Here is a 57,671-nt window from a genome sequence, read left to right as displayed (position 1 = left end):
CGCCGGGCGATGATCAATACCGGGCAAAATACTTATTGGAGATTTTGGGCCTGACCGGGGATGAAGATCCGGCGACGCTTTCTGGTGGTGAGGCAAAACGGGCTGCGATTGCGCGCGCGTTGGCGCCGGAGCCGGACATTTTGCTGCTGGACGAGCCGACCAACCATCTGGACCTTCCCGTGATTGAATGGCTGGAATCTGAGCTGAAGCAGATGAAGTCTGCCATTGTTCTGATCTCACACGACCGTCGTTTTCTGGAAAACCTGTCTCGCGTAACCTACTGGATCGACAGGGGGATCTCCCGCCGGATGGACCAGGGGTTTGCCAAGTTTGAAGAGTGGCGGGACAAGGTTTTTGAAGAGGAAGAAAAAGAGCAATCCAGGCTGAACGAGAAGATCCGGCAGGAAGAGCATTGGATGGTTTATGGCGTGACGGCGCGTCGTAAGCGGAACATGCGCCGGGTGCGGGAGTTGGCTGAGCTGCGTCAGAAGCGCAAGGAGCATAAAGGCCCGCAGGGCACCGTGAAGATGGCGGCCACTGAGGGGGATATCTCCGGCAAGCTGGTTTCTGAAGCCAAGGGCATCGGCAAGACCTACGAAGAGCGCCCGATCGTCAAGAACTTCTCCACCCGCATTTTGCGCGGAGACCGGATTGGCTTTGTGGGGCCAAACGGTGCTGGCAAGACCACCTTGCTCAAAATGCTGACCGGCGAGCTGGCTCCAGATACGGGCACTGTGCGCCTTGGCGCCAACCTGCAGATGATCACGCTGGACCAGAAGCGCGAGAAGCTTGACCCGAATGACACGCTCGTCAACGCCATGACAGGTGGTAGCGGGGACATGGTTATTCTGGGCGACACCTCCAAGCATGTCATGAGTTATCTCAAGGACTTCCTGTTCAAGCCGGAACAAGCGCGCACCCCTGTGCGTGTGCTTTCGGGCGGGGAACGGGGACGCCTGTTGCTGGCGCGTGCGCTGGCTGCGCCTTCCAACCTGATGGTGCTCGATGAGCCGACCAACGATCTGGATCTTGAAACGCTGGACCTGCTGCAGGAGCTGATTTCTGATTATCCCGGCACTGTTCTGCTGGTGAGCCACGACCGTGACTTCCTTGATCGCATTTGTACCAGCGTGATCACTATGGAAGATGAGAGCGGCAACTGGGGTGAGTATGCGGGCGGTTACACCGACATGGTGCGCCAGCGCGGTGAAGGGGTGCAGGCGCGTAAAGCGGCCAAAGCCGACAAGCCGGCAAAGGAGGATAAGTCCCCTGCTCCAGCTGCTGCGAAGAAGGAGGATAAGAAGTCTGGCCTCAACTTCACGCAGGCGCACCGTCTGAAAGCCATTCCGGGTGAGATGGAAAAGCTGGAAGCGAAAATTGCCAAGGCTCAGAAGGAGTTAGAAGACCCGAACCTGTTTTCCGCCAATCCGGATCGTTTTCATAAAGTGACGAACGCGATTGGGAAGTTTCAGGAAGAGCTTGGCGCGCTGGAAGAAGAGTGGCTGGAGCTGGAGATGCTGGCCGACGAGGGTTAACCCTCTCTTATCACTAGAGTATTTCAAGAGGCTTCGGAGCGATCCGGAGCCTTTTTTGCTTTGCGTTGTTTTGTGCGTTCATTTGCGTTCTTCAGGGATATTCTGCGTTCTTCCCGAAACGGTCACGTAGTACCCGATCAGACCTTATCCCCCTGCACGGGCTTACTCGTCGTGGTCAATCAGGTGCGTTCCATGGGTGATAGCGCTGCTGGCGCGGATGGCCGCTGCGATGAAAACCACTTCGGCGAGCTCTGCATCGGTGGCACCACAGACCTTGGCGTTCTCGCGGTGGATCTCGATGCAATACGGGCATTGGGTGGTAAGAGCGGCGGCGAGGGAAATGAGCTGCTTGTTCTTTTTGGAAATCGCGCCGTCAGACATGGCCTCCGCGTTGAAGGCGATAAACATCTTCCATGATTTCCCGGTGGCCAAAGAATTGAACTTCTTCAGCTTGCGCATATTGTCCATGGAGAACATTGGCATGGGCGACCTTCCGGTTGGCTCAGGTGTTTCCCGGCAATTAAAACAGGCTGCGCTTAATAACTGCCGATGAAACCCGTTCAGCTTTAATCAGGATCAGATGGGTCGCCTTCACTCTTTATTTCGATAGTGGCCGCAGGCGCTGGTTTGCGGTGGGCGGTCCCGCTGTTCAATCTTTCTTGCGCGGCTGTCTGAACTTCAGGAATTTTCCGACAATGATTGCGGTGAGCACGACCATGTAGAACTGTCCTGCCAGCCCAACAATCATGGCGGCTTTTCGGGCGATGGGCGTTAAGGGCACGATGTCGCCGTAGCCGATGGTCATCAGGGTGATGAAGGCGGCGTACATGAGCGCTTCTTCCTGCGAGCGGGTCTCTATGTTTTCAATGGGCAGGCCTTTGAAGGAGCCCGGGTGCATGTGCTCTATTAGTATAAAGAGAAAGAACGAGACCATGCCGATGGAGATGTAGCCACTAAGCACGCCCAGAACGACACGGTAGTTCTCTTCCTGCGTGACCAGCATTTCGTCAATCAGCACAATGGCGACCACCGCATGAAAGGCAAAGTAGATAGCGATCTGCGGAACCAGCGGGTCAATTGTCGGGAAGATGGGCGTATCCAGAAACGCCAGCACCAACGAGCAGCCCAGCAGAACAGCCACCAGCCGGAAGAACTGCGTCTTCTTGAGGGTGATCAGCATGCCGGTGGCGATGTTGAAGATGTAAAACGCGCTGAACACGTGGGCTTCCAGCGTCTGTCCCGGCAGGATCAATGACCCGAACATGAGCATCATCTGGCTGAAGAGAAATACCTCAACCCGATGATTAAACAGATCCTTCAACCGCTTCGACCGCACCGGTAGCCCCAGTTTCTTTGATATTTACGGTCAATTTTTGCAAATGACTGCTAAAAAATGGGAAATCCTGAGGGTTGGTTGGCCCATGGTTTTTGGGAGGTCGTGGTGTATTGAGAGGAGCAGAACCACGCATTTCGCCAGTGTCATGACACCCTAGCGCTCTCCTCCCTCCAATGCCATCTCCCTAGCGGCATCATCCGCGCGCGCTCCTCAGACATCACCTCCCCAGCAACATCATCCACTCACCCTCTTCTATCGTCATCCCGGCCCCCGAGCCGGGACCTAGGGCCACAAACACAAACGCTGCTTGAACACCAACCGATGCTGCACTCACATTGAAGAGCGTGGGAACGCAATAAAGCAGAGAGGCTCCACCGTGCCACCCTGGGTCCCGCATCGCGCTGCGCTTGTGCGGGATGACGGCTGGGGGGGGAACGCGCAATCGCATCACCTCACCACAACGCCATGACGTCGCCAACCATCTCCGCTCCAACGCAACTTCCCCACGACATCACCTCTCCACTGACATCATCCACGCGCCCTCCTCTGACGTCATCCCGGCCCCCGAGCCGGGACCTAGGGCCGCAAACACAGACGCTGCCTGATCACCAACTGATACCGAACTCACATTGGAAATTATGGGAACGCAATAAAGCAGAGAGGCTCTGCCATGCCACCCTAGGTCCTGCATCGCGCTACGCTTGTGCGGGACCTAGGGGGAGAACCGCAAACACATCACCTCAGCACTACGCGATAGTATTGCCAGTCAACAACGCTCTGGCGCCCCCTCCCCACCGACGTCATCCCGGCCTCCGAGCCGGGATCCAGTATTGCAAACAAAGTGATAATTGAAACATCGATCTATTTCTTATTGCTCAACGTTTGGTAAAACTCAGCGATATCAGGATCGAGGTCTAGGTCCGTAATTTTATGAATTAGCTTGATGCCCTTATCCATTATCAAGCCATCTTCATCCGCATAGAATCTTTGCCTTAACTCATACAGATATCGGCTCTCAGGGATTTTGAAATTCTGCTTAGACTTATTTACAGTCGAGAACAGAGCATGAGCGACGAGATCAGCAATCTGCAACAGGCTCTCGTCTTTTTTAGCCACTGCACTTAACTTATCTGGATCGATAGCCTTCAAAAATTTAGCATTTTCATGAAGCGGCTTTCTTTGACATACCCGAACAAAGTTCTTTAGCTTTTCATATTCAAAGTTGCCTTCTTCAAAGACAATCTGAACATTTTCACTCGAAATGCCATGCTCTATGAGTGCTTCACCAACTCGTTCCAACAAGTACTTGCAGCATTTATTATAGAACTTATGTGCCTTTGCTTCGATGCTATCCGTATACCCCTTCAAAGTAGGTTTATATGATAGAACGCCGAAACATTGGACACCTAACTCAGAAACTTTACGCGCAAAATAGACCTTCCTTTGATGATTTAAGTCGCGACAATGCAGTTCTTTGACTTGTAGCTCAGTCTTGATACGCTCAAGTTCTTCGCGGATTTGATTGATGCGAGAACAGGGAATAAGAGCCGCTCCTAGAGACATATAAGGAGATGCTCCGTGGCCTGCTCCATCCGCTGAACGAACTTTCTCGATGCCGGCTTCTCCACTCTCATCAACGACAAGAAGAAACTTCGTCACGCTATGCTCCAATATACAATCAAAGAAACTTATTACTAAAAATTACCAGTATAAAGTGTAGGCGCAATATGACACTTTGGCTTGCAAGATATCAGACCAGAAGTGCTATCAGCTTGACCAACTTCATCATGGATCCCGGCTCGGGGGCCGGGATGACACCGGAGGGAGGTTGTTGCTTTGCCAATCTCCAGTTGAAATAGTCCCCGCCTTCCACCAATCCACACCCTTGGCAGAAGTGCCGATTTGACAAGTTGGGTGTTTCATTCCACATTCATGTGTGAGGCGTCGAAACCTCAATACAAGCGGTAACCGCTCCCGTAACTAGCGGATTTTTTGTGCCTTTTTTCTGGAAGTGCGCAAACCCTTTGCTATGAGCGGGAGGACGGTGAATACAACACTTCCTTCGGGAAGGAATAAGCCTGCCTGCCTTGTATCAGGTTTCGAACCTCCCGCTCGCCAGTGGGTCGTCGAAAGCTAGACTGACGCGCGGATCTTCAACTGCCAGATACAAGAGGCATTGAAATGACCAGTTCCGCCTGCGCATGTCGCGCCACAAATACTTTCCAAAATGAAATTGACGAAGTGATCGTCGCTGCATCTGATTTGCAGAACCTTGCCTATATGCAACAGCTGTTGCTGAGCGAGCGGATGCAGGACAGCTGTGAGCGGGATGCTTTGTTCACTTTGCACTATGCCTTCCGCGACCGGCTGGAAGCGCTTCAAAAAAGCTGCGGACATATTTTTGAGGCGTACTCCTCCTCGAACGCTGTCAGCAGTTTTCAGGAGTACGCCCGGGAGCAGGTCGCTCATCCGCAGCCCAAAAGCACAACAGTGCCGTTTCCAGACAAAGCCGGTTCCTGACGCTCTCAGGCAATCGGCTTTTTTAGTGATCATGCGATCATCGTGATGGGCTGACCATCGCGCAGGTCTCGTGCAGGATCACTGTGCTTGAGCGTTTGATACACACGTGTCACACGCTTTGGTGCCTGAGGTGAAACGCACTTACACCCCGCATCTCGCCAAGGGTGCCCTGCTGGTCTGCGGTGCTGTTGTGGCATTCGCAGGCCAGCATCTGTTGATGCTGCATGTGGGATGCAAACATAGCAAGATTTGCAAAGCCCGTGGATGAGGCATGGCCTAGGGTGGTGGGGCTTTTTCCTTCCCAAGCGAGCTGTGCCTTTTATGTATTACTGTTTGTTTTCGCCGTGTATTTTCATTAGTCCAGCCCCAAAAACTGCCTGTGCTTTTACAGGGAATGCTGTAGGTTTTCATCAGGCATGGGAGGCTGGTTATGCGGCATGAGGCTTTGCAGAAGAATATCTATACGCAGCGGATCAACCGGGCGATGGATTATATTGAGCGCAACATCTGCGAGGAGCTTTCTCTTGCGCAGATTGCGGATGCGGCCTGTTTTTCTCCCTATCACTTTCACCGCATTTTCCGGGCTATGACCGGGGAGACGGTAAACCAGTTCACCAGTCGCCTGCGGGTTGAAAAGGCGGCGCGGCGGCTGAAGCAGAACCCATCGATCTCCATTACGGATGCGGCGCTGGATATGGGCTTTGCCTCCCCTTCCACCTTTGCGCGCTCGTTTCAGGCGCGGTTTGGCATGCCTGCCAGCCAATGGCGGCGGGATGCAACGGCCTCGGTTGAGGCGCGGGCCAATGAGACCATGTTTTTGGAGCGGCCCCGGTCTGGTTTGGTGGCCGACAAGGTGGAAGTGGGCAAGCTGGAGCCGCGCACGGTGGCTTATGTGCGGCGCACCGGCAACTTTCAGGAACGGCCTGAGATTTTTGGCGAGGCGTTTGGCACGCTGATGGCGTGGGCCGGGCCGCGGGGGCTGGCGCATGGGGCGGAGATGATGTGTCTGTTTCACGATGATCCGCAGGTGACGGATGCGGAGCTGATGCGCTTCAGCTCCTGCCTGACTTTGCGCGGGCCAGCGGATGTGGAAGGTGAAGTGGGCAAGATGGTGGTTGGCGGCGGGCGTTATGCCTGCGGGCACTTCGTGATCACCCATGATCAGTCGCAGGCGGCGTGGGAATATATGTTCGGCGACTGGTTGCCTCTAAGCGGCTATGAGCCGGAGAACATCCCCTGCTTCCAGCTGTACCCTTCCATGACCGGTGAGATGGGGCCACATGAAGTGGTGATCTGCATTCCGGTGCGGCCGCTTTCGTAAGCCGGTTGTACGCAAGTTGCGCCTGCGGTTTATCGCGGGGTTAAGATGCGTGGCCTTAGGTTCCGGTGGTGTTGGCTGGTTCGCGAGAGGTTCATGGTCTTCGGCTGGATATTCAGGCGCCTGTTGTTCTATCGCCTCCTGACCCTGTGCAGGATGTGGGGCTTCTACCTGTCCCTGCTGCTATGGGCGCGCAAGGGGCTGTATCTGGGGTTGCTGGCTGGCGTGCTGATGACGGCACTGACGTTTGCTTATGCTATCGGGATCTACTGGGTTACGAGTTGGGTCTACAGCCAGTCAGAGGGCTATCTGCTAGCCGAGATGAGCTGCTGGCTGCTGTGGTTTCCGCTGGTGTGGATGGCCGCACTGGACACGCAGCTTTACATGGTCTGCCTGCGCACACCGAACCAGAGGGTGCTCGGCAACCTGCTTTCCACCTGGGCCTATGAGGAGAAGTTTCTGGCGCATCTGGACATGGTGCGCGAGAAGGCTGGGCGGTGAAACCTTCGTGCCTTAGTCGAGAATTTAAGCACAACTCAAGATTGTTTATTGGTGCTGCCGCTGATAATCATTACGCGCAAATGCACCCTTTGGGGGCAGTTGGATTGACACCCGTCACAGATACAAAAGGATGCTGAAGGGCAGTGCTAGTGGGCTGCAATGATCAGCTTTGATATTGGCACATGGAAGCAAAGCAAGAAATGAATAAGTGGGAAACAAGGTTACAATATGCGAGTATCATAGGTATCATTTTCATACCACCTTGCGCCTACGTGGTTGCCCAATACCTTTTAGTCATCTCACCTGATCCAATGCCGTTTATTGAACAATATGCTTTTATATTTTTTGCCTTGTGGTTTTTCTTTATGACCGTAGCTATTCCAATAGTTTCCGCAAAGTGTAACTTTCGAAAAATTTATGACTTTGACAATAAATCAATAATAACAGCCGCTATTGCTTCTATTATTGGATTTCTATTTCCATTTTATTATGGCGGTTACTACCCACTCAATAAACATATATTAGATGATCCCACCATATTTAATTATATAGTTATTTACGTGGTTCACGCAGTTACTGGAGGGAGCATTTCATTGGCTGTTTTTAGTCTTTTTAGCTTTAAACAGAACCATGAGTAACTAATGTAATTTGATACATACACAGATCTGCGACTAACCAAAGATCTTATCGATATCGTCTTGTGAAAGCAGTTTCCAGGTGCCCTCTTCGACGCCGTCCAGGGTGAGGCCGCCGAGCTGGGCGCGGTGGAGGGTTGTGACGTGGTTGCCGGTGGCGGCGAACATGCGGCGGACCTGGTGGTAACGGCCTTCGTGGAGGGTGAGGCGCGCTGAGGTTTCACTCAGGACTTCCAGTTCTGCTGGTTTGAGCGGATTGGTCTCGTTTTCTAGCATCATTTCACCGGAGGCAAACAGGTCGCCTTCGCCGCCAGTCATCGGCCGGTCGAGTTCAACCTCGTAGATCTTTGCAACATCTGCCTTGGGCGAGATGATCCGGTGCAGGAGCTTGCCGTCATCGGTGAACAGCAGCAGGCCGGTGGTGTCCTTGTCCAGTCTGCCGACGAAGGACAGAGCGGGCTTGCGGACACGGTAGCGATCCGGCAGCAGGTCGAAAACCAGCCGCCCGCGATCTTTCATGGAACAGGTATAGCCGAGGGGCTTGTTGAGCAGGATGACGGAGCCTTCTGGCGGATCCAATGGCTCGTCATCAAACAGGATTTCATCATGAGGCAGCTTGCTGTCGGCTTTGATCGCGTTCCCGTCTTTGTCGGTGACCCAACCATTGCGGATGGCAGCCTGCATTTCTTTGCGGCTGCCGTATCCCAGATTTGCCAATAGCTTCACAAGTCTCATGCTCGTTTCACCCTTTAAAGACGATTTATGCAAGATCATCAGGCTGTGCGCTGCACTCCTGATTGAATTCTGGATCCCCGATCAAGTCGGGGATGACGAGACTGCGTGGAGCATTCTTGAGTTAAAGCTCATCTCAAACATCCACGCAGATCAACTTTCACCGCCTTACTTATTTGCCTTGATGGCCCGGATGACTTTGTAGCCGCCCTGATCTGCCATGATCTCGTAGGACGCGAAGACTTTGTCCAGCGTTGCTTCGTATGGCAAATGGCGGTTGGCGACCAGCCAGAGGTGGCCGGACGGGCGTAGGGCTTTGGCTGCGGCTTTGATGAAGCCCTGTCCGATGTCGGCACGGTCCTGCTTGCCACCTGCGTGGAATGGCGGGTTCATGACGATGAAGTCATACGCGCGGTTGAGGCCCTTGGTGACGTCCTGCCAGATAAAGTCGACGGCGACTTCGCCTGTCTTGCCCTTCAGGTTGGTTTCAGCCAGATCCAGCGCGCGCTTTTCAGCTTCATACAGATCCACCGCTTTGACCTTGTTCACCTTGACCACTTCAGAGGTCAGGTAGCCGAAGCCAGCGCCCAGATCAGCGCCGCGGCCCGGCAAGCGGTCCGGCAGAGTTTTGACCAGAAGCTGGGAGGCTTTGTCGATGTGGTCCCATGCGAAGACACCCGGACGGCTCATGAAACGGCCATCGAGGATTTCACGTGGGGCATCCAACTGGCTCCATTCGTCCAGCAGTTGCTGGTTGATGGTGTCTGCTGAGACTTCCGCCCAGAACACACGGCATTTGTTTTTAGAAAGCTTGCCAGCGTTGCCTGCCAGTTTGGTCAGGTCGCTTTCTGCTGTCTTTGCGCCTTCGGTGTTGGAGACGGCGGCGATGACGATACCGCCCTCACCTGCACTTTTGACGGCCTGCGCCATGAGAGCACGGGCCTCATCACGCTGGCGTGGAGGCAGAACCATAACCAGCGGATAAGTACCGGAGGCGTCTGGTGTGACAGTGAAGCCTGCACGTTCCAGATTGTCTTTGTCTGCAGCGAACGTCTGCTGGCAGACCACGCGGGATTTGTCCATGGCATTCATGGCAAAGCCCATGCGGGCGCGCAGGAACAGAGCCTTCTGGTCTGCACTGCCATCTTCAAAGAAGTCGAGACTGCCGTTTTCAAAAGGCAGAAGAAGCGTATCGAGAGCCGGGTCTTTCATGAGACTGATCTGCCTTTAAGAGGTGTGCACGATTTCGCGGGTTTCGCGGAAGCTGATGTCAGGGTTCTTTTCGCCCACATAGCTTACTTCCCAAGCGTTCTTGAAGAGGTAAACAGGCTTGTCGTCACGGTCCAGCGCCACATGTGCGCGGTTGGTCTCAAGGAACTTGTCCAGCTTGAGCGGGTCTGTGCACTCTGCCCAGCGGGCGGTGTTGTACATGACTGGCTCAAAGCCGATTTCTGTCTGGTATTCTGCTTTCAGGCGATCCACCACAACGTCCAGCTGGAGCACGCCGACCACGCCGACGATCCAGTTGGTGCCGATGGCTGGTTTGAAAATCTGCACCAGACCTTCTTCTGCCAGATCTTCCAGACCTCGGCGCATCTGTTTGACGCGCATGGTATCTGTCAGGCGCACGCGGCGCAGGATTTCCGGCGCGAACGCCGGCAGACCGGTGACGTGGATTTCTTCACCCTCAGAGAGCGTATCACCCACACGCAGCTGGCCGTGGTTTGGCACGCCGATCACGTCGCCCGGATAGGCTTTTTCCGCGATTTCACGCTCTTCAGCAAAGAAGAAGATTGGTGCGGATACGGTGATTGGCTTGCCTGCACGCACGTGCTTGAGCTTCATGCCGCGCTTAAAGGTGCCAGAGCACAGGCGCACAAACGCGATGCGGTCGCGGTGTTTCGGGTCCATATTCGCCTGAACCTTGAACACAAAGCCTGTGACTTTGTTCTCTTCCGGCACAATGGTACGGCCACCGGTAGCTGGCTGAGAGTGCGGAGACGGCGCGTGGGCTGCGATAAAGTCGAGGATCTGGTCGATACCGTAATCACGCAGAGCGGAACCGAAGAAGACGGGTGTCAGGTGACCTTCCAGGAAGCTTTCCTGATCGAACTCAGAGTAGCCTGCGCCACCGAGTTCCACGTTTTCTTCTAGCTCATCACGGATGTTGTCGAACAGTTCACCCACCAGCTCAGGGTCTTCGAGGCCCTTCACGTCTTTGATGGTGTCGAGCGGACCGCCGCGGCCCTCAGTAGAGGTGAAGAAGCGGTTGCCGATGTGATCGTAAACGCCGAAGAAGTCAGAGCCCATGCCCACTGGCCAGCTCATCGGGGTGACGTCCAGCGCCAGCGCTTCCTGAATCTCGTCGAGGATTTCCAGTGCGTGACGGCCTTCACGGTCGATCTTGTTGACGAAGGTGATGATCGGAATATCGCGCAGGCGGCAAACTTCAAAGAGCTTGCGGGTCTGGCTCTCGATACCTTTTGCAGCATCGATAACCATGATTGCAGCGTCCACCGCTGTCAGCGTACGGTAGGTGTCTTCAGAGAAGTCTTCGTGGCCCGGTGTATCCAGCAAGTTATAGATGATGCCGTTACGCTCGAAGGTCATCACGGAACTTGAAACGGAGATACCGCGTTCCTGCTCAATCTTCATCCAGTCAGAACGGGCACGACGGCGTTCACCACGGGCGCGGACCTGACCCGCAGCACGGATCGCGCCACCACCCAGAAGCAGCTTCTCGGTGAGTGTGGTTTTACCCGCATCCGGGTGAGAAATAATCGCGAAGGTGCGGCGTGCCTCATAGGCCTGTGTGCCTGCTGTGCTCATAGAGCCTCCTTTTGCAGGCAAACCCCTGCATGATCTTTTAAAGCAGATTTGAGGGTATCCATCTGACGCGCAGGTCTGAGTGTCCTTTCCGGCAAACTCCGGTCCGAAAATTCCCGGAGCTTTTGAAGGACATCGTGCAGGCGCAAAATCTGCTGAAACTTTTGTCGGATTGGGTCTTACAGAATGTGCCTGCGCAATGCCAGCCCTTCCCTGAACTTTTTCCGCAAGGCATGGCTGCCCTGCAAGCTGTGCGACCATTCCGGTAAGTTCTCCGGCCACGACCCCTTCATCGCATAAATGCGCCCTAAGAACCCGGTGGCACAGTTTAACCTCTCGCGGAGGATTGTGAGAGTAAGCTGAGATACGTCTGGATAACTTGTTTTTGTAGCATGTCGCGCAGGAGGGGCACACGTGAGTAAAAACAGAAACGCACAACCTGAAAGACCTGAAGAAAATATTGCTTTGACCTCTGCATCCTCAAAGTTTCCTCCCATAACCATTGCTTTACCTGCCGGGACAGCCGCAGGTGATTTTTCTTATGTGGTCTATGGCAAGCACGAGGATGGCTGGGTCTACTGGGATTCGCAAAGCAAGAGCTACCACTCCTTTAATGCAATAAAGAACGGTTTTTGCACAGCCTGTGTCAACACCCCCGATATCTCCGGCTCATCTTCGGTAACTATCAACCTTCCGTATAGCCAGCCGCTGCCCAAAGGCGTTCTGGTGATGTTTCATGGTAAAACCAAAGGTATATCCGTTACAGGCAATGAACCGGCCATGCCTTCCCCGACCACGAATTCAGGTGAAAGGTTCGGACTGTTTGAAATCAACTATGTGGCGGATCAATTAGATATCGATATAACAAACATCGATCAGCTGAGTTTGCCGTTTACGGTGGAGAGCAGCCCGGCTCCCTTCCCTCTCAGCAACGTGGGCATCCCGCTCACTCAAGAGGAACTGATCAAGCGCTTTAAGGGCACGTTCAAGCCGTCATCTGAGTTTCATCAATGCCTTGATGTCACAAACAAACAGCTGATTGCGCCACAGGATCTGTTAAGCCCCAAAACTGCTCCCGATGCCTTATCATACGCGGCCCCTGCCTTACAGACACCATCCTCCCCAAATGCATTTGAGAACAAATCCTATTTCTACACAGTAGCAGAAACATCCCACACCGGTGAAACCCCGGTGTCTCCTCCTGTGTTTGGCGGGTTCCTTCTCGATAAAAAAGGACAGGCAAACGCCTATGCCATTTCAATTGGCTGGCAACAAAGCGGCAAGCCTGCTGCCTATCATTCACGCAACTCCTGTGCCACAGGACTAAAAATTTACCGTGCGGAAGTGCCAGCTGTCAGAACGGGAGACCCTGTTCCCGCTGCTCCTGCGAACCTCTCGGATTATAAACTCCTGAAAAGCATAAGTATTGCAGACTGGAATAAACAACCCGGATTTACCTACAAGGACGACAGCGTTCACTACGAAAACCCGTTTAAGCACCCGCATGTAAATGACTTTAGCTTTAACTCCCTTTCAAACTGGTTTGATCAGCCACTCGTGGACTTCTTCACAAACTATGAGACAGAGACTTTTGTTCTTTATCAGTTTCCTCAGTTAAACGGATCTCCTCACGGAACGCTATGGACAGGACACGTCAACTGCGTATCGCCGAACAAGGGACAGGCAATCACCGACCAAAAGTATGTAGATGAAAAAACAGGAAGCAAGATATCGCAGCGACCTGGCAATGGGGAGATGGTAGCCGGAAATATATGGTACTTCAACTTGTTGGAAATGCCGTTGACCCCAATAACTACAGCAATTCTCAGCTTTCTAAGGCTTCCGGATTAAAGAAAGGAGAGTTTCAGGGAACCGTATTGAACATCTACTTCCCTTATTTCTACGAGAATGCCGGACCTCTTCACATACTCCCGGAGCCTCCGATTTTTAAAAAGCAGTTTGCAGGAGGGTCGTTGCCACCAGCACCTGAAAAACTGCAAAACTCAGGTTATTCACCCAGTGAAATGGTGTTTGGCTGTAGTGGCACCTTTGCCTTTTTGACTGACCCTGATGCGCTTGCACAGGCAAATGGCGGATTGCTGGCCTCCAGAGCACTTGCCAACATTCAGAACATTATTGTCTCTGCACTGAATCGCGGTATCGCGAAAGCGCATGTTTATGCAGTAGGCCCTCAGCAATATACAACTCACTATGCATTCTCAAAGAAACCGGTGGCGCTGCAAACAAGTCCGGCGGACAAGTGCGTTCCTGCGGGAACTTACACCTACTATCTGGCTGGTGTGCTCAATGACGGCTCCGTAACGGCCCTTTCTGTGCCTCAAACCATTGTTCTGCACAAAGCAGCTCAGGTCGAGCTGAGTTGGTTGCCACACCCAAAGGCCCTTTACAAGGCCACTCGCATTTACAGGCAGTCTCAACTCGGTTTCTTCGTTTTGGTTGGCGAAGTGGTCAACACAGGCCAACCGCTGACCCATCCGTTTGTGGATACAGATGATGTCAAACAGGTGGCCCCACATGAGTTTTACCCCGGAATGGGTTCATCTGATGTGGCACACTGTAATGAATACTCAGGCTTCCTCCACCGCAACTGGAGCAGAGACAATCCGAACGGAGTCAGTATAAACAGTTTGGTCTATGGCTTTCCCTATGACGATCAGGGCAGTTTTTCAACTAACATCGACTATCGCAATAACCTGCCGACGCAGATTACCGTGACCATCAAGGGCTAAGTATGTATCTCAGGGCGCTGGATGCCCACTAGGCAAGCCCCGAAAACAGGCAGAAACAGTGACTGACACCCCGCCCCAGATCTGTGCGGCGATAGTGTCTGCGTGCAAAACGGGTGAGCTTTCGGAGGAGATCCATCATTCCATCGCCAACCTGTCAGAGCGGTCGGACCAGATGCAGGATGCGATGCAGGCATTTTTGAGCCAGGTTCGGGCGGGGTAAGTTAGTTCGATCTCTATCGAAACATCGCTTAAGTGAAGTGGGTTAGAGCTTGAGGTGGGTTTTCCATCTCAAGCTTCAGGAGCGTATCGTGCTGCTCAACTATCTTTACTCAGAGTTTTATGAGGAACAGGTGTTCCTTGATCTGCTTGGTCTTTCTTCATCCGACTGGCAGAGCCTGCTGGAGCGACGGGTGATGCCTGCTGCCTCCTATCTTTTCACCAACAGCTCGCTATGTGTTTCCTTCTTCGGGCAGTATCAGGAACGGGAGCTTTATCGCTTTCACCTGAAGAGCCATCGGCGCTGGTTTGAGGATCTGCAATGCTTTGGCCTGACGCAGGAGCAAGCGGCTAAGGCATTCTTCTTCTCCCGTTTCCGCAGTGCCAAGGAGGCGTTTCTTGCCGGAGAGCTGGGCGCGCGCCTGCACGCACTGCATCCTGATGTGATGGCTGCTTTTGATGGCGATCTGGAAGAGCGCACCTGGGGCCATTTTCTCAACGGCACCTATGGTATCTGCACCCGTGACGGTCAGCCGGACACGATCTTCCAGAAACAGGCTGGCGTGCGGTTTATTGAGAAAATGACAGAGGCTCAGCCTCACCAGTTCTCAAAGGAGCACCTTGGGTTACTGCGGCAGACCGTGGACTTTCTGGACGCCGTCGAATCCGACTTCGCCCCGCATGAGGTAAGTCAGTCATCGAGACAGCGCTGTATCATCGATGTGCGGGAGCGATATTTGGCGGAGCGGGTTGCGGCTTAGTTTCCCTCGCAGGTGGTTTTCTCAAGCAGGTGGGCCCAGACGTTCTTTGGAACGGCGATTGAGAATTTGTTTTGGGCGGAGGCGACCATGATGCCGGTGAGTTTGAGTTGGCCGTTTTCTTCCACCATGACGGGGCCGCCTGAGCCGCCATAGTTGGTGTCGCAGCTGGTGAGCCAGAGGTTGCCGCGGTCTTTGTAGAGCTTGCAGTTTTTATCTGCGGCGAGCAGGAACGGGCGGTCTCTGGCGTATCCGGCGCTGGTAAGGTCAAGGTTCTGCGTCACTTCCGGCGCTTTGCTGATGACCGGCATTGGCGGCACATCCAGCGGTTTGGAGAGGATGATCACACCCACATCAGTTGCGGCGTGTTTCAGGGTCGGGCGGTTGGTGAAGGCGTAGCCATCCAGCAGATGGGTGCAGGCGGCGGTGGTGTGGGCGATAAACTTATCTCGGCGCACGCCTGCTACGAAATTGATCTTGGACGGCACATGAGCTTTGCCGGTGCGCGCGTTGTAAAGGCAATGGGCGGCGGTGATGACCATACGGTCGGAGATCAGGGTGCCAGAGCACATGGAACGGGAGCGGAACCCGGCGACGTTGACGCGGCCAATGGCGTTCCACGGCTTATCCCAGCTGTCGATGATCTCGCGGTTATCTTCTCCGATGATGCCGGGGAAGAACTTTTCCGATTTGCTAGATTTATCCTGAGCCAGAGACGGGCCAGCGCTCAGGCCCACCATGAGAAGTGCAGCGCTGAGCACGCATTTGGAGAGAGCATTCAAAAGCATATGCAGATCCTGCTGAGCCGGTACCGGCGAAAACATCCCTGCATTTATAGGCGGCTTGCGAGCATTCGCCCAGAGCTAATTGGTGCCTGCAGTTTGCCTGTTACTCGGCTTTGGCTTTCGCGTCAGCGCGGGCCTGCGCGATGACCGGCAGATCCATGTTGCCGTCCTGGAACTTGAAGTTGAACTGGATGCGGCTGATCTTCCACGTGCCGCCTTCATGCACCAGTGCGATGTTGTAGGTACCATAGACCACCCAAAGATCACCACCCTCTGCACCATCTATGAAATGAGTGGCGGTGGCGTGGACTTTCACGTTGGCTTTTTGCTCTTTGGATTCAATGAGCGGATTGCCGATCTGGTGGTGGGTCTGGTCGAAACCGGGCAGCAGCTCTTTCCAGGCTGTTGTGATTTCGGCTGGTGTCAAATCCACGGGTTCCCCTGCACCGAAGGAGGAGTAATCCAGATGCACGCGGCTGGTCATGACACCTTCGACGGACTCCCAATTTCGGTCGTCGACATCAATGAAGAAACGACTTACGCGATTTTGGATTGGCCCAATAGTGTCCATCTACATGCTCCCAGCTGGTCAGGGCATCCTATGATGCTCTAACTGTTCGTTTTCGCGCGTATCCATAAGCCGAAATCTGGTGTGCGTTTCAGGGATAAGCCCGAGTTCGTCTCCAAAGAGTACCATAGCCGCAGGCAGACTAGCGCATTTGCCTGCACTACATACCTAAGGAATATAACGGTTACGTAGCGGAATGAGGACCTTCTTCCGGTTCTATGGTTTTCAGAGGGATAATTCCCCGCCGCATTTCCGCCACAAATAGTGACGGATTACTGATCTTTGGGCCGGTGGATCAGGCGCGTGGCGATGGTTTTGCTGTGGGCCTGCTCGCTGCTCATGGTCTGGGTCATGGCTTCCAGCGCCGCCTCAGCCCATTCTGCCTCGTTCTGTTTGACCGACCAGATCTCATTAGGCAAGAAGGACAGCATCTTGTTGTCATCGAAGGTGGCCAGGCGCAGCTGAGGTGGAATATGACCCAGCTTTTCGCGCAGAACGGCCAATGCGCCTTCCAGAACAGGCAGAGAGGACACCATCAGGTTCTGCGGGGCTTTGCCGAGCTTCTCCCAGAGCTGCAGCATCATCTGCTCGCCATCCTGTGTGCGGTTGCGGGCAGATTGCAGGGTCCAGTCTTTCTCCGCATTTTGCGGCATGACTTCCAGATAGCCGCGGGTACGCTCGGTGATGGTTGGCTGATTGCTGCCGCCGATGAGGAAGTAGACCGGCTCTCCGTCTGCGTGCTTGGCAATGGCGGCGGCGAGATCTTTAGCGCCCTCAAAGTTGCTGGAGGTGATGATGGGCGCATCGGTGTTGCCGTAGTCACGATCCAGAAACACCATTGGCTTGGAAATGGTTTTGACCAGATGTTGCTGGCTGCCAGAGGTGGAGGACACAACAAACAGGCCATCCACATTGCGCTGAACAAGACCGCTGGCCAGTTCCTTTTCCGTCTCCTCATCAGAGTTGGAACAGCTGATGATGAGCTGGTAACCGGTTTCGCGGCAGCGGTGTTCCAGTTCTTCGGAAAGCTTGGCGAAGAACGGGTTGGCGAGGCGTGGTATGATCAGGCCGAAGGTGTTGGTGCGTTTCAGCTTGAGACTGCGGGCTGTCAGGTCGAATTTGACACCATGCTCTTCCACATACTCACGAATGCGGGCTTGGGTGGCTTTACTGATGCGGTACTTTTCCGCCTTGCCGCCCAGCACCAATCGCACTGTGGTGATGGAGACGCCCAGCGCCTTTGCAATTTCATCTGGCTTTTTGGCCATTGCGTGCTTTCTCGCCCTGATTTTTGTAGGTACGCTTAACTGTCGAGTGGTAGTCAGCCTTCCTCAAATTGCCAAGCAGAATATGGCAGGTGCGGGGTGGTGTCCGTGGATATCCCGCAGCTTTTGCGTGAGTTTGAGCACCACGGGATGCTCAAACTCTGTTTTGCTGGGATTAAAGCAGATCTTTCGCAGAGCCTGCGATTTTGACGTTGATGCCCTGCGTGAGCGCCTGAGCCACGAAGGCCTGCAGCACATCCTGCAGTTTATCTTCCGGCACATAAGCCACGGTGATGTGGTTGGACTGGTGCCCTGCCATCAGATCATCACGGCCCACACCGTCCAGTGTGCAATTCATCAGTGGCCACTCATAGGTGGTTGCCTTGCGGCGACGTTCAAACTCATCTTCCGGCAGCTCGACCGCATGGCCGGTGCCAATGTGCATGATGACCTGCGTGCCCTCATAATGCGCGCGGGCCCAGAGGAACGCCCCTGCCTTACACTGGCCTGCGATACTGGAACCGCCTTTCGGGAAGTACATGGCCGGCTGGCGATAGCCTGTTGCGCCTGCAAGGCCGCCTTTGAGATGCTCAAACGGTACGGAGCCGGAGATTTCGAAGTCCCAATAGAAGGTACCTTCATACTCGCTGCCCCAGCGCACATCATGTAGTGTGGTTTCAGCAGGCAGGCCCATGGCATCCAGCAGGCGCCACATCATGGTCTGCGGAATGGCGGTTCCCATGTCTACTTCGTTGATACATGGGATGGGCTTGCCTTCCCAGATGATGGAGCCGTCTTCATCGGGGATCGGGAAGCGCTCAGTGGACCCAATGGCGCCTTCAGCAAAGTCAGAGGCTGCACAACTGTCTTTCAGGCCCTGCTGGTACTGGACGCCAACAGCAGACAGGCCAAAGCGGGTGGTGAAGCGAGCCATGGCGATCATCATGGCGCATTGTTCCAGCACCTGCTCGCGGGTGAGTTCGGTCGCATCATCGCTGCCGAACATAAAGGTCATGCCACGGTCCTCATAGAACTTCAGGCAGTCTTCACGCAGGGACTGAGGCACCCTCTCCATTTCCACCAGAAGAGCGGACTGGGAGAGGCTTTCCAGCGGCATACCGATGTCTGTGAGGGCTTTGACCGGGAAGTAGCCGTTCATCATGCCCATGCAGAAGGTATCGAACAGGCCAAGGATCGCTTTGTTCTTGAGGATGTACTCGCCAACCTGCTGACCGGCCTGCCCTGCTGGTGTCTGCAGGACGGCATGGTTTACAGGAACGTCCTGAAGGTATGAAGTGTCGTGGGAGAGCTTGCCGTCTTTGAGCCATGAGGCCAGACCGGATTTGAAGAAGTCATCTTCAAAGGTCTGGGACCAAAGGCGAGAATAATTCACTCCCAAGCTGGTGAGAGAGCCAGCCATACAGAGCATGCCCACCAAGCCCGGCCATGTGCCGTCAAAGTTGGCGAGCAGCAGGATCGGGCCTTTGTGCTTGGCAAGGGATGGCGCAATGTGGTGCGAGTATTGCCATGCGGTGAGCAGCACGATGAGCGGGGCTTCCGGGATCGATCTTCGCAAACAGCTCAGAGCCTTCTTTTTGCGAGGAGATGAAACCGTGACCGCGCGCTGCATCATATTCATGGGCACGCTTCATCTTGAAGCCTTGCGCGATCAGCTCTTTTCCAACCGCTGCGCATAGTCTTCATAGGTGGGCCAACAGGTGACGTTGGCACTTTCGCGAAGATCTGCGTTGGTGACGACAAGAATTTCCTTGTCCGCTACGGAGATAGGCGCTGGGGCCTGAGGCAGGTTGAGCACGTGGTGTCCTCCTGAACTTGTTTTGATATTTAAATTGCTTTTTCCATGAGCGCCTTGTGGTGCTGATGGTTGTCGTAAAGATTGAGGTAGACCTGATATTTGGCGGCGTGGAACTGAGCGGTGCTGCTTTCTGGCTTGATGAGCCCGCCAACACGCACCAGCTTTGCGCTGGCCGATGGAATGTCCTTGAAGTCACCACAGGCCACAGCACCCAGAATGGCAGCGCCCAGCGTGACGGCATCTTCTTCTTCCGCCAGCTGAATTTCCCGCCCTGTGATGTTGGCGTACTCCCTGAGCCAGAGCGGGTTCTTGGTGGCCCCGCCACACATGAACAGCTTGGTGATGCTGTGCCCGGCCTTGGTCATTTCCTCGATGATATGGCGCGTGCCGTAGGCAATGGCCTGAAGCGTTGCCAGATAGAGGCGGGCCAGAGCATCCCGGCCTGTTTCCAGTGTCAGGCCAGAGACAACGCCCTTTGCATGTGGGTTGGCGCGTGGTGAGCGATTGCCGTGATGATCAGAGAGCACATGAAGGTCACGGGTTGGATTTGCTTCCCGCTCCTCCAGATCCTGCACCCAGCTGTTGAGGAGTGCGATCTCGTGCAGGCCCTGCTTCGCCGCTTCTGCTTTGAGTTCGTCATAGGCATCAGACTGCTGGATAGTCCATTCCACCAGAGAACCAGCAGCACTCTGCCCGCCCTCGCCCAGCCAGTACCCCGGCAACATGGCGCCCCAGTATGGGCCCCAAACGCCCGGCACCATGACTGGTTTCTCGTTGACAATCATATGGCAGTTGGAGGTGCCGCTGATGATGGCAAGCCCGCCATCCGGCTCCGCTCCGATGAGCGCCAAACCGCCTGCGTGGGCATCAATGATGCCAGAAGCAACCGGTGTGCCTACGTTTAGACCAAGGTCTTTTGCGGCTTGGTCTGACAGTCCGCCAGCAGACGCTCCCAGATCCAGCACTTTTTGCGGCACCTTTTCCGGTAGATCCTGCAGGCCGACCGCTTGCAACATGTCTTCAGCAAAGCGGCCTTCGTGGGCCAGATAGTTCCACTTGCAGGTCAGAGTACAGGTGCTGGCTACATCTGCACTTGTTGCCCGCCAGACCAGATAGTCTGCCAGATCAAAGAAACGTACGGTGCGCTCATAGCGGTCCGGATAGTGGTTCTTGAGCCAGAGGATTTTGGGCAGTTCCATTTCAATGGAAACTTCGCCGCCAACATACTTGAGTGCCTCATCCCCGGTAGCGTTGATCTCCGTGGTCTCTTCAGCAGCGCGATGGTCCATCCACATGATGATGTCCTGATCAGCCTCGCCATTTTCAGAGACGGAGACCGGGCTACCACCCTGCCCGACTGCGACCAGCGAACAGGTGGCATCCACGCCCAGCGAACGGATTTCATCGGCAGAAACACCAGCGGTGGCCATCGCCTCTTTCATGGCGGCGCAGATCTGCTGCCAGATGTCTGATGAGGACTGTTCTACGAAGTTGGCCCGACCATGAAACTGCTTGATGGGCCGCACCGCGAAGGCCAGCCTCTCGCCCTTTTCATTGAAGAGCCCGACGCGTGCGCTTGCAGAACCGACATCAATGCCAGCGTAACATGTCTGTTTCATACGCGGCCTCCCTTTTCGACTCGCGATTGTTCTTCTCCTTTGCTAACTACACCTGCTAACTCGTGTTAGCAAGTGCAAAGCAAATGAGATTTATGCAAAAATTCTCATAGGCAAGCACAGCAAAGCAGGCCGGAGGACGGTTCCGCCAGCCATGGATTTTCAGATTTTGATTGGATCAGGAGGGTCTAGTTTGGCTCTTTCGAGCGGTTTTGTGCATCGCTCAGCAATCGGGCGAAAAAGCCGTAGCCGATGCCAAAGGCCAGTGCGCGGATCACCAGATCAATGATGAAGAACAGCCCCATCTCATCCCCCGCAAACGTGGGAAACGGGCTGGCCGGAGCAACAGCGCCCTCACCTGCCAGCAGGTAACTCCGCACGGTCATGGAGATGGGAAGGCTGGCTGCAAGGGAGCCAACAAACAGCCCCCAATAAGTCGCGCCAGTTGGTGCCTTGTGTTCATTTCGCACAAAGATCAGGCTGGTCAAGATTACCGGCAGGCCAAGTTCTATGAACATGTTGCCCGCCTGCTTGATGCCATATTGGAAGACCAACAGGGTCACCGCCACCTGCACCACCGTGTAGCTCACGATGAACCAGCTGAGGTAAAACCAGAGAGAACGGTGCAGCTTGGTCATGGATCATACTCGGCTTAAGACGTGGTCAGCTCGTTCTCTTCAACATGGTCAGCCATGGTTTGCAATGGCCTATGCATTTCATATTGCTGCAGCCTTTTTATTGCCCCCAGCTTTGGCAGGGCCTGCATGATGGTCTCATCGCTTTCATCCACGTTGATGAAGGTCAGCGCTTCCTTCTCTACATTGGCGAAAGCTGTGGCGATCAATGCTGAGGCAAAGCCGTTACCGCGATGCTCCGGCGCAACAGCAAGCTGCATGACAGAGCCGGTTTTGCGGGTGAAGGTGATATAGGCAGCAAGCTTTCCATCCTGCTCAATCTTGTAGGAGGCTGCCTCATCGCCCAGAGCACAGACCGCAAAAGCAGAGTTCTGCCAGCTTGGCGGCTTTTGCCAGAGTTCAGAGGCCTGTGGCTCCAGCTCGCTCCATGAAGCGATGACAGGTTGTGCAGTGGTTGGTCGTTCAGAAAACGCAGTCTTTTGCAGGCTGAAGCATTGGAAGTGTCTTTCAGTTGCAAAGCCGAGCTTCTCGTAGGCTTTGACAGCCGCGGTGTTGCTGGTGATCACCTCCAGCTGGATTTTGCCGTAACCTGCTTTCAAAGCATGCTCTTCAACCTTGGCAAAGAGCTTGCTGGCAATGCCCTTTCCACGCGCCTCTGGCACGGTGCCAGTTGAGACGGCATAGACCGTGCCCGCGTAAGCTGCCTGCTTGCCGATGAACCAGAAGCCCACCAGCTGCTCATCCTCAGCCGCCACCCATGACAACTCAGGATCAAACCCGCGCGTGGTGATCATCCTCTCAAAATCCGCCAGAGGCATTTTCATCTGTATGACATAATCGGAAAACGCCGAAACCATCACCCGATGCAACTGCTCCATCGAAAACGCCGAAGCCTTCTGAAACAAAATCACCCCAATCCCCCCATGTCTCATGAATCACCACAAACGGTGCGCTTGGTCGATACCTACCCTGTTTGAGGGGGATGGCTCAATGTTTGTGTGGGGGCGTCTTCATCAAAGCAGCTTGTTCCAATCCGGATAGCTATCTGGATTGCGCTTCTGACAGAATGCGCATTTCGCGTTCTCGGGACTCGGCGATTGGATCTGGGGTATCGGACTGAGAGTTGGCAGGTCCGGGGTGACACATGCAAACGCTGTCTTCGGTTCCAGTTTGGCGCCATGTCTCTAGAAGGTCACTGAAATCGCTCTTCATTGAGAAATCGTAGATCCCTGCGAAGTCTTTATTGTAGCGAATCCCATAGCGATCAGCCTGACGTTTAAACGACCAGCTGAGGTAGTTTAAAAACAGCGATTTGATGCGATAAGGGCGCTTGAGAACACCTTTCAGTGGGCCACCACACTGGCGAACCCAGCCTTTAAACCCGGCGTCATACAATGCTTTTACGCAAGCATTTCTGATCTGCGGAAACAGATGTACATGCTCATGTCCATCAACAAAATCCGGCAGTCTGCCAAAATCACGCCGGAAAAACTCGATCTGTGAAGCAATCTCTTTCTCGATCAAGTCGGCATCCAGCAAACGCAAATGCGATTTAAGCAAGAGCTGCGGCATTGTCGGGAAAGCATTCCAGTTCAATGCCAATGAGGATGGTTTGAGCCAGTCCCCTGTCAGGGTGATATGGAGCCCGATCTGAATGTCAGGTCTGCGCTCACTCAACTCCTTCAGGGCTGCAACGTCTTTTGGCCACGCAGACGTGACCACCATGCAGGACGTGCCCTGTATTTTGTCGTTCTCCAAGAGCCACAAAATACTTTTGCTGATTTCCGAAGTGTAAGCGTAATCGTCAGCCACCAAGCGCATCAGCGGCCTCTGGCGTTTTCGCTTGTTGATTGCTTTCTTCCGCAATGATGTAGATTGGTCGCTGCTTAATTTCGCGCAGCATATGACCAACATACTCACCTACGACACCCAGCAAGATGAGCTGCAATCCGCCGAGGAACACTGTCGCGGTGAACAACGAGGAGTATCCCGGCACATCATTACCCAGAATGAGGGCAGACAGAACAATCCAAAATCCGTAAAGCGATGATGGAATTGCGATGGCAACACCCAGGAACATGGTTGCCCGCAGTGGTACCGTTGAGAATGAAATAACTCCTTCAGAAGACAGGCTCAGCAACTTCAGGAAGTTCCACTTCGTGGTACCCGATATGCGCTCTTCCGGCTCATACTCGATTGCGCTTTGCTTAAACCCAATCCAAGTGGACAGGCCTTTGAAGAAACGAATGCGTTCCTGACAAGCCTTCAATGCTTCTAAAGCGCGCGGCGACAGAAGTTTGTAATCAGCAGCATTCGCAGGAATTTCAAAACGGCTTCCAGCATTGATGAGCCGATAAAAGATCCCAACCAGCTTCTGTTTAATCGGGTGATCCTGTCGTTTGTTATGCACTGCATAGACAACATCGTTGCCTTCTTCCTTCCAGCGTCTCACAAACTCCGGCAGCATTTCTGGTGGGTGCTGGCCATCGCTATCAAGGAAGACAATTGCACCTTTTTTGCAGCGTTCAATCGCTGCGACCAGTGCGGCTTCCTTGCCGAAGTTTCGGCTGAAGCACACTGTTTTGACGCTGAAACGAGCACTGGGCAGGCGGTTCATTATCTCAACGCTGCCATCAGAGCTGCCATCATCCACGTAGAGGATCTCTACGGTCAGACCAAACTGGTCGATCAGCTGTTCAGCAACTTTTCCAAGACGCTTATGAAAGACCTCAAGGGATTCAGCTTCATTGAAAACCGGCACAGCAAGTGTGAGGGTGGTGTCACTCATGATTATTCTCCCTCACATGTAACTGCATTTGGACCAGTTGCCGGTTTCAAAACGGCAATCCAGATCTCAGGGTGTTTTTTGTAAGTCCGCTCATTTGGCATGGGCCAAAGAACCTTTTGCGGATCAGTGACGCACATTCCAGCGACCTTGGTTTTGGGGTCTTTGTAATCGACATAAATCGCACCTTTGCTTCGGAGGTCGTCAACATCAACCCAAGGCGCTATTTTGAGGTTTGCTTTTTCGAAAAGTGATGAGCGGTGCGTTCCATACCAAGCTACTGTTCCGCCCGGCCAGCGACTGCCAACGGTGTATTCAAACGGCCCGGTTTCGTGGCGATACCAATGCTCTTCTGCTAAGCGAGCCAGCGCCGGGCCATCATGCTGCATACGCGCTGGTTTGTTTTTCACGAAAGGTGAGAGAACGAAGATACCAATGAGAACAATGAGCAGGATGCCGTAAAGGACTGCCCATGCGCTCAGGAAGCGTTCCTTGAACGAGGTGTTTTCCTTCTCTAGTGAGCTGGCAACAACACCGACAAGACCCGCAAACACGATACCAAGCGGGATTGACCACGCGGTCTTGATGTTTGCTCCAAGCAATAGCGAGATTGCTGCAATAACACCGACAGGCCCAACAACAGCAAACAGGAATGGATCGGACCAAACCCGCCCTGCTAAAGTTTTCAAACCGGGACCAAAGCCAGTCTTCAATCGCATCCAGCCAACACCGATTGCGAGCGCCAGCAACATTGGCCCAACAGAATAAATGAGCTCCACGAGATACTTGAGGGGCATCAACAGGTGCTGATACCACGCGGTTCCCTCACTCTCAGAACGGTTCATCGCATACTCTATTGGCAGGAAATCTGAGTTTACCAACCAAATCAGATGCGGTGTAAGTGCGAGAAGGAAAATGGCGGCAGCAAAGTATGGCCCCGGTCGCAACAACAGGTCCCGCCGTTTCAGCAGAACCCAAAGTGTTGCGCTCATCAGGAACACACCGGCGATGTACTTTCCGTAGATACCCCCAGCACTGACAAGTCCAAATAGTCCCCACCAGAGAAGGCTATCTTTCTCTTCTGCTTTTACAAACGTGAAGACCATCCAACCCCAGAATGGCAAGAAGCCCATGTTGACGTTGTATTCAACGGAGGTCAGCGTTGTAAAATGAGTGAGGAAAACAGCAAGTGTCGAGTAACCGACAGCTTTCGCACCGTATCGCTCTCCCACGATCAAGAGCACAGGCAGCACAGCTAAAAGAGTACATAGCTGTGATGCAGCGAAAACAATCCAGTCAGAACGCCCGAAGAGTTGCACGATGATGTCGATCATCCACGCAGATATTGGCGGGTGTTTATAGTAGCCGAGCTGCCACTCGTTCCCCCAATACAATGACTCAATCGCATCCAAAGGAAGATTGCTGGCAAACATAGATGGGATCACGGTGTAGATCACCAGATGCATTGCCAGGATCACCACGATGAGCCCAGTTGATCCAACATTAAGAGGAGCGAAGATACTTCTTTTCGAAGCTAGCTCTGACTTTACGTAGTGCGCGTCCATAACAACCAATTGGGCTCAGTGAAAATACCTGAGCCTGAAATAACAATAAATTCGCCTAAAAATGGCATTTTCCGTCAGCACAACTAACAGAGAGCTATACGAGTCTCCAGTTTCTTTTCGATAGCGAGGAGAATTTTTAGGCAAGAGGCAAATCTCTGTGCCCTTTTGGTATCAATTTGACAAACCGGGCGGCTATATTTGCAGTAACCACACATTTCATGAAACTACGCAGAGCGCTTTAAATGGGACGTTTTCCCTCAGGTAGCGAGATCAGCTTCTCATGATCTTCCCGTTTCCTACGCTGCGTTTCCGTGGAGGTTTGGGGATTTTGGGAAAAGGTGTTCTCAAACAGAGGTGTGTGAAGAAAGCTGTCGCGTTTTGGGTGGGGGTGTGGTTCTATCGTCTACTGTGATTTTCGGGGCTTCGTCTTTTCAGGGATACCTGCCCATTTTCTGAGTAGTTGCCATGCGCCAGTTCCTGCTTCCCATTGCGTCCTTGCTGCTGGGATCCGCCTTTCTGTTTTTTGCCGGTGGTGTAACCGGCATGCATTTGCCTCTGCGTGGTACGTTTGAGGGGTTCTCATCTCTCTCGCTCGGTCTGCTTGGTACGGGCTGGGCGATTGGCTATGTGACCGGCTGCTTAAGCGTGCCGAAGATCGTGCAGCGGGCGGGCCATATCCGAGCCTTTGGGGTGATGGCATCGCTGGCGTGTCTTTCTGTGCTTGCCTCATCATTGCTGGTTGACCCGATTGCATGGGTTGCTTTCCGCTCTCTGGCTGGCTTTGCCTTTGCTGGTGCGGCGATGATCGTTGAAAGCTGGCTGACGGAACGCTCCAACCCGGGTAATCGCGGCGTGATCTTTGGCACTTACACCATGGTGAACCTTGCTGCGACCACTGCTGGTCAGGTCGTGCTTTCCATGGGACCGATTGATGGCTTTGAATTCTTTGTCATCGCCTCGATGTTTTATGTGGTGGCGCTTATTCCTACCGCGGTCACCCGCACCCCTGCCCCAGCTCCACTTGCGCAGGTGAAGTTGGATCTGAAACGGCTGTGGCGGAACTCTCCGGTGGCCGTGGTCGCTGTTACGCTGACCGGTGTTTCCAACGGTAGCTTTGGTACGCTGGCGGCGGTGTATGGTGGTCAGGTTGGTTTGCCGATTGCCAGTATCACGCTGTTTGTGAGTGCTTCCATTCTTGCAGGCGCGTTTGCGCAGGTGCCGATTGGCATGATCTCTGACCGCACGGATCGACGCTTTGTGGTGATTGCGATTGCCATGGTCGCGCTGGCAGCGGACTGTATCTTTCTGTTTGCTGATACCAGCAGCGCCAATATTGCCATTGCGTCTGCTGTGATTTTTGGTGCAGCGATCTACACCTTCTACCCTGTGCTGGTTGCGCACGCGAATGACCACGCGGATGCGGGGGATGCCATGCAGACCAGTGGTGGCTTGTTGCTGATGCTGGGTGTGGGATCCATGATTGGGCCGTTTCTGGGTGGTGTGCTGATGAGCGTGTTCGGGTCGATTGGCCTGTTCATGTCCACCTTTGCGGCTCATGCGCTCATTCTTGCCTTCACCTTATGGCGCCTCACTCAGCGTTCTGCTGTGGCGGAGAGTGAGAAGAGTGTGTTTGTTCCTTCGGCTCCAACCCGTACGGCGACACCGCAAACGATTATTCTGGCGGACGAAGAAGTGGCCAAGGAAATGGAAGTGGACGAGCTGTCGGAGCAACCTTCGTCTTAAGTGGTTTTGCGCAGGTATCCACCGGATGCCTGCGTTAACGAATAAATATGAGGTTAAAACTCCTATTTAAACTTGACTATAATTATCAGGTATACAATAGCTCGGAACACAACCGTTGCTTTTGCTAATCCTTTTGAGAAGTCAAGCTCATGAAAACCAATCTTTTCGCCGCTGCCATTGCTGGTGCCCTTTCCACTCTTGTTGCCTTTGGTGCTTCTGCACGGGACGTCAAACACGAGCTGGGCACCACCACCGTTCCTGATCAGCCACAGCGCATTGTTGTGCTGGAGTACAGCTTTGTGGACGCATTGGCTGCTGTTGGTGTGGCGCCGGCAGGTGTTGCGGACGACAAGAAGCGTGATCGCATTATCAGCGCGTACACCGACAAGATTGGTCATGATTGGGTTTCTGTTGGCACACGCAAGACCCCAAGCCTTGAAGTGATTGCCTCACTTGGGCCGGATCTGATCATTGCTGATAAGACCCGTCACACTGCGGCCTATGAGACCCTGTCTGAAATTGCGCCAACCGTGGTGTTTGATAGCCTTGGCGGCGACTACCCATCCGCGATTGCGCAGCTGGAAGCCATTGGTGCTGCTGTTGGCAAAGCTGATGAGATGAAAGCCCGCGTTGAGGCGCACAAGGCCAAAATGGCGGAGATTGGTGCGCAGTTCAAAAATGCTGGCGATTACAAAATCCAGTTTGGTGTAGCGAACGCCAAAGGTCTGTGGCTGCACTCCCCTGTGTCCTACAATGGTTCTTTGCTGAAAGGCTTTGGATTTGCCAGCGGCATGAAGCCGACCAATGGTGCGGTTTATGAAGCCAACTATGTGAAGACCTCTCTGGAGCAGCTGTCTGCGGTCAACCCGGACATTCTCATTCTTGGTCCCTATGCCACACCATCGTTTGCTGATGGCTGGAAGGGTGAAGCGCTTTACGAAAACATCAGCGCCGTGAAGAACAACCGTGTGTTCCATGTGGAAGCACATGTGTGGTCTCGTCTGCGCGGCATGGTGGCTGCAGAGATGACCGCCACTGATCTGCTTGAAATCATGAAGCAAGTTCAGAACTAAGATCCGCACATGCCATTGACTGCCATGTACTGGAGCCTTATGGGGATGGCGCTGCTCGCAGGAGCGGCGCTGTCCCTTGCCACAGGTGGCCGGCAAGATATCGGCTTTGATCAGATCCTGAGCGCGCTGTCTGCGCAGCTGGATGAGCAAAGCCTTTCTATTATCTGGGACATCCGTGCCCCACGCACCCTGATTGCCGCGTTGATTGGCGCAAATCTGGGCCTTGCCGGGTTGCTGCTGCAGGCCACAACACGCAACCCGCTCTCTTCTCCCTCCATCCTCGGCATCAACCAGGGCGCAGCCCTTGGTATTGCCATCGGACTGGTGTTCCCTTCCCTCGTGATCTTCAACATAGACACAATGGCTGTGCTGGGTGCTGCCTTTGCTGGTGGCCTGACCCTGACGCTTGCGGGTGGGTTGAAGGGCACGCTCAGTGCTCTGCGCCTGATCCTCTCCGGTGTGGCTGTCAGTGCTTTCGCATTCGCGCTGGTGCGCTTTACGTTTACGCTGGATGACGAACTAGCGCTTTCCGTTATTCAATGGACAACCGGTGACATTGCCGATGTGCGCTGGAAGCAGGCCACGCCTCTGCTGGCGTGGTGTCTGGCTGGCGGCGTGATGACATTCTTCATGTCTCACAAGCTCAATCTGATGGCGCTTGGAGAAGCTGCCTCGAAAGGGCTTGGCTCAGACCCACGTTTTACCCTGCTGTTCGGCATTCTGCTTGCTTCTATTTTGACCGGCGTTTCTGTGTCCGTAGCTGGCCCTGTGATGTTCGTGGGTCTCATCATTCCGCATTTGTGCCGTGCCGGGTTTGGAACGGATCACCGTGTTCTGGTTCCCGCCGTGATGCTGTGCGGCGCGACCCTGATGCTGGTTGCAGATGGCGTTTCCAAGCTGATCAACTTTCCTGAGGAGACAGCCGTTGGCGTGGTCTCCGCTTTGATTGGTGCACCCTATTTCCTTTACCTGACCATCACCGCCAAGGAGATTGACTAATGAGCGTGCTCGCTGAGGCCTCCGCGCCTCCACAGTGGCGGGTGGACTTTAAAACCCATCGCAGCACAAAAGCATTTCGCGTTCAATTGGTTCTGTTCGTTGCCTGCATCACTGCCAGCATGGTTAGCCTTGGCTTGGGTGCTGTCAGCATTCCGCTGGATGTGATCATCAACAGCCTGTTTGATCTTGAAGGGCCAAAGCAGACTTACATCATCTGGAAGTCTCGCCTGCCCCGGGTTCTGATTGCCCTTATGGCCGGTGCGAGCCTTGCAGTTTCCGGTGTGATTGTGCAGGCGATTGTGCGAAATCCGTTGGCGAGCCCTAAGATCATGGGCATCAACTCTGGTGCTGCGCTGGCCGCTTTGGGGACGATCATGTTCCTGCCTGAGATGCCCGTCACCTACCTACCCGTGGCTGCTGCTTTGGGTGGCATCGTTGCTGCCGTGATTGTTCTGTTTGCTGCCCATTTGCGTCAGGTCTCTCCTGCCCGTCTTGCGCTGGTGGGCATTGCGGTGGGCATGGTGTGTGATGCAGGCGTTGATTACCTGCTGGTGACTGCTGCCACGCTGGAGATTTCCAACCCGCTTGTATGGCTGACCGGCTCCTTGTGGGCGCGCACATGGGCGCATGTGCACTCTATCTGGCTGCCACTTGTCAGTCTGCTCGGCCTGACCATGGTGCTGTCTTATCAACTGGATCTGCAACAACTGGGAGACCAAACAGCTCGCGGTCTGGGCCAGAGCACCAACAAAATGCGGCTGTTGCTGCTGGGTGTCGCCACGTTGCTGGCCAGTATCTCGGTGGGTGTTGTGGGCGTGATCGGCTTTATCGGCCTGATGTCCCCTCACATCAGCCGGTCACTGGTTGGTGGCAGACACCGCGTGTTGTTGCCAACCGCGGCGCTGGTGGGCGCCTTGCTAGTCGTTCTGGCAGATGCTGTCGGGCGTGCCATTGCGCCGCCGATTGAGGTTTCCGCAGGTATCTTAAGCGCCATGCTGGGCGCTCCTTATTTCATCTGGATCATGAGCAGATCTCAAAAAGGACAGAGCGCATGAGCATCGTTCTTTCAAACGTGACTTCCGGCTACGAAGAGTTTTCACTTCAAAGCATCAACCTGACCATCCAGAAGGGCAGTTATGCGGCTTTGATCGGCCCTAACGGCTGCGGAAAGTCCACACTGCTGAAGACCATTGGGCAGATCAACAAGCTCAACACGGGCAGCATCACCGTTGATGGGAAGGAGATCCATCGGCTGCCTGCCAAAACCGTTGCGCGGCAGATTGCTTTTCTTCCGCAAAGCCCGGTTGTGCCGACTGGCATCAGCGTTGAGCAGCTGGTTGGTTATGGCCGCGCTCCACATCAGTCCATACTGGGCATTCGCAGTCGCCGTGATGTCGAAATTGTTGAAGAGGCCCTGCACACATCCGGGCTTTACAGCTTCAAGGATCGCGCTTTGAAAGACCTTTCCGGCGGTCAGCGCCAGCGGGCTTTCATCGCCATGTGTCTGGCTCAGGATACGCCCTACATCATGCTGGACGAACCCACCAGCTATCTGGATATCCGCTATCAGTACGAGACGCTGGATCTGCTCCAGCAGCTCAACAGTCAGGGCCGCACAGTTGTTGTTGTCCTTCACGACATCGCCCAGGCCTCTCGCTACGCCGACCACCTCATCGTCATGCGAAACGGCGCCCTCTTCGCAGAAGGCACCCCACACGATGTGATCAGCCCCTCCCTAATCAGCTCCGTTTATGAGATCGCAACCAACGTCTATGCTGACCCGGTCTCACAGACGCCTGTTGTGACGCCTGTTTGAGAGGGAGACAGCTACATCTAGCTGTCTTCCATGATCTGAGCGTAGATTTCAGGGTCGGTGACGCCTTCTGAGCCGATCAGGAGGATACTGGAGTCTGGGGTAAGGCCTAGCTCATGGCAGAGTTGCGGGTCCTTGGAGGCTTCGATCACTGCGGCGAGGCCAGCGACGCCGCTTTCGCCTGCCTCAATGGCAGGATCATTGCCAAGGGGATGTGCGAGGCGGCGCATTGTTGGGGCGATCAGGTCATCGCTGATGGTGAGGAAATGTGAGCATTCACTTCTCAGGATTTCCCAGGCCATTGGAGAGGGAACGCCGCAGGACAGACCTGCCATGATCGTTTCTTCATCAATTTCAATAGATGCGGCCTGCCGCTGCTTTGCGCTCTCAAATAGACAGGCGGCGAGGTCCGGTTCAACAATGCAGACTTTAGGGGCTTCATCCTTCCAGTGCTGCCGTAATGAAGCGGCAACGGCAGCTGCCATGCCGCCTACTCCGGCCTGCAAAAATACATGAGTTGGCGGGCTTTCGAGATCATTAAATATCTCGTGGGTCATGACACCATAGCCAGCCATAACATCCCGCGGAGGCTCTGTATAACCGGGCCAGGATGTGTCAGAAACCACGAACCAGCCAGCGGCCTCAGCTTCACTCCGACACATTTCAACGGACGCATCATAATCGCCGTCGATGCGAATGACTTCTGCACCCAGCTCCTGCATCGCTTGCTCACGGCCCTGACTGACTTCCGCATGGATATAGATTTTGCAGGGCGCACCAAATCTCTGACATCCCCAGGCAAGGGACCGCCCATGATTGCCATCGGTTGCGGATGCTAAGGTGATGCTGCTCACCTGATCTGCGTAGTGCCCGTTACGAATATCTGAGAGGGAGACCTCTTCCCCTATACGGCGCGACACTTCTCGTTGCAGCACGCGCAATGCGGCATATGCACCGCCTAAGGCCTTGAAGCTTCCAAGACCAAAACGTGGACCTTCATGTTTGTAGAGGATCGCCCCTACCCCAATCTCCTGCGCCAAAGACGGTAAAGAACACAATGGGCTGGGTGCATACCCTTCCCACTGAGTGATCTCGGCAATTGCCTGAGCGAAAGCAGTTTCAGGCAAAACGGAGAGTACTGCCGGGCCGAAATCGGGAGACCCCTGCGTATATGAGATGCTTTTGGACATGGGATACTCCTGCTTACTTACCTTTTGGGAGACGCTGCTTTGCCAACTCAGCCCAGAACCGAGCTCCCGTCTCCAAAAGCTCATCGTTGAAATCATAGTCAGCTGCATGCAAAGGTTTGGCATGGGCGCCTTCCGTGCCGTTTCCCATGAGAAGAAAACAGCCAGGAACTTGCGCGGCAAAGTTTGCGAAGTCCTCAGAAAACGTCATGGAAGGGCGGGCACCGTCATGCTCCAGCCCCATCGCTTTGGCAGCTTCAATCACATGAGAAGCGGCATCGGCATCATTGATCGCTTCAATAAACTCCGTACGGAATTCCACTGAAACATCGAGACTATGGCTCACACCAATACCTTCTGCGATCTGCCTCAGATGGGTCTCGACCTGTTTTCGGTGTTCTGGAGAGGCAGCGCGCACTTCCCCCTTCAGCAGCGTGTGACCCGGCAGGACGTTGCGCTGACCATCGGTGATAAACTCGGTTACTGAAACGACAGCGCCAGAGGACGGCGGTAGCTTTCGAGAAACGATGGTTTGAAGCGCCAGAACCAACTCGGCAGCTGGGGTCATCGTTTCGCGACCGGCCTGAGGCATTGAGGCATGTCCACCCTGCCCATTGATCGTAATCTCAAACAGGCTTTCACTGAAGCAGATCACCCCTGCCCGGGTAGATATCCGCCCAATAGGCTCGCCGGGCAGGTTGTGCAGACCATAGACCTCATCAATCGGAAAATTCTGCAAGACACCTTCGTCAATCATGGCCTGCGCACCTAAACCATGCTCTTCATTAGGCTGGAACAGGAGTACAACCGTTCCATCAAACTCAGGAGATTTGGCCAGAAGCTCCGCAGCCCCCAGCAGCATGGTGGTGTGTCCATCATGGCCGCAGGCATGCATCACGCCCTCATTGCGAGACCGATGTGCAAACTCGTTGAGCTCGGTGATGGGCAGCGCATCAAAGTCCGCCCGTATGCCGATGGCTTTATGGCTGTTACCTGCTCTTAGCACGCCAACAACACCGACGCTCTCGTGGGTTTCAATGCCCAGATCACGCAGATGGCGCGCGATCCGTGCCTTGGTCCACTCCTCCTGAAAGCCAAGCTCAGGATTTTGATGAAACTCATGCCGAAGGGCCTGAAGACGATGCGCAAAGTCAGTCATGGAGTACTCCCGAGAGGCAGCGTGCTGCAGTTCAACTGATTATCTGAATTAATACTTCATCAGATGTGAAAAATGCGCTGAATATAGACGCTTGATATGCAATAATCTTTCACATGACACCTTTAGACTCATATGACCGCGCCATTTTGCGCATCCTACAAGCAGACAACCGCACCTCTCAGCAAAAAATTGGCGAGGCCGTCAATCTGTCCGCCCCCTCCGTCCAGCGCCGCATTCGGCGTATGGAAGCAGAAGGTGTTATTGCTGCCAATGTTGCTGTGGTTGATCCAGCGATGGTGGGACTGCCAATCACAATTTTTGTTGAGGTAGAACTGGTCAGCGAACTGCCAACCGACATCGACGCAGCCAAGCAAAACTTCCGTGATGCCCCGGAAGTTCAGCAATGCTTCTATGTTACGGGAGAGATTGATTTCGTACTGGTCGTCGTCGTGGAAAGCATGTCAGCTTACGAAGAATTCACCCGCCGCATCTTCTTCAAAAACGGAAACATCAAAAAATTCAAAACCTTCGTTTCAATGGACCCGATTAAGACAGGCGTGAAGGTTTCGGTTTGATGGGCATATCTCTAAGAGACTTATAGTTTGTAGCTGACTGTCGCGTTTGTTTCTCCCCATCCAAAGACAAGGATGAAACTAAACGCGACAGCCTCGAGTAAATTCACAAATTAACGCTCACTTCAGCCCGATCTGATGGGCGGAGAGCATGGCGGCGTAGACCATTTCTGGGGTGACGGAGAAAGGCATGTTGTGGATGGTTTCGCCTTCTGCGCAGGAGGCTTCTGCGACTTCCATGAGTTTGGCGTGGTCCAGTTCTTTGACGCCCATGTCGAACAGGTTGGTTGGGAGGCCGACGGAGCGGCAAAGGGTGAGGACTTCTTGGATTTCTTCCATTGGTGCATTTTCAAGAAGCAGCTGGGTCAATGTACCGAAAGCAACTTTCTCGCCATGATAGAGGTGATGGCATTCTTCCAGTTTTGTCAGGCCGTTATGGATGGCGTGAGCGGCAGCCAGACCAGAGCTTTCGAAGCCGAGACCGGAGAGTAAGGTATTGGCTTCAATGATGTTTTTCACTGCAGTTGAAGACACTCCGTTTTCAACGGCGACCTTGGCCTTGTAACCATCAGCCAGTAGGGTGTCGTAACAGAGCTTGGCGAGGGCCTGAGCGGCTTTGGTTGGGAGGCCGCCTGCCATGGTGGCTTTGCCGGAAAGGCCATTGGCACGGGCCTCAAAGTAGGTGGATAACGCATCACCGATACCAGCGATCAGCAGGCGAACCGGAGCCCCTGCGATGATCTTGGTGTCCATGATCACCAGGTTCGGATTGGATGGGAACAACAGATACTCTGAGAACTCACCTTCAGGGGTATAAATCACCGCAAGCGCAGAGGTTGGCGCATCAGTTGAGGCGATGGTTGGCACTACGACCACTGGAATTTTTTGATAAAACCCAATGGCTTTGGCTGTGTCAAGTGTTTTACCGCCACCGATACCGACGACTACATCAGAGCCTTCTGCCTTGAAGATCTCCATCAGACGATCGACCTCGGCGCGGGAACATTCACCGCCAAACTCTTCCATACGCTGTTCGATACCAGCGTCTGCACAGCTCTTTTTGACGGTGTCTCCAACAAGGCCAGTCACGAAGCTGTCAGCGAGGATAGCTGCTTTTTGGCCCAGGGGTTTTATGTAGTCACCGATTTTGGCGATGGTGTCTTCGCCCTGAACGTATTTGCTCGGAGAAATGATGATCTGGTCCATGGTGTAATCTCACTGTTGGAGGTTGCCGCTTATCCCCGGACAGAGCGTACCGAAGTGGGTGTACGGGCACCCTGCAAGCGTCTTCATTCAGTGAAATACTAGGTGTCACTTTTTGGAGATACCATTCGGATAAATCCGTAAACGATCATAAATATACATTATTTGTCATATTAAAATCTCATAATGTAATAATAAAATCAAATTAGCCATCAAATATCGAATGTACAGTGGACTGCTGGATACGCCAAAACACCCGCTTGCCGAGGGGCAAGCGGGCATGGTTATCCGACACTTATGAGATCAACTCAGGGAGGTTTGTCTGATCTGTTCTTTCAGTGCCGGCAGCAGTGAGGCGCTGGCTGAGAGCTTGGAGATACCTGCTTTGAGCAGCAACTCGGTGACCTGGGTGTCACCTGCCATTTCACCACACATACTAACGGGTATCCCCGCGCGTTTCCCCGCCTCGCAGGTCATACGGATGGCCCTGAGCACTGCAGGCTGAGTATAGTCAACCAACTCAGAAACCTTAGGATTTCCGCGATCAGCAGCCATCACATACTGGGTCAGATCATTGGTGCCGATGGAGAAGAAATCCGCCTCAGCTGCCAGGTTATCCGCATCCAACACAGCAGAAGGCACCTCAATCATGATCCCAACGTTCATCGGTGCGTTGCTATGTGAAAGCCCGAGCTCTTCACGCGCTTCCTCGACCAGTTTTTTGCAGTCTTTCAACTCAGAAACCGTTGAAATCATTGGGATCATCATCTGAATGTTGGGCTGCTCAGCGGCTGCGCGAATGAGTGCGCGAATTTGCGTTGAAAAGAGTTTCCTGTCCGCAAGGCACATTCGCACCCCGCGATGCCCCAGAAACGGGTTCTCTTCCGCCTCCACCGGGTAGCTTTCCAGTGGCTTATCCCCGCCAACATCGAGCGTGCGGATGGTGATAGGATGATCTCCAAAGGCGGCTGCAATGCGCTTGTACTCTTCGTACTGAGATTGCTCATCCGGCAACTCAGCGCGTGACTGAAACAGAAACTCCGTCCGCATCAGGCCGACGCCTTCTGCGCCTGCTGCAACGGCTTTCTCAGCGTCTTCAAAACTACCGATGTTGGCTTGTACCGGGAAATGAACACCATCGAGCGTGATGGCTGGTTCCATGGCCTTAGATGCGGCTTCTGCCTGTTCCGCTTTCCATGCTTCGTGCTGAGCAACCAGATCCGCTTCCATCTCTTCAGAAGGATCCGTCCAGAGCAGGCCTTCAAAGCCATCAAGCACGACCTGCTGACCATCTTCCAACAGATCAAACGCACCAGCCGCTCGAACAATCGCCGGGATGCCCATGGCTCTGGCGATGATCGCACTGTGAGAGGTTTTGCCGCCACCTGTCAGGCAGATGCCGAGTACGTGTTCTTTATCCAGCTTCGCTGTGTCAGTTGGCGTCAGATCCTCAGCAATCAGGATTGAGTTGGCAGGCACAGAGGCGCCCTCACCTTCCGATCCAGTCAACTGAACCATGACTTGTCGCGTGATGTCCCAGATGTCTACAGCCCGTTGGCGCATATAGTCACTGTCAGCGGCTTCATACTGGGCTTTGAGCTCAAACATCACCGAGATCCAAGCCTGTTCGGCTATCGCGTTTTCGTCCGCTATGTAACCACGCAGTTTCGGTTCCAGTTCTGGATCCGTCAGCATGGCAACGTGAGCGGTGAAGATGCCGGACTGGTCTGCATCTTTCGCAGACTTTGCGCTGCGTTGCATTTCGCTGGCGATAGAACCGATTGCTGCAAACAGGCGGTCGCTTTCTTCATCGACACCAGCAAAGGCCCGATCCGGCACAGCTGGCATAACAGATTGGAAGAAGACAACACGACCAAAGGCGATGCCTTGCGACGCTGGAAGGCCTGCGATCGCACCTTCAACACTTTGCAAGGGAGGAGAAGCTGGTTCCGCTTCCGCAACCACAGGCTCTGCGCTTACATCTTCACCAAACCCGTCTTCAGCCAGAGCTTTGAAAGCCGCAATAGCTTGTTCTGCCTGTACCCCACGGGCAATAAATGTGATTTCATCATCACGGCGCACGGAAAGACCGGCAATGGCGTTGAGGCTTTTGGCGTTGGCGCGTTCTTCTGCTTTTTCAATTTGAAGAACAGCATCAAAACCAGCAAGGGCACCGACAATAGCAGCCGCAGGGCGCGCGTGTAGGCCGTGAGGATTAAGCACAGTCCAGCTGAACCGAAGCTCCTCTCCAACCGGGGCCTCAGGCGCCGCAGTGACGACCACCTCTTCTTCAACACCCAGATGCTTTTTCTTGGCACTCAGCGCGCCAAGCGCTTCTTCTTTCACGGCAGTCAATGGCAAGCCAGAGCCAGCAGCAACAGCAGCTGCCATGGTGCCTTCCACAATGGGAGCGGCGCAGAGTTCGACGGAGGATGCAACTTCATCCCCGAGCAACTCCAGAGCCATCTCGGCACTCAGCAGTGCACTGCCAAGGTCCATAAGAACCAAAACGCCATCGTCATCCATTACGGTTTCGATGGCGGTCATCACTTGAACGGGGTCTGTGCCGATTGGGTTGGCGGGATCATCAATCCCGCCCGCCACTGCAAGGGCACACTTGTTCTGTGTCATCTGCTGCGCCAGCTCGGCAACACCTTCTGCCAGCTTGGCGCTGTGAGACACAACGACGATGCCTACCACTTCGCTTAACTCCCAACGACCGCGCGGGAGAGCGCTTTGACCATGAACATGGTTGAGGTTGCACCAGCATCCTGATGTCCGATGGAGCGTTCACCCAAATAGCTCGCACGCCCCTTCTTTGCCCGCATATCAACCGTGGAGGCAACGCCAGCATCTGCTGCAGCTACCATGGCTAGCAAGGCAGCCTCCAGGTTCTCAGCTGCTTTGGCCGCGTCAAGCACAGGCCACCAGACATCACACATGGTTTTATCGCCCGGTTCAGCCTTGCCGCGTGCAACGATGCCAGCAACACCAGCCTCCAGCACAGCTGTCAGGCCTGCCAGATCCAGCTCATCCTTGCCCTTTGCGGAGGCCGCTGCACGAATGAAGAACGTTCCATAGAGCGGACCAGAAGCTCCACCAATGGAAGACATGAGTGTCATGCCCGTGGTTTTGAGGATCATCTCAATGGACATGGCATCCATAGTTGGCAGCTTTTCCAGCACCTTCTCAAAACCGCGGTTCATGTTGATGCCATGGTCAGCATCACCAATGTCTGCATCAAGCTGAGTGAGGTAATCACGCTGTTCGGCAAACACCGCGGCACAGTCTTTAAGCCATTCCAGGAGTTGTTCTTTTTTTACTGTCATAGCCGTAATCCTTAAACTCCCCAGCGCAAGGCTGGTGCATTGACCGGGACATCCCAAAGCTTCAGAGTTTCTTCGTCAGCCTTCAGCAAGGTGATGGAGAAGCCTCCCATATCCAGCGCGGTGCAGTAGTTGCCGACAAGGTTACGGGCCAGCTTGTAGCCAGCTTTGTCAAAGCACTCTGCCATTTTGCCGTAAACGCCATACAGCTCACCCTGAGTGGTGCCGCCCAGACCATTCACCATCACGATGAACTGGTCGCCCTGCTTGAACTCTTCTGTAGTGATGTCCTGCTCTTTCCATTCACCTGTCTCACGGTCCCATGTACGAACGGTGCGGGTGTACGCCGGTGTGTTGATGATCTCATCACACATCTGCTCAACCAGTGTATTGAGGTCGCTGTAGGAGCGGCGTTCGATACCCGGTTCCCCGTGAATACCGACACCAAACTCGATTTCATTATCTGCCAGTTCAAAAGACGGCTTGCCGTTGGCTGGTACTGTGCAGGCAGACAATGCAACACCAAAGGAACGGGCCCGATTGTTAAGGCGCAGCGTCAGTTCCTCACACTGGGCCAGATCATATCCAGCCTCAGCTGCAGCACCCACAATCTTCTCGATCAATACGGTGGCGCCTACACCACGGCGGCCAGCTGTGTAGAGGCTGTCTTTCACGGCCACATCATCATCAATGGTGATAGAGCCCACTGGGATGTCATCAAAGTGAAGAAGCTCAACGGCAGATTCAAAATTGAGGACGTCGCCGGTGTAGTTCTTGATGAAGAACAGAACGCCCTTGCCGTTGTTTACCTCCTTACCGCATTCGTACATCTGGTCAGGTGTTGGAGATGTGAACACTTCACCCGGGCAAGCGGCTGTCAGCATACCTTTGCCGATGTATCCAGCATGAAGGGGTTCGTGACCGCTGCCACCACCAGAAATGAGGGAAACTTTGTCTGTGTTGTCCTCCCTCCAGATGTAGCGCGGCTCCTCGGAGAACTTCAGTTCCGGTCGTGCTGCACGCATGCTAGCCAGCTGTTCAGCAACGACATCTTCAACGCGGTTGATCAGTTTCTTCATTGTTTTTGCTTAACTCCCGAGCAGCAAATCTGGACCTGGTTATTCCGTTGGTTTAAAGAGCCTTCACGAACTTAAACTCTCCAACATTTCACCTTGTTGCTCAGGGCCAGAAGGCATCTGATTAACGAAGGCGCATCCCATGCCAAGATTGTGCAAGTTCCGTGTTCTCTGAATACCTGCGGAATATCGTCCTCTTCATTTGGTAGGTTGAAATTTGACAGTGATCGGCATCGCACCGAGGGTGGTTTTCGCGGGCCAAGCAACCTGCGAAAACCGAAGAGTATTAGGCTTTTGCGACCTGAGGCAAAGCTGCAAACAGGTCTGAATATTCGCTGGATTTACGATAGAAAACAGGCGGCTCACCAAGCGGTGCATCCACGGTGACCCAGCCACCTTTGAACGCCTGCCCCGACCACGCATGCACCCAGTCATCTTCTGGCAGGTACAGCTTCCACTCAGTCTCTTCTTTATTGTAGACCGGTGCGACCATCACATCGCGGCCCAACAGGTATTGGAACTGAATGTCGTAGGCCGTTTCATCTTGCTCATAATGCATGAACAGCGGGCGCATCACCGGAATGCCTGCCTCTGTGTTTTCCGCAATCGCGGCTTTCAGGTAAGGCTTCATGCTGACGAATGCGCGGGACATCCGTCCCAGATGGAAGAGCGTTTCATCATCTGTGTCGAACTGGTGATTGTCACCCGGACGGTTGCCTTCGTGAGAGCGCATCATTGGCGTGAATGCGCAGAAATCAATCCAACGCATCATCAGCTCTTTGGTGCGCTTCATACCATGCAAAGTGGTGTAACCACCCACATCCGAGTGGTGGATACCGTTGCCCATCAGGCCAGCCGACAGAGCACCCGGAATGACCGAGGCCAGACCATCTTCAAGGCACCAGTCCACGCATTGGTCACCCGCCCAAAGCACATGGCAGTACCGCTGGAAGCCTGTGCCACCTGCCCGCATGAAGAACAGGATGTCATCGGTCTTGCCGCATTCCTCAATGGCTTCGTGGTTGATCTTCGCCCAACGGCGTGGCCAGTCGTTATGCTCCAGTTCAGCTGAACGCCCATTAGACAGTGTGCAGTCGGTTGGCAGGTACTCACTGAAGTCAGCCATCCAGCCATCAAGGCCAAAGCCGATCAGATTTTCCTTGATGACGCCCTTGTACCATTCGCAGGCCTCATCATTGGTGAAGTCCACCACACCACAATAGAACTCGCCGAAATCAACTAGATAGTCACCACCATCAGCCTTGGTGGCCAGATAGCCTTTTTCCTTGGCGATTTTGTAAAGGGACTGACCTTCCAGCACATACGGATTGATGTAGCCGAGGAAGCGGACGCCATCTTCTTTCAGCTCATGGATCTTGGTATCAAGGCCCGGATACAGTTCAGGGCTCCATTCCCAGTTCCAATGCAAGCGCTTGCCGAAGGACGTCATCTTGATGCCCTGCCAGTCCTGGTTCCAGACACCCGCGACTTTGACACCCGCCTTTCTGGCCCGCTCGATCTTCTCGAGGGTGATATCGGTGCCGCCCTGAATGCCCAGGATCACGCCATCCAGCACCCAATCCGGCAGTTCTGGCTGCGTACCGAAAACATCAGAGATATTGCCGACGAGCGCAGTGAAGCTGTCTTCCCGGTCAAACAGCAGATAGTCTGGGATGTTCCAGGCCTGCAGCTCATGGAAGTCATCATGGCGGAAATCAAAGTCCGCGTAGGCTGTTGTCTGCAAGTGGCAGAAGTATTTGTCGTTGGAGACAAAGGTCGGCTGCGGGTAGTTGGTGTTGTAGTAATCACCGCCCGCTTTATCCTTGGTGTCCGCCAGCCATGTCACGTAGTTGTTCTTGTTACGGCCAACGCCTGGTTCAGACGTCCAGAGCGGGAAGTTCTTGCCACGCAGATTGAAGTAGGTCAGCTGCTCACCGCAACCGTAGACCTTCTCTTCCGGTGTTGCATGGACGCGCATCCAGAAACGGTTCACCTCATCTTTCAGGCTGTTGAAGTCCACTTTCAGGCGGCCTTCTTCCGTCTCATAAATGGTCAGCGTGAGGTAGTCCTCGCCATCAACCCCAAGTGTGATGCTTGCCTTATCGGCTTCCTCATCAATCCTGAAAGCACGCATTGGCAGGCGGGATTCGACATAGTCTTTGATGTCAAAGTTCCCACGATACATATCGAAGGTGCCTTGACCGCTTCCCAGAAAGATTGCCGGTTTATCCAAGCTGTGCGTAAAAACGGTGCGGTCTTTATGCAGAACAGTGAAGCCATTTTCTTGTTTAACAATGTTCATGTGAGTGCCTGCGGAGTTGGTGCGACACCGGCCTGTTCTGGCGGATCGGTCTGTCAGCACCGGGCTATCGAAAATCTGGAACGGATAGAAAAAGGGCGCGGATGATGTGGTCCGCGCCCTCTTGTCTTACTTCAGAGAAGCTGCGTAGGACGCATCGATCTTAGCTTCACATGCTTTGATTTCATTTTCAAAGCGCTCCAGCCAAGCCTTGCCGTCTGCGTCGCTGTTTTCGATGAAGTAGTCGCGCACGCCAGCAGTTGCTGCCTTGAATGCTGCACGGTCTTCTGTGGTTGGGGTGTAGATGGTGCCACCTGCTTCGCGGAACTCCTCAAACGCTGCGAACTCACGCCATTTTGGATAGGAGCGCAGATACTGGTTCTGAGCTGCTACACCATCAATCACCACTTTGCGCAGTTCTTCTGGCATGGAGTTGAACTTGGCGTTGTTCATCACCCAAACGCCGCCCATGTAAGCGTGGCCATCCAGAGCGATGTACTTCAGGCTTTCCTGGAACTTCATCATGGTGATGTCCACGATGCCGTTCTTGGTGCCATCAACAACACCGGTAGACAAGGCAGTGTAAACTTCAGGCCAGGAGATTGGAGTTGGCGCCGCACCGAGCTGTTTCACCAGTTCCTGCTGGATTGGAGCTGGAACGGTACGCAGTTTCAGGCCTTTTACGTCATCAGGATTTTTGACCTGCTTGTCAGTGGTCGCAATGTTACGCCAGCCGCCGGAGTTGGATACCATCATCAGGCGCAGAGTATCATTGGTTCTGCCAAGAACGTTGCCGCGAACGTCTGCAAGGAACTCGTCGTTGTCATAGACACACTCGGCAACGCGGTCGTCACGCAGCATGTATGGCAGGTCGAATGCGCTCACTGGAGACCAGTAGTTTGCCAGTTCCGGAATGGTGGTCTGGAAGTAATCAAACATACCGTTCTGAACGCCTGCCAGACACTCTTTCGCTGTGCCGCAAAGCTGACCGCCCGGATAGATCTCGACTTCGATCGCGCCATTGGAGCGGGATTCTACAAAGTTTTTAAACACGAGCAGTGACTGGTGGTTGTAACCGTCAAGGTTGGTTACGTGCGGAGCAGTCAGAGTGTAATCCGCCGCCTGTGCACCCGCAGCCATGAAAACTGAGCTGAGCAATGCGATTGCTGTTTTCTTAAAGTTCATGTTTTCCTCCACATGAGTTTTAAAGTCTGCTGCCCCACTCCCGTTGCAGCACGTTGGTAAGGGTTGGTTCGCCTACATCACGCCCAGCAGTTTCGGGAAACCGATGACGAGCGCAGGGAAGAATGAAATCAGGAAGATGATCACAAACTCGATCGCTAGGAACGGTAGGATCGCTTTCGAGATCTTTTGCAACGGCACCCCGGAAACACTTGAGGCGACGAAGAGAACGAGACCCATTGGCGGTGTTGCCAGACCGATGGAAAGGTTGGCGCACATGACCACACCGAAGTGGACCGGATCGATACCTGCCTGTGTCATGATCGGCGCAAGAATTGGCGCGAAGATCAGGATTGCCGGACCTGCATCGAGGAACATGCCGACGATGAACAGGAAGACGTTGATGATGAAGAACAGCAGGTAAGGGTCACGGGTGATACCGAGGAAGAAGGAGGTAATGTCCTTCGCGATGCCGGACAGAGAGATGGCTGAAGCAAACCCGCTCGCCGCGGCCACGATGATCAGAATTGCCGCTGCATTGACAGCGATGCGCATGAACATCGGGAAGACGCTGGCAGGCTTGAGCACTTTCAGCACGACCACGGACAGGATCAGCGCGTAGAACACGGCCACCGCAGCAGCTTCAGTTGGCGTGAAGACACCTGAGTAGATACCGCCCAGAATGATCACAGGTGTAAGCAGCGGGAAGAAAGCCATGGAGAAGCTGTTCCAGCGCTCTTTGCGGCTGGCCCGTTCAAACTGCTCAACATCAGGATACTTCTTGATCTGCCAGCGGTTGATGATCATCAGGCCGATGCAGAAGATGATGCCAGGGACCACACCTGCGATGAACATCGCAGCCACGGAGGTGTTCATCACGAAAGCGTAGATGAGCATGATACCGCTTGGTGGGATGATGGTGCCCAGAACTGTTGCCGCTGCAGTCAGAGCCGCCGCATAGGTGCGGTCATATTTGTAACGCTCCATCTCAGGGATCAGCATGTTGCCAATCGCAGAGGTTGCCGCCACAGAAGACCCAGTCAGCGCTGCAAACAGGGTGGAAGCCAGGATCACCACGTGACCGAGACCACCACGGAAGTGCTGCACCATGGTTTGTGAGAAGGTGATGATGCGAGTGGTGATGCCACCGTTCACCATGAATTCACCCGCCAGCATAAAGAACGGCAGCGCCAGCAGCAGGAAGTTGTCGAGACCAGCGTAAAGGCGCTGGTAAAGCATGTTGATGAAGAGAACCTTGTCGTCCTGGAACAGAGCAATCACAGGAGACAAACCAAGCGCGAAAAGCACCGGGGCACCAATCAACAAGAAGATCAAGAAATATAGAAGGAAGATCGGAGAGACCATACCTGCACACTCCCGTTAAGGTATTGGAGCCTAAGCGTTTTCGCTTTTGTTATTAGCGTTGAAATGGATGAACTGGTCCAGCTCGCCTACCAGCTTCTGCAAAGCCGCGAGGCAGGTGATTGCCAGCAGCGCAGGCGGCGCGATGTAGATCACGTACATTGGGATCGGCAGACTATCTGCGGTGACAGAACCCGTGCCAAAGAACACCCAGCCAAACTTGATCCAGACTGCGAACAAAACCAGCGCAATCACATGAATGATGGCTTTCAGCAGATGCCCGATGCGTGTTCCCTCCACTGCATCCAGTACAAACGTCATGGCGATATTTTTACCTGTCAGATAGATGACCGGCAGCGCCAGATACGTCATGTAAATCATCAGAAAGCGCGAGGCTTCATCCGTCCAGCTGATGGGACTGTTGAGGATGTAACGGAAGAAAACCTGCAGCAGCACAATTGAGGTCATGATGACCAGGAAAAGTCCACCAACATACTCGCCTGCCCGGGCGATGGGATTGTTGATGGCGGCGAGGCCTTTTTCGATCGCCTTAAGCATGATGCTCTTTCCTTGCCTTAAGAGTTGCCCAAAGAGAGGAAAGAGCGCTCTGAAGCATGAGAGCCAAAGACAGCTTCAGAACGCTCCGGGTATCAGGTGAGTTCGACCACCTCGATACCGAGGCGCTTGGCAAGCGCTCGAAGAACCGGACGATGGTCGCCGTAAGTCAGAGCAGTGTGATGCTCCAGCCCTTCAGCAATCATCTTTTCCATGAAGTCTTTGACCGGTGTGTCCAGCTTTGCTGTGCCAGCAGTGCCAGAAAACGCCAATGGAGCACGTACCATTTCACCACCAGCCAGTATGAGGCGCAGCTTGCCATGCCCCTGGCTGAAGCGCGCCATGGTGATGCGCCCCGGCTTCAAAGCAAACTCGGAAAGCAATGGCAGCTTGCGGTTACTATGGATCGTTCCCTGCACTGGCTGGTCGCGATCGGCCATATCAATTGGCGCCTGCCCGCAATGCCAGAACACAACCGTGTCATCTTCAACATTCACGTCAACAAGATCAGTGTTGAACACGCTATTGCCCGATGCGTGCTGCAATGTGAGAGATGTCACGACACCCATCATGTCAGCTTCACAGCCACTTGGGGTCCGGTCTTCATTCAGGAGCGCCAACGCACCACACGCGGCACATCCGTATTCGGTAAAGAAGTCTGGCCAGCAGCGCACTGCAACACCGGCATAATCTTTTTCATCTGCTTCGGTGCGCAGCTTGGAATAAACCTTGAGTGTTTTGCAGGTGGCTTCCTGATCCAGCTCTGCCAGATTTGGAAAGTCCTTTGCACGCCGCTCATAAGGTGCGTCCGCGACTTCATCCGGCAGTTCCTTCACCTGATCGATGAAGTCGATCACCGGAATACGATCAACACTGATGCCAAAGCTGTCTGCCAGTTCCTGCTCATTGAAGTTGCAGGCGTCAAACCCATCCGGATGCTCACCAACCAGTTTGAGCTTTGAGCCTTTGAGCTGGTTGACGATTGCGCCGGCACGCGCCAGCAAACGCAGCTCTTCAATCGCTTTTGGACTTTCAGCAGCTGCATGGACATAATCGAGACGGATGTTGCTGCGGCTGAGAGCGTGGGATGCCAGATTGACACCGCAGAATGAGTTGAGGCGCAGACGGCCACCTGTTCTTGCTTCCGGATAGGACCACATGACGAGCGGCGCATCGATGGCTTTGCCAAGCTCAACAGTCATGGTGGCGTCGGTGAAAGTCACCTGCAGCAGAAGAAGCATATCGAGCGGCTTTTCCTGAAGCTTTGGCATCACTTCCTTGACAGCGTCCGCATCAAACAGCAGCTTTGGTTCACCAACAAACTCAGCGTCCAGTGTCTGGAGGTTCTTCCAGGCTTGCGCGAGAATTTCTTCTGCATAGGGAACATCAAAGGTTGGACGACCGAGCGCGACGATGCCAATACGGGGTGTGTCGACGGACATTATTAACTCCCTACTGTATTTAGCCGAGAGTGACGTTTCCGCGTCTGAAACCTCTCTCCCCCAGGCCTTTTTATCGAGGGCTCCCCAGCCCCCTTATCTTGTAAAAACAGACTACTTTGAACCTTAGTGACTAACCATGAGTAATACCACATAAATGGTCATTATTTTTCTTTTATGCTCATTTATTTTGTGATATTTGACATTTTTGTCCACTTTTCAACGTTCACTGTTATTTTTTGACGCAAAGAACGATCATGTGTTTGGAACTGGAGTTTTCAGAGTAGGACAGCGGAGAAAACAAGCAATGCGGTGATATGTCTGCGTTAAAATGCGCAGTTTTCTGCGCTTACGGAGGGTACACACGGCATAATTGAGCGTTTTCTTACATACTCTTAAGACAAGAAGTGCCAGTCTGTGGGGCAGACTGGCACTTGGCTGCTCATCTCGGGAGGAGTTGCAGCATCGGGAATCACATTGGAAGGTTATCTAGGCTTTTCCATTGGACCCGAAGACACGAATCTTCTCTTTTACTTTCTGTTTCATGACTTCCTCACCGCGACCGAGTGAGTGCGCCAGATGAAACTCTTCAGGATCATTTGCAAAGACTTCCTGCACACCCAGCGTAAAGGCCTGGCGGAGTTCAGTATCTACATTCACCTTTGCAACACCTAGCTCAACTGCCTTCTTAACTTGCTCATCCGGCACACCAGAACCACCATGAAGAACCAGTGGCGTCTTCACTTGCTCCTTGATTTCCTTGATGCGCTCAAAGGCCAGCTTCGGTTCGCTTTTGTACACGCCGTGCGCGGTACCGACAGAGATCGCCAGATAGTCCACACCGGTCTTTTCGACGAACTCCTGCGCCTCTTCCACTGTGGTGATCATGGCATCCGCTTCATCAACGGTGATGTCATCTTCAGTGCCGCCGATCTTGCCGATCTCACCTTCGCAGCCAATGCCCAAAGCATGGGCAACATCAGCTACTGCTTTGGTTGTCTTAGTGTTTTCCTCGAAAGGAAAGCCAGAACCATCAAACATCACCGACTGAAAGCCTGCGCGAGTGGCTTCCATTGTCTGCTCAAACTGGCGACTGTGATCCAGGTGAATGCAGACAGGCACAGTGATGTCTCGCATGAACGTGTCGATCATGTCCTTCATCTGATAAAGGCCGAGCGTGTTGATCACTTTCTGACCAACCTGGATCATGATCGGAGCGCGTTCTTCTTCAGCTGCAGTCAAGATCGCACGAATGGACTCCGCGTTGTGAGCACTGAATGCGCCAATAGCGTATCCGTTCTCCCAAGCGTGCTGGATCATTGTTTTTCCTGAAACGTAAGGCATTTGTTATGTCCTCGGGGTCATTCCACGTTCTGCTGGATGGCTCCTCATGCCAAACCCGAACCCGTGGCTGGCATTTTCGCTTTCCATTTATGGTTATGACTGTAAATTCTCACAGATATGATCAAATAACAACATTAATGATCATTTTTATGTCCAATTTTGCTCACAACCGTATTGCTACGTAGGGTATTTCGTTCAAATTGGTAGATTTTTGACTATCAACATCAGTCCGATGACCAAAAGCAGTCCATGAATGATTTTGTGATAGTCAATTTTGTAGGTGTGCAGCAGATGGTAGCCAAACATGCCAAGCGACATGCCGATGACGAATGCAGGCAGCGCTTTGACCACATGGCCAATCACCACATCGGTGAGCAGTCCCTGAAGCCAGAAGCCTGTGATCGCCCCAACCATCTGAAGCATAAAGAAGAAAACGAGCGTGGATTTGGCCTGATCTGCCGTCCATGGCTGCATGGAAGTGTAAGCAATCACCGGCGGTCCCGGCTCACCAACACTCGCGCCCAAAGCTCCTGAAAAGAAACCGGTTCCAACAGTGATCGGTTTCGAAACTTCTTTGAACAAAGCCTCTCTGGAAAGGAACGAGTAGATGCTTGAGGCAACGAGGACGACACCCATGGTGATCAGAATAGCTTCTGCAGGCAGCCGCTTGAGCAAGTCCGCCCCCAGATAAGACCCTGGCAAAGAGCCAAGAAACAGCAGCAAAGCTGGCTTCCATCTGACATGAGCGCGCATTTTCCAAACGATCGGGAATGTCACCAACCAGCCGAAGATGCCAGCTACCGGAACAGCAGCTTTCACATCAATAGCAAGGGACAGAAGGGGGACTGAAACAAGCGCCAGACCGAAGCCTGTGAGGCCCTGGGTAAAGCTACCCAGAGCTATGATCGCTGAAACGACGATGATTTCGAATGTCATTGTATTTCTCTGGCGCTCGACTGGCGCAGATGATTAGCGTGTGCTGAACCGATGGATCGTCTTTTGTTTATAGACATCTTCCGGGTCCAGCCGGATGCTGGGGAAGTGCGGCTTGTTCGGACTATCCGGGAAGTGCTGCGTTTCCAGACATAACCCACCAAACGCCTCATACTTATAGCCATTTCGCCCAAACCAGGGTTTATTGGAAAGCTTGAAACCGTTGTAGAACTGGATCGCAGGCTGCGTTGTCTCCACTTCCATCACACGACCCGAGGCTGGGTCATACAGCTCAGCCGCTTTCTTGTATTTGCCTCGACCCTCGCCGTTCAGAACGAAGTTATGATCAATCCAGCGACCATCGAGCTTATCCATATTCTGACCGATGACAGCCCCCTCACGGAAGTCCAGCCCTGACCCTGCCACGCTTTTCACTTCCCCTGTCGGGATCATGTTCTCCGCAACAGGCGTATAATGATCCGCAAACAGCTTCAGTTCATGGTTCTCGACTGAGCCTTTGTCGTGCCCCGCCAGATTGTAATAGCTGTGGTTCACCAGATTGAGGATGGTTGGCTTGCTGGTATGGGCACAGAAGTTGAAGTGTAGCTGGTTTACATCATCCAGAGCGATGGTGTGAGTAACACTCAGCGTCCCCGGATAGCCAGATTCCCCATCTGGCGACACCCGATGCAGGTGCACACGAACAACATCCGCTTTTTCTTCAATGTCATAGCCCCAGACATACTTGTCGAAACCCTTGCTGCCACCATGCAGGTGTTGCACGGTTGGCGGCTCATTGGTTTCCAGCAGATACGCCACGCCATCCAGCGTAAACTTGCCATCCTGAATGCGGTTTGCGCACCGCCCGGCAACTGCCCCAAAGAACGGATGCCCCGCCAGATACTTCTCCAGGGCCTCGTATCCCAGCACCACATCATCCTTGTTGCCATTGCGATCAGGAACGATCAGCGATGTGACGATGCAGCCATAATTGGTGAGTGAAACCTGAAGACCATTCTTATTGGTGATTGTGATCAGATCTGCGCTTTTGCCGTTCACTTGACCAAATGGAACCACAGTGACTTCCATTGGAATCTCCCGATTTTACTTTGCTTTGGTTTCAAGCCCTGAAAGCGCACGCAATTGCTCCAGAACAGCTGACCAGTCCTGACGCCCTCGCCCTGCACTGCGCGCTATATTGTAGGTTTCGCGGGAAGCTGCCCCCATTGGCATCGGCACACCCACCTGATTGGCAAGATCCAGCGCAATACCCAGATCCTTGTGCGCATGGTCAATCATGAACGCGGGGCTCAGATCCCCAGCCAGCACTTTATTTGGCCACGTGGTGGTGAAGTGCCCTTTACCTGCTGGCGTTCCGCTCATGACAGACATGGCCGCATCAAACTCAAGCCCAATGGCTTCTGACAGAGCAACCGCTTCTGCAGAGAGGGTGTTGAGCGCAATGCTCATGTAGTTGTTGATGATCTTGACACGAATGCCCTTGCCCGGGCCACCTGCATCCACCATATCTGATCCCATCAGATCAAAGAGCGGCTGCGCTTTTGCAATCTGCTCTTTCGTACCACCCGCCAGAACCAGCAGAGTACCAGCAATCGCATGGTCGGACGTTCGGCCGACCGGTGCTTCCATCATGGAAAAACCAAGCTTCGCCATATCAGCAATCATCGCATCCGTTTCCAGCGGATGCACCGTGGACATATCAATCACCAGCGCGTCTTTGGAAAGCGTTGTCGCAACACCGTTTTCACCCATCAGAGTTTCACGAACCAACGCCCCGTTTGGAAGCATGGTTACAACAAAATCCGCCCCATCTGCAGCCTCTGCCGGACTGCTCGCAGCAACGGCGCCTTTGGTAACCAAGGAGGCAACAGCCTCAGGGCTGACATCATAAACACGCAGCGTATGACCACCTTTGGCCAAGTTCGTCGCCATAGGTTGTCCCATCTGGCCCAACCCGATAAATCCAACTGTTGCCATGTCTGTGCCTCATCATGGTTAGTACTGTCATTGTGTCCATTTAGTACTGAAGATGCGCAAATTACAACACATTGTGATTGTTTTTGTCCTTTTCTGGTGATAAATTTGTACATACATGAGTAATAACACGCAATATCTGGTCTATATTCGCTGTAGTTGATCAGAATCTGCGTATAATAACGGAGAGATAAATGGTCATTGCGTGCGTTGGCATCACAGTTCTGGACCGTGTTTTCAGAGTCGAGCAATTGCCCACCACCGGAGGTAAGTTTGTCGCTTCGGATTACTTTGAGATTGGGGGAGGCCCTGCAGCGACTGCCGCTGTCGCCATAGGTAAACTTGGGTATCCGGTTGATTTCATAGGCCGTGCAGGCACTGATGACGTCGCCACGACCATGATCAAGGAGTTGGCTGGTTACAATGTCAACACTCAGCATCTCCACCAGATTGCCGGTGCCAGCTCATCCTTCTCGGCTGTTTTGGTGGATGACCGCGGTGAGCGAATGATCATAAATTACCAAGGCGACCAACTCTCTCCTGAAACCGGATGGCTCGAAAAAGTTGATTTTGCGTGCTACAACTCCCTTCTGGCCGACGTCCGTTGGCATCAAGGCGCTCTTTTTGCCCTCAAGGAAGCGAAGAAAGCGGGTGTTCCTACCGTCCTTGATGGGGACGTAACCCCCCAAGATATAACGGATTTGGTGGAACTGGCCGATCATGTTGCCTTCTCTGAGCCGGGTCTGGCGAAATTCTCACAGGTTGATGACCCTGTGGCAGGGTTGCGCATTGCGCAAACGAAAACAAACGCTAAACTCTATGTTACAGTTGGTTCCGAAGGATGTTACTGGCTGGAGGGAGACGAGATCTGCCACCAGGCTAGCTTCAAAGTGGATGTAAAAGACACCACAGGTGCAGGAGATGTGTTCCACGGTGCCTTTGCCGTTGCAATTGCTGAGAAAATGGCGCCCAGAGAGGCCGTTACATTCTCCAGTGCAGTGGCCGCGCTCAAGTGCACACGTCTTGGCGGACGGGAGGGAATCCCGGATCGTGCCAGTGTTGAGGCATTCCTGAAGACTGATGCCTGAAAAAATGCTCTGGTAAACCTGCCAGAGCTTTCGTTTTGACAGAGTGATCAGCTGTCCTATACGCATTTTTGTTGTTTTCTGATCAGATATTTTGAGGCCTCTATGGTTGATACGGTCATCATTGGAAACCCGCGCCACGAGCGACTGGTGAATTACGTCAATGAAAAAGGCTATGCCAGCGTCGAAGAACTTGCCAGCGCGCTGGACGTATCAGCTCAGACTATCCGTCGAGATATCAAGAGATTAGCAGCACAAAAACTGCTCATTCGGCATCATGGTGGCGCTGGCAGATGTTCCAGCGTCGTCAACCTGGATTATGAAGTCAGACAGGTTTCCGAAACCGAAGAAAAAGAAGCAATTGCAGAAGCAATCGCAAGTTCGATTTCTGACAACAGCACTGTCTTTGTGTCCATCGGTTCAACAACAGAGATCATCGCCAACCACCTGCTCAAGCGCAGTGGCCTGCGCGTGATCACCAACAGCCTTCGTGTTGCCAACGTACTTTATAGCAAACCTGATTTTGATGTGATGGTTCCCGGCGGCAAACTGCGCAGCAACAACAGCGGCATCATCGGCACAACAGCACTGGAATTCGTCAAGAAGTTCCGCGTTGACTACTTGATCACCAGCCTCGGCTCAATCGATACGGACGGCACAATGCTGGACTATGACTTCAACGAGGTTGCCATTGTCCAGGCCGTCATGAGCACCGCCCGCAACACCTTCATCGCAGCCGACGCCACCAAGTTCTCAACCTCCGCCGCCGTAGAACTCGGCAACATAAAAGACGTCACCGCCCTCTTCACCGACAAAGAACCACCCACCGACCTAGTAAAAATCCTGAACAGCAACAACGTTCAGCTGAATGTGGTGATGTGAGATGAGTTCACTACTCCTCCCGGACGACCATTACTGAGCATGGGGCGTGGCGGACTATGCGGGCGGTGTTTGGGCCCAAGAGGTAATCTTTCAGCTCCGGGCGATGAGACGTTAGGATGATGAGATCGGCGTTAAGTTGATCGCGCATCTGCAGAATTTCATCATAAACAGAGCCGTGAGCGATTACATGTTGTCGTTTGATGTCATCACTACGAACGTACTGTGCAGTAAAGGCGTGCAAGCGCTCGTTAGCAGCTGCGCTAAGGCTGGACCTGTAGTTTTTTGGAAAGTATGAAGCGATGAGCGGGCTAACCGGCGGTACTACACTCAGAAAGTGTAGCACCGCACCATAGTCTTTTGCCATTTGGCAGGCCGTGCCAACAGCTTTTTCACTTGCTTCAGGATGGTCAAGATCTACAGGCACAAGGATATCCTTATACATAGCTCAAGGCCTCATGCTTTCTTGCGCTTTTTCTGCGACGTAACTGAAACAGGATAAGCCCAGCCAGAACAAGCAGTGTCGGGAAATAGAACCACTCTTTTGCAAATCGATTGTTTGGCTTATGTAACTCCAACACCTGCCAGTCAAAGTCTATGCCCCATTTCTGAGCTGGACTATCGAAGGAGACATCATCCACCCAAACTTGTGCTCCCTCCTCACGGATCATAAGGCCGGTTTGCTGGCTTAAGCGCTCTTCACCGGAAAGTCCCATTTCTCCAAGCGGAAAGGCCACAACCTTTCGAACAATGTCGCCGCTGAAGTTCTCCCCTTCTACAACAAGACGTAAATTGGCTCCGTCTGCAGCATTTTCTGTAACTTGCAGTATTTGGTTGGGATTCAAGTTTTCGAACGGCGGTTTGACCGTGTCTAGCAAGAAGCCGGGCCGCAACAGAGTAAACGCGACCAAAAGGAGTGCAGCCGACTCCCACTTGTAGCTTTTTGCAAAGAAATATCCCTGTGTTGCAGCGGCAAACACCAACATAGCAACCGTGGACATGGTGATGATGAGCAGTGCGTATGGAATACTGTCTACACCAATCAAAAGCATCTGCGGATTGAAGACAAAGATGAAAGGCAAAATCGCTGTGCGCAAGCTGTAGTAAAACGATTGAACACAAGTGCGCATTGGATCAGAACGAGCAACAGCAGCTCCAGCAAACGCGTCGACAGCAACCGGAGGTGTCGTACCAGACATCAGACCGAAGTAAAACACGAACAGGTGTACAGCAAACAGAGGAATAGTAAGCCCATTCTGTGCGGCCAGTGTCACCAGTGGCTGGGCCATGACACTTGCAACTACAATATAGTTAGCTGTCGTTGGCAACCCCATACCGAGGACTACGCACATCACAGCCGTAAACACCAGCATCAGGACAACATTCCCACCGGAGACTGCGTCGATGATCTGCGTCATGAGCAAGCCGAGTCCGGTGAGAGAGACAACACCAACAATAATGCCAGCTGCTGCCATCGCGATAGCAATGCCGACCATGTTGCGAGAACCTGATGTCATTCCATCCAGCAGATCATTGAAACCTCTGGCAAAGGCCTCTTTTGCTGAGTTTGTGGTCTGAGCTCTGAAGTGTTGCATCAATGGGCGCTGTGTCAGAATGACGGCAATCATAACAACAATTGCCCAAGATACCGATAGACCTGGAGAAAGACGCTCTACCATCAAACACCAGATCAGCACACCAATCGGAATAATGTAATAGAGTCCAGCCATAAGAGTTGGCTTCAACTCCGGAATTGTTACGAGGGGTGCATTGGGATCATCAATCTCAAGTTCTGGGTAACGCGCTGCAACCTTCAAGAGAATAATGTAGAGGGCAGCCACAACTAGGGCAGCCACTGGTATAGTTGCAGCCCCTGCGAGCAGTTTTAGCAAAGTTGCCAAGCCATATACTGCCCCTGCAACCACGGCGATTGCTCCAAAACCAAACAAGAAGCTCCAAAGAGCCTGACCAAGTGTACTTTGATGAAGCTTGGCAAGCACGGGCATGTTGGCTTTCACCGCTTCCAGATGCACAATGTAGAACAAGCCGATGTAGCTAATCACCGCAGGTACGAAGGCATGCAAGACCACATCATAATAGGTGATGCCAACAAACTCAGTCATCAGGAACGCAGCGGCTCCCATGACTGGAGGCATGATCTGGCCGTTGATGGAGGACGAGACTTCAATCGCACCGGCTTTTTCGCCAGAAAAGCCAATCCGTTTCATCAATGGGATAGTAAAAGTGCCAGTCGTTACAACGTTGGCAATCGCAGAACCTGAAATCAATCCGGTCAGCGCAGAAGAAACCACTGCAGCTTTCGCCGGACCGCCTCTTAGGTGTCCCAGCAGAGCAAAAGACAGCTTGATGAAGTAATTGCCTGCACCTGCCTTATCTAGCAAAGCGCCAAACAACACAAAAAGGAAGATAAATGAATTTGAGACTCCGAGTGGGAGACCGAAAACTCCCTCTGTGGTGAGCCACATATGATCTACGTACCGGTTTAGACTAAATCCTCGATGCGAAATCAATTCCGGCAAGAGCGGCCCCAGGAACACGTAGGAAGAAAAAATTAGCGCGACCACTACAAGCGACAGACCAAGAACGCGTCTGGTAAGTTCCAGAAGCATTCCAATACCAACAAGTGAAATCACCAGTTCCTGTGTTGGGCGAATACCTCCCGCCCCTTCGACAACACCTCTATAAAAAACAACAATGTACAGAGAACAAGAGGCGGCAACAATTGCAAAGAGCCAATCATAAAATGGAATGTACTTGCGTGGTGACGCGACTAATGCCGGGAAAGTCGCAAACCCAAGAAAGAGTGCAAATGCCAAATGAATAGCGCGTTGCTGTGTATCATCAATGAGTCCGATGCCTGTCGAGAATGGCAATGGTGATGCCATGTAAAGCTGATAGAGAGGCCACAACAAGCCCACTGCAAAAATGAGGTACTTTGCGAAGCCAGATGGATCACGTGCACCTGTATCATTCTCGGCAATCAAGTCTTGCAGTTCATTTTGGTGTTGTTGGTCCATTCGCCCCTCTCTGGACTAGATAAAAAGACGGACAACAGTTATTGCCCGTCTCTTTTTCGCATTTCGCTTTCAGCTAAGTTCTCGTTACTTAATCAGGCCGACTTCACGGAAATAGCGCTCAGCGCCCGGATGGAATGGAACGGAACGACCGTTCTTTACAGCACCTTCGCGCGTAACGCCGATGTAGAGGGTGGATTGCTTTTTGAAGTCTTCGAAGTTGTCGAACACTGCTTTGACCATGTTGTAGATCACTTCTTCATCCGCATCAGCAGAAGCAACAAGTGTTGCAGGCAAGCCCCAAGTTGTTCGTTCACCTTCCTGACCACGATACGTGCCGTCAGGGATGACGGAAACACCATAATATGGGAACTCTTCAATCATCTTTGCGGTGACATCATCATTCCAGTTCAGCACTTCTGCGTCACAGGTGTTTGTGGCTTCTGTAATTGAAGAAGCTGTGATGCCTGTTGTGTAAAAGAACGCGTCGATCTTGCCATCACATAATGCTTGCGCCTGCTCACGAGATGTCAAACGTGTTGCTTGACCGTAATATTCTTCAGCATTTGTCTCATAACGGCCCAAAGCAAAGTTCATGGTCGCTTCCGTACCAGAACCTGCATTGCCGATGTTCACGACTTTACCTTTCAGGTCAGCAAAGTTTTTTGCCTCTGAATCTTTGCGGGCAACTAGATGGGCAGTGTCCAAATGCAATGAAAACAAGAAACGCAGTTTGTCATTGGCACCATCTTTTTCGAATTTCGATGAACCCTTAGAAGAGTGATACTGCCAGTCAGCCTGTGCAATCGCGACGTCCATCTCTCCAGACTGAATCGAACGGAGGTTTGCAACCGAGCCACCAGTGGATTCGACAGTACAACGAATATTGTGCTCTTGCGTCTTGCGGCTTTTGTTCAGAACATTACAAATGAAACCGCCTGTTGGGTAATAACCGCCACCGATACCAGCAGTTCCAATGTTTACGAACTTACGCTCAGCCGCAATGGCCCCAGTTGCAACAGCAGCTAAAGCTCCAGCAGCAACAGTTATCTTGAAAAGATTTTTCATTGACGTCTCCTCATAATTATTTTTGCATTTATGCAAGGACCCCTCCCATGGGCCCATTTCAGAATTACGCACCGCGCCGTCTTAGGTAGGCTGCGACTTCTTTTTGCGTAGTTTGAATGTGCTTTCGCAACGTACTCACTGCACGTTCAATGTCTTCCCGAGCGCATGCTTCCAGCATTTCG

General features: G+C 53.3%; 53 protein-coding genes (2 of these 53 running past the window's edge). 17 read left to right on the top strand and 36 right to left on the bottom strand.

Annotated features, from left to right (window positions below; all coding sequences use genetic code 11):
- Nucleotides 1-1,535 carry the 3' portion of an ABC-F family ATP-binding cassette domain-containing protein gene (locus PSE_RS11640; RefSeq protein ID WP_193384392.1) on the top strand. Its footprint begins 280 nt before the window's first position, so 1,535 of the gene's 1,815 nt are visible here — the last part of the coding sequence; its start codon lies off the left edge, out of view; the stop codon is at nucleotides 1,533-1,535.
- A gap of 162 nt (nucleotides 1,536-1,697) precedes the next feature.
- On the opposite strand, the gene PSE_RS11635 is transcribed toward PSE_RS11640, so the two are convergent.
- The 3 genes from PSE_RS11635 to PSE_RS11620 all read right to left on the bottom strand — a co-directional run bounded on the left by PSE_RS11635 (nucleotide 1,698) and on the right by PSE_RS11620 (nucleotide 4,530).
- Complete coding sequence (locus PSE_RS11635) at nucleotides 1,698-2,018, bottom strand: carboxymuconolactone decarboxylase family protein (protein ID WP_008549612.1); 321 nt, start codon at nucleotides 2,016-2,018, stop codon at nucleotides 1,698-1,700.
- Nucleotides 2,019-2,184: 166 nt separating this feature from the next.
- Nucleotides 2,185-2,799 carry a potassium channel family protein gene (locus PSE_RS27655; RefSeq protein WP_244421376.1) on the bottom strand — a complete coding sequence of 205 codons (615 nt, stop codon included), beginning with the start codon at nucleotides 2,797-2,799 and terminating at the stop codon, nucleotides 2,185-2,187.
- Between the two features lie 933 nt (nucleotides 2,800-3,732).
- The gene (locus PSE_RS11620; protein WP_014285046.1) at nucleotides 3,733-4,530 is read right to left on the bottom strand and encodes a DUF3800 domain-containing protein; all 798 of its coding nucleotides are present in this window, start codon (nucleotides 4,528-4,530) and stop codon (nucleotides 3,733-3,735) included.
- Nucleotides 4,531-5,052: 522 nt separating this feature from the next.
- Between PSE_RS11620 and PSE_RS11615 the strand changes: the two genes are divergently transcribed.
- From PSE_RS11615 to PSE_RS11600, 5 genes are all read left to right on the top strand, one after another.
- On the top strand, nucleotides 5,053-5,391 hold the full coding sequence (locus tag PSE_RS11615) for a hypothetical protein (RefSeq protein WP_008549762.1): 339 nt from the start codon (nucleotides 5,053-5,055) through the stop codon (nucleotides 5,389-5,391).
- A gap of 106 nt (nucleotides 5,392-5,497) precedes the next feature.
- On the top strand, nucleotides 5,498-5,659 hold the full coding sequence (locus tag PSE_RS27300) for a hypothetical protein (protein ID WP_158309188.1): 162 nt from the start codon (nucleotides 5,498-5,500) through the stop codon (nucleotides 5,657-5,659).
- Between the two features lie 162 nt (nucleotides 5,660-5,821).
- A complete protein-coding gene (locus PSE_RS11610; RefSeq protein ID WP_014285043.1) occupies nucleotides 5,822-6,712 on the top strand; it encodes a GyrI-like domain-containing protein in 891 nt (296 codons plus the stop codon).
- 93 nt (nucleotides 6,713-6,805) lie between these two features.
- Nucleotides 6,806-7,210: a hypothetical protein gene (locus PSE_RS11605; RefSeq protein ID WP_041768368.1), complete on the top strand. Its 405-nt coding sequence runs from the start codon at nucleotides 6,806-6,808 to the stop codon at nucleotides 7,208-7,210.
- Nucleotides 7,211-7,392: 182 nt separating this feature from the next.
- On the top strand, nucleotides 7,393-7,848 hold the full coding sequence (locus PSE_RS11600) for a hypothetical protein (protein WP_148266138.1): 456 nt from the start codon (nucleotides 7,393-7,395) through the stop codon (nucleotides 7,846-7,848).
- Between the two features lie 33 nt (nucleotides 7,849-7,881).
- Here the strand turns inward: PSE_RS11600 and PSE_RS11595 are convergent, their stop codons facing one another.
- The 3 genes from PSE_RS11595 to PSE_RS11585 all read right to left on the bottom strand — a co-directional run bounded on the left by PSE_RS11595 (nucleotide 7,882) and on the right by PSE_RS11585 (nucleotide 11,406).
- Entirely contained in the window at nucleotides 7,882-8,580 is a 699-nt protein-coding gene (locus tag PSE_RS11595) for a pseudouridine synthase (protein WP_041768364.1), read from the bottom strand.
- 165 nt (nucleotides 8,581-8,745) lie between these two features.
- Nucleotides 8,746-9,789 carry a class I SAM-dependent methyltransferase gene (locus PSE_RS11590; RefSeq protein ID WP_014285040.1) on the bottom strand — a complete coding sequence of 348 codons (1,044 nt, stop codon included), beginning with the start codon at nucleotides 9,787-9,789 and terminating at the stop codon, nucleotides 8,746-8,748.
- Between the two features lie 15 nt (nucleotides 9,790-9,804).
- Nucleotides 9,805-11,406: a peptide chain release factor 3 gene (locus PSE_RS11585; RefSeq protein WP_014285039.1), complete on the bottom strand. Its 1,602-nt coding sequence runs from the start codon at nucleotides 11,404-11,406 to the stop codon at nucleotides 9,805-9,807.
- 411 nt (nucleotides 11,407-11,817) lie between these two features.
- Here PSE_RS11585 and PSE_RS11580 point away from each other — a divergent pair, with 411 nt between their 5' ends.
- The 3 genes from PSE_RS11580 to PSE_RS11570 all read left to right on the top strand — a co-directional run bounded on the left by PSE_RS11580 (nucleotide 11,818) and on the right by PSE_RS11570 (nucleotide 15,130).
- Entirely contained in the window at nucleotides 11,818-13,254 is a 1,437-nt protein-coding gene (locus tag PSE_RS11580; RefSeq protein ID WP_014285037.1) for a hypothetical protein, read from the top strand.
- Nucleotides 13,255-13,376: 122 nt separating this feature from the next.
- The gene (locus PSE_RS11575) at nucleotides 13,377-14,153 is read left to right on the top strand and encodes a hypothetical protein (protein ID WP_014285036.1); all 777 of its coding nucleotides are present in this window, start codon (nucleotides 13,377-13,379) and stop codon (nucleotides 14,151-14,153) included.
- 308 nt (nucleotides 14,154-14,461) lie between these two features.
- On the top strand, nucleotides 14,462-15,130 hold the full coding sequence (locus PSE_RS11570) for a DUF6058 family natural product biosynthesis protein (RefSeq protein ID WP_014285034.1): 669 nt from the start codon (nucleotides 14,462-14,464) through the stop codon (nucleotides 15,128-15,130).
- Here the strand turns inward: PSE_RS11570 and PSE_RS11565 are convergent.
- The 11 genes from PSE_RS11565 to PSE_RS11520 all read right to left on the bottom strand — a co-directional run bounded on the left by PSE_RS11565 (nucleotide 15,127) and on the right by PSE_RS11520 (nucleotide 26,078).
- On the bottom strand, nucleotides 15,127-15,915 hold the full coding sequence (locus PSE_RS11565; protein WP_158309187.1) for a serine protease: 789 nt from the start codon (nucleotides 15,913-15,915) through the stop codon (nucleotides 15,127-15,129). The two genes, PSE_RS11570 and PSE_RS11565, sit on opposite strands and share 4 nt — an antisense overlap.
- Nucleotides 15,916-16,015: 100 nt before the next feature.
- Entirely contained in the window at nucleotides 16,016-16,483 is a 468-nt protein-coding gene (locus PSE_RS11560; protein WP_083416553.1) for a nuclear transport factor 2 family protein, read from the bottom strand.
- A gap of 269 nt (nucleotides 16,484-16,752) precedes the next feature.
- Nucleotides 16,753-17,748: a LacI family DNA-binding transcriptional regulator gene (locus PSE_RS11555; RefSeq protein WP_014285031.1), complete on the bottom strand. Its 996-nt coding sequence runs from the start codon at nucleotides 17,746-17,748 to the stop codon at nucleotides 16,753-16,755.
- 172 nt (nucleotides 17,749-17,920) lie between these two features.
- A complete protein-coding gene (locus PSE_RS11550) occupies nucleotides 17,921-19,384 on the bottom strand; it encodes a fucose isomerase (RefSeq protein WP_208998155.1) in 1,464 nt (487 codons plus the stop codon).
- Nucleotides 19,385-19,414: 30 nt separating this feature from the next.
- Complete coding sequence (locus PSE_RS27435) at nucleotides 19,415-19,561, bottom strand: hypothetical protein (RefSeq protein WP_208998154.1); 147 nt, start codon at nucleotides 19,559-19,561, stop codon at nucleotides 19,415-19,417.
- 29 nt (nucleotides 19,562-19,590) lie between these two features.
- The gene (locus tag PSE_RS11545; protein ID WP_014285030.1) at nucleotides 19,591-21,180 is read right to left on the bottom strand and encodes an FGGY-family carbohydrate kinase; all 1,590 of its coding nucleotides are present in this window, start codon (nucleotides 21,178-21,180) and stop codon (nucleotides 19,591-19,593) included.
- Nucleotides 21,181-21,365: 185 nt separating this feature from the next.
- Nucleotides 21,366-21,815, bottom strand: a complete 450-nt coding sequence (locus PSE_RS11540; protein WP_014285029.1) for an ABZJ_00895 family protein — start codon at nucleotides 21,813-21,815, stop codon at nucleotides 21,366-21,368.
- 14 nt (nucleotides 21,816-21,829) lie between these two features.
- A complete protein-coding gene (locus PSE_RS11535) occupies nucleotides 21,830-22,723 on the bottom strand; it encodes a GNAT family N-acetyltransferase (protein WP_208998153.1) in 894 nt (297 codons plus the stop codon).
- Between the two features lie 130 nt (nucleotides 22,724-22,853).
- Nucleotides 22,854-23,633, bottom strand: a complete 780-nt coding sequence (locus PSE_RS11530; RefSeq protein ID WP_041768360.1) for a ChbG/HpnK family deacetylase — start codon at nucleotides 23,631-23,633, stop codon at nucleotides 22,854-22,856.
- Nucleotides 23,617-24,600 (bottom strand): glycosyltransferase family 2 protein, encoded by a 984-nt coding sequence (locus tag PSE_RS11525; RefSeq protein ID WP_014285026.1) that lies wholly within the window; start codon nucleotides 24,598-24,600, stop codon nucleotides 23,617-23,619. The genes PSE_RS11530 and PSE_RS11525 overlap by 17 nt, the downstream gene beginning before the upstream one ends.
- A 2-nt stretch (nucleotides 24,601-24,602) precedes the next feature.
- Nucleotides 24,603-26,078 carry a glycosyltransferase family 39 protein gene (locus PSE_RS11520; protein WP_014285025.1) on the bottom strand — a complete coding sequence of 492 codons (1,476 nt, stop codon included), beginning with the start codon at nucleotides 26,076-26,078 and terminating at the stop codon, nucleotides 24,603-24,605.
- A gap of 549 nt (nucleotides 26,079-26,627) precedes the next feature.
- On the opposite strand from PSE_RS11520, the gene PSE_RS11515 reads away from it, so the two are divergent.
- From PSE_RS11515 to PSE_RS11495, 5 genes are all read left to right on the top strand, one after another.
- Nucleotides 26,628-27,905, top strand: coding sequence for an MFS transporter (locus PSE_RS11515; protein WP_014285024.1), 1,278 nt, complete (start codon nucleotides 26,628-26,630; stop codon nucleotides 27,903-27,905).
- A 149-nt stretch (nucleotides 27,906-28,054) separates the two neighbouring features.
- Nucleotides 28,055-28,978 (top strand): Fe(3+) dicitrate ABC transporter substrate-binding protein, encoded by a 924-nt coding sequence (locus tag PSE_RS11510; RefSeq protein WP_014285023.1) that lies wholly within the window; start codon nucleotides 28,055-28,057, stop codon nucleotides 28,976-28,978.
- 9 nt (nucleotides 28,979-28,987) lie between these two features.
- Nucleotides 28,988-29,977, top strand: a complete 990-nt coding sequence (locus tag PSE_RS11505; RefSeq protein WP_014285022.1) for an iron ABC transporter permease — start codon at nucleotides 28,988-28,990, stop codon at nucleotides 29,975-29,977.
- Nucleotides 29,977-31,032, top strand: a complete 1,056-nt coding sequence (locus PSE_RS11500; protein ID WP_051125906.1) for an iron ABC transporter permease — start codon at nucleotides 29,977-29,979, stop codon at nucleotides 31,030-31,032. The genes PSE_RS11505 and PSE_RS11500 overlap by 1 nt, the downstream gene beginning before the upstream one ends.
- Nucleotides 31,029-31,793, top strand: a complete 765-nt coding sequence (locus tag PSE_RS11495) for an ABC transporter ATP-binding protein (protein WP_014285020.1) — start codon at nucleotides 31,029-31,031, stop codon at nucleotides 31,791-31,793. Before PSE_RS11500 ends, PSE_RS11495 begins: the two co-directional genes overlap by 4 nt.
- Before the next feature lie 17 nt (nucleotides 31,794-31,810).
- Here PSE_RS11495 and PSE_RS11490 read toward each other — a convergent pair whose 3' ends face one another.
- Together PSE_RS11490 and PSE_RS11485 are read right to left on the bottom strand one after the other, a co-directional pair.
- Nucleotides 31,811-32,980, bottom strand: coding sequence for a diaminopropionate ammonia-lyase (locus tag PSE_RS11490; protein WP_014285019.1), 1,170 nt, complete (start codon nucleotides 32,978-32,980; stop codon nucleotides 31,811-31,813).
- Between the two features lie 13 nt (nucleotides 32,981-32,993).
- The gene (locus PSE_RS11485; protein WP_014284550.1) at nucleotides 32,994-34,136 is read right to left on the bottom strand and encodes an amidohydrolase; all 1,143 of its coding nucleotides are present in this window, start codon (nucleotides 34,134-34,136) and stop codon (nucleotides 32,994-32,996) included.
- 113 nt (nucleotides 34,137-34,249) lie between these two features.
- Between PSE_RS11485 and PSE_RS11480 the strand changes: the two genes are divergently transcribed.
- A complete protein-coding gene (locus PSE_RS11480) occupies nucleotides 34,250-34,711 on the top strand; it encodes an Lrp/AsnC family transcriptional regulator (RefSeq protein ID WP_041768195.1) in 462 nt (153 codons plus the stop codon).
- A 117-nt stretch (nucleotides 34,712-34,828) separates the two neighbouring features.
- Here the strand turns inward: PSE_RS11480 and PSE_RS11475 are convergent, their stop codons facing one another.
- The 13 genes from PSE_RS11475 to yihU all read right to left on the bottom strand — a co-directional run bounded on the left by PSE_RS11475 (nucleotide 34,829) and on the right by yihU (nucleotide 51,425).
- Nucleotides 34,829-35,914, bottom strand: a complete 1,086-nt coding sequence (locus PSE_RS11475) for a glycerol dehydrogenase (RefSeq protein WP_014285018.1) — start codon at nucleotides 35,912-35,914, stop codon at nucleotides 34,829-34,831.
- Nucleotides 35,915-36,214: 300 nt separating this feature from the next.
- Complete coding sequence (ptsP, locus tag PSE_RS11470) at nucleotides 36,215-38,611, bottom strand: phosphoenolpyruvate--protein phosphotransferase (RefSeq protein ID WP_014285017.1); 2,397 nt, start codon at nucleotides 38,609-38,611, stop codon at nucleotides 36,215-36,217.
- Between the two features lie 5 nt (nucleotides 38,612-38,616).
- Entirely contained in the window at nucleotides 38,617-39,240 is a 624-nt protein-coding gene (gene dhaL, locus PSE_RS11465) for a dihydroxyacetone kinase subunit DhaL (protein ID WP_014285016.1), read from the bottom strand.
- A gap of 11 nt (nucleotides 39,241-39,251) precedes the next feature.
- Entirely contained in the window at nucleotides 39,252-40,316 is a 1,065-nt protein-coding gene (gene dhaK / locus PSE_RS11460; protein WP_014285015.1) for a dihydroxyacetone kinase subunit DhaK, read from the bottom strand.
- 283 nt (nucleotides 40,317-40,599) lie between these two features.
- Nucleotides 40,600-42,615: an alpha-glucosidase gene (locus tag PSE_RS11455; RefSeq protein WP_014285014.1), complete on the bottom strand. Its 2,016-nt coding sequence runs from the start codon at nucleotides 42,613-42,615 to the stop codon at nucleotides 40,600-40,602.
- Between the two features lie 126 nt (nucleotides 42,616-42,741).
- A complete protein-coding gene (gene dctP, locus PSE_RS11450; protein WP_008547109.1) occupies nucleotides 42,742-43,797 on the bottom strand; it encodes a TRAP transporter substrate-binding protein DctP in 1,056 nt (351 codons plus the stop codon).
- Nucleotides 43,798-43,869: 72 nt separating this feature from the next.
- Nucleotides 43,870-45,159, bottom strand: a complete 1,290-nt coding sequence (locus PSE_RS11445; RefSeq protein ID WP_014285011.1) for a TRAP transporter large permease — start codon at nucleotides 45,157-45,159, stop codon at nucleotides 43,870-43,872.
- Nucleotides 45,160-45,189: 30 nt separating this feature from the next.
- Entirely contained in the window at nucleotides 45,190-45,714 is a 525-nt protein-coding gene (locus PSE_RS11440; RefSeq protein ID WP_008547275.1) for a TRAP transporter small permease, read from the bottom strand.
- Between the two features lie 92 nt (nucleotides 45,715-45,806).
- Nucleotides 45,807-47,153 carry an L-fucose/L-arabinose isomerase family protein gene (locus tag PSE_RS11435; RefSeq protein WP_014285010.1) on the bottom strand — a complete coding sequence of 449 codons (1,347 nt, stop codon included), beginning with the start codon at nucleotides 47,151-47,153 and terminating at the stop codon, nucleotides 45,807-45,809.
- A 486-nt stretch (nucleotides 47,154-47,639) separates the two neighbouring features.
- Nucleotides 47,640-48,494, bottom strand: a complete 855-nt coding sequence (locus tag PSE_RS11430; RefSeq protein ID WP_014285009.1) for a ketose-bisphosphate aldolase — start codon at nucleotides 48,492-48,494, stop codon at nucleotides 47,640-47,642.
- A gap of 195 nt (nucleotides 48,495-48,689) precedes the next feature.
- Nucleotides 48,690-49,430 (bottom strand): sulfite exporter TauE/SafE family protein, encoded by a 741-nt coding sequence (locus PSE_RS11425; protein WP_014285008.1) that lies wholly within the window; start codon nucleotides 49,428-49,430, stop codon nucleotides 48,690-48,692.
- Between the two features lie 33 nt (nucleotides 49,431-49,463).
- Nucleotides 49,464-50,516, bottom strand: a complete 1,053-nt coding sequence (locus tag PSE_RS11420; protein ID WP_014285007.1) for an aldose epimerase family protein — start codon at nucleotides 50,514-50,516, stop codon at nucleotides 49,464-49,466.
- A 15-nt stretch (nucleotides 50,517-50,531) separates the two neighbouring features.
- The gene (gene yihU, locus PSE_RS11415; RefSeq protein ID WP_014285006.1) at nucleotides 50,532-51,425 is read right to left on the bottom strand and encodes a sulfolactaldehyde 3-reductase; all 894 of its coding nucleotides are present in this window, start codon (nucleotides 51,423-51,425) and stop codon (nucleotides 50,532-50,534) included.
- Nucleotides 51,426-51,616: 191 nt separating this feature from the next.
- On the opposite strand from yihU, the gene PSE_RS11410 reads away from it, so the two are divergent.
- The gene (locus PSE_RS11410) at nucleotides 51,617-52,510 is read left to right on the top strand and encodes a sugar kinase (protein WP_014285005.1); all 894 of its coding nucleotides are present in this window, start codon (nucleotides 51,617-51,619) and stop codon (nucleotides 52,508-52,510) included.
- Between the two features lie 102 nt (nucleotides 52,511-52,612).
- Nucleotides 52,613-53,389 (top strand): DeoR/GlpR family DNA-binding transcription regulator, encoded by a 777-nt coding sequence (locus tag PSE_RS11405; RefSeq protein ID WP_008547099.1) that lies wholly within the window; start codon nucleotides 52,613-52,615, stop codon nucleotides 53,387-53,389.
- 10 nt (nucleotides 53,390-53,399) lie between these two features.
- Here the strand turns inward: PSE_RS11405 and PSE_RS11400 are convergent, their stop codons facing one another.
- The 4 genes from PSE_RS11400 to PSE_RS11385 all read right to left on the bottom strand — a co-directional run.
- On the bottom strand, nucleotides 53,400-53,831 hold the full coding sequence (locus tag PSE_RS11400) for a universal stress protein (protein ID WP_041768356.1): 432 nt from the start codon (nucleotides 53,829-53,831) through the stop codon (nucleotides 53,400-53,402).
- Complete coding sequence (locus PSE_RS11395) at nucleotides 53,824-56,424, bottom strand: TRAP transporter permease (protein ID WP_014285004.1); 2,601 nt, start codon at nucleotides 56,422-56,424, stop codon at nucleotides 53,824-53,826. Before PSE_RS11395 ends, PSE_RS11400 begins: the two co-directional genes overlap by 8 nt.
- An 84-nt stretch (nucleotides 56,425-56,508) precedes the next feature.
- Nucleotides 56,509-57,489, bottom strand: coding sequence for a TAXI family TRAP transporter solute-binding subunit (locus PSE_RS11390; protein WP_014285003.1), 981 nt, complete (start codon nucleotides 57,487-57,489; stop codon nucleotides 56,509-56,511).
- A 64-nt stretch (nucleotides 57,490-57,553) separates the two neighbouring features.
- Nucleotides 57,554-57,671, bottom strand: the end of a protein-coding gene (locus tag PSE_RS11385) for a GntR family transcriptional regulator (RefSeq protein ID WP_014285002.1). 557 nt of this gene lie beyond the right edge of the window; the window shows 118 of its 675 coding nt (coding positions 558-675); its start codon lies beyond the right edge, outside the window; the stop codon is at nucleotides 57,554-57,556.

Source organism: Pseudovibrio sp. FO-BEG1, assembly GCF_000236645.1.
Classification (GTDB): domain Bacteria; phylum Pseudomonadota; class Alphaproteobacteria; order Rhizobiales; family Stappiaceae; genus Pseudovibrio.
This window is presented reverse-complemented; position numbering and strand designations above follow the sequence as displayed.

Excerpts from the sequence above, each read along its gene's own strand:
- PSE_RS11635 (WP_008549612.1), bottom strand. The coding sequence starts at position 2,018 with ATGCCAATGTTCTCCATGGACAATATGCGCAAGCTGAAGAAGTTCAAT.
- PSE_RS27655 (WP_244421376.1), bottom strand. The coding sequence starts at position 2,799 with ATGTTCGGGTCATTGATCCTGCCGGGACAGACGCTGGAAGCCCACGTG.
- PSE_RS11615 (WP_008549762.1), top strand. The coding sequence starts at position 5,053 with ATGACCAGTTCCGCCTGCGCATGTCGCGCCACAAATACTTTCCAAAAT.
- PSE_RS11610 (WP_014285043.1), top strand. The coding sequence starts at position 5,822 with ATGCGGCATGAGGCTTTGCAGAAGAATATCTATACGCAGCGGATCAAC.
- PSE_RS11605 (WP_041768368.1), top strand. The coding sequence starts at position 6,806 with ATGGTCTTCGGCTGGATATTCAGGCGCCTGTTGTTCTATCGCCTCCTG.
- PSE_RS11600 (WP_148266138.1), top strand. The coding sequence starts at position 7,393 with ATGGAAGCAAAGCAAGAAATGAATAAGTGGGAAACAAGGTTACAATAT.
- PSE_RS11595 (WP_041768364.1), bottom strand. The coding sequence starts at position 8,580 with ATGAGACTTGTGAAGCTATTGGCAAATCTGGGATACGGCAGCCGCAAA.
- PSE_RS11590 (WP_014285040.1), bottom strand. The coding sequence starts at position 9,789 with ATGAAAGACCCGGCTCTCGATACGCTTCTTCTGCCTTTTGAAAACGGC.
- PSE_RS11585 (WP_014285039.1), bottom strand. The coding sequence starts at position 11,406 with ATGAGCACAGCAGGCACACAGGCCTATGAGGCACGCCGCACCTTCGCG.
- PSE_RS11565 (WP_158309187.1), bottom strand. The coding sequence starts at position 15,915 with ATGCTTTTGAATGCTCTCTCCAAATGCGTGCTCAGCGCTGCACTTCTC.
- PSE_RS11560 (WP_083416553.1), bottom strand. The coding sequence starts at position 16,483 with ATGGACACTATTGGGCCAATCCAAAATCGCGTAAGTCGTTTCTTCATT.
- PSE_RS11555 (WP_014285031.1), bottom strand. The coding sequence starts at position 17,748 with ATGGCCAAAAAGCCAGATGAAATTGCAAAGGCGCTGGGCGTCTCCATC.
- PSE_RS11550 (WP_208998155.1), bottom strand. The coding sequence starts at position 19,384 with ATGAATATGATGCAGCGCGCGGTCACGGTTTCATCTCCTCGCAAAAAG.
- PSE_RS11545 (WP_014285030.1), bottom strand. The coding sequence starts at position 21,180 with ATGAAACAGACATGTTACGCTGGCATTGATGTCGGTTCTGCAAGCGCA.
- PSE_RS11540 (WP_014285029.1), bottom strand. The coding sequence starts at position 21,815 with ATGACCAAGCTGCACCGTTCTCTCTGGTTTTACCTCAGCTGGTTCATC.
- PSE_RS11530 (WP_041768360.1), bottom strand. The coding sequence starts at position 23,633 with ATGCGCTTGGTGGCTGACGATTACGCTTACACTTCGGAAATCAGCAAA.
- PSE_RS11525 (WP_014285026.1), bottom strand. The coding sequence starts at position 24,600 with ATGAGTGACACCACCCTCACACTTGCTGTGCCGGTTTTCAATGAAGCT.
- PSE_RS11515 (WP_014285024.1), top strand. The coding sequence starts at position 26,628 with ATGCGCCAGTTCCTGCTTCCCATTGCGTCCTTGCTGCTGGGATCCGCC.
- PSE_RS11510 (WP_014285023.1), top strand. The coding sequence starts at position 28,055 with ATGAAAACCAATCTTTTCGCCGCTGCCATTGCTGGTGCCCTTTCCACT.
- PSE_RS11505 (WP_014285022.1), top strand. The coding sequence starts at position 28,988 with ATGCCATTGACTGCCATGTACTGGAGCCTTATGGGGATGGCGCTGCTC.
- PSE_RS11500 (WP_051125906.1), top strand. The coding sequence starts at position 29,977 with ATGAGCGTGCTCGCTGAGGCCTCCGCGCCTCCACAGTGGCGGGTGGAC.
- PSE_RS11495 (WP_014285020.1), top strand. The coding sequence starts at position 31,029 with ATGAGCATCGTTCTTTCAAACGTGACTTCCGGCTACGAAGAGTTTTCA.
- PSE_RS11490 (WP_014285019.1), bottom strand. The coding sequence starts at position 32,980 with ATGTCCAAAAGCATCTCATATACGCAGGGGTCTCCCGATTTCGGCCCG.
- PSE_RS11485 (WP_014284550.1), bottom strand. The coding sequence starts at position 34,136 with ATGACTGACTTTGCGCATCGTCTTCAGGCCCTTCGGCATGAGTTTCAT.
- PSE_RS11480 (WP_041768195.1), top strand. The coding sequence starts at position 34,250 with ATGACACCTTTAGACTCATATGACCGCGCCATTTTGCGCATCCTACAA.
- PSE_RS11475 (WP_014285018.1), bottom strand. The coding sequence starts at position 35,914 with ATGGACCAGATCATCATTTCTCCGAGCAAATACGTTCAGGGCGAAGAC.
- dhaL (WP_014285016.1), bottom strand. The coding sequence starts at position 39,240 with ATGACAGTAAAAAAAGAACAACTCCTGGAATGGCTTAAAGACTGTGCC.
- dhaK (WP_014285015.1), bottom strand. The coding sequence starts at position 40,316 with ATGAAGAAACTGATCAACCGCGTTGAAGATGTCGTTGCTGAACAGCTG.
- PSE_RS11455 (WP_014285014.1), bottom strand. The coding sequence starts at position 42,615 with ATGAACATTGTTAAACAAGAAAATGGCTTCACTGTTCTGCATAAAGAC.
- dctP (WP_008547109.1), bottom strand. The coding sequence starts at position 43,797 with ATGAACTTTAAGAAAACAGCAATCGCATTGCTCAGCTCAGTTTTCATG.
- PSE_RS11445 (WP_014285011.1), bottom strand. The coding sequence starts at position 45,159 with ATGGTCTCTCCGATCTTCCTTCTATATTTCTTGATCTTCTTGTTGATT.
- PSE_RS11440 (WP_008547275.1), bottom strand. The coding sequence starts at position 45,714 with ATGCTTAAGGCGATCGAAAAAGGCCTCGCCGCCATCAACAATCCCATC.
- PSE_RS11435 (WP_014285010.1), bottom strand. The coding sequence starts at position 47,153 with ATGTCCGTCGACACACCCCGTATTGGCATCGTCGCGCTCGGTCGTCCA.
- PSE_RS11430 (WP_014285009.1), bottom strand. The coding sequence starts at position 48,494 with ATGCCTTACGTTTCAGGAAAAACAATGATCCAGCACGCTTGGGAGAAC.
- PSE_RS11425 (WP_014285008.1), bottom strand. The coding sequence starts at position 49,430 with ATGACATTCGAAATCATCGTCGTTTCAGCGATCATAGCTCTGGGTAGC.
- PSE_RS11420 (WP_014285007.1), bottom strand. The coding sequence starts at position 50,516 with ATGGAAGTCACTGTGGTTCCATTTGGTCAAGTGAACGGCAAAAGCGCA.
- yihU (WP_014285006.1), bottom strand. The coding sequence starts at position 51,425 with ATGGCAACAGTTGGATTTATCGGGTTGGGCCAGATGGGACAACCTATG.
- PSE_RS11410 (WP_014285005.1), top strand. The coding sequence starts at position 51,617 with ATGGTCATTGCGTGCGTTGGCATCACAGTTCTGGACCGTGTTTTCAGA.
- PSE_RS11405 (WP_008547099.1), top strand. The coding sequence starts at position 52,613 with ATGGTTGATACGGTCATCATTGGAAACCCGCGCCACGAGCGACTGGTG.
- PSE_RS11400 (WP_041768356.1), bottom strand. The coding sequence starts at position 53,831 with ATGTATAAGGATATCCTTGTGCCTGTAGATCTTGACCATCCTGAAGCA.
- PSE_RS11395 (WP_014285004.1), bottom strand. The coding sequence starts at position 56,424 with ATGGACCAACAACACCAAAATGAACTGCAAGACTTGATTGCCGAGAAT.
- PSE_RS11390 (WP_014285003.1), bottom strand. The coding sequence starts at position 57,489 with ATGAAAAATCTTTTCAAGATAACTGTTGCTGCTGGAGCTTTAGCTGCT.